Origin of the sequence: Nocardiopsis sp. B62 (assembly GCF_018070675.1) — a bacterium.
GTDB lineage: Bacteria > Actinomycetota > Actinomycetes > Streptosporangiales > Streptosporangiaceae > Nocardiopsis > Nocardiopsis prasina.
In genome coordinates, this window is sequence record NZ_JAGPXK010000023.1 from 1 (window position 1) to 57421 (window position 57421).

53 protein-coding genes, 1 CRISPR repeat array and 2 riboswitches (1 of these 56 cut by a window edge) are annotated in these 57421 nt (G+C 72.0%); of the genes, 17 read left to right on the top strand and 36 right to left on the bottom strand.

Translation table 11 applies throughout. From position 1 onward, the window contains the following. Positions 1–352 precede the first annotated feature (352 nt). Positions 353–1052: a CRISPR direct-repeat array (repeat unit 29 nt; unit sequence CTGCTCCCCGCGCACGCGGGGATGGACCC). A gap of 116 nt (positions 1053–1168) precedes the next feature. The 4 genes from KBX21_RS20620 to mraZ form a co-directional block, all read right to left on the bottom strand. Beyond that, positions 1169–3145 carry a penicillin-binding protein 2 gene (locus KBX21_RS20620; protein ID WP_210843136.1) on the bottom strand — a complete coding sequence of 659 codons (1977 nt, stop codon included), beginning with the start codon at positions 3143–3145 and terminating at the stop codon, positions 1169–1171. Further along, positions 3142–3597 (bottom strand): hypothetical protein, encoded by a 456-nt coding sequence (locus KBX21_RS20625; protein WP_049567715.1) that lies wholly within the window; start codon positions 3595–3597, stop codon positions 3142–3144. The genes KBX21_RS20620 and KBX21_RS20625 overlap by 4 nt, the downstream gene beginning before the upstream one ends. 9 nt (positions 3598–3606) lie before the next feature. Next, on the bottom strand, positions 3607–4662 hold the full coding sequence (rsmH, locus tag KBX21_RS20630) for a 16S rRNA (cytosine(1402)-N(4))-methyltransferase RsmH (RefSeq protein WP_049567710.1): 1056 nt from the start codon (positions 4660–4662) through the stop codon (positions 3607–3609). A gap of 275 nt (positions 4663–4937) precedes the next feature. Next, on the bottom strand, positions 4938–5369 hold the full coding sequence (mraZ, locus tag KBX21_RS20635; protein ID WP_017546133.1) for a division/cell wall cluster transcriptional repressor MraZ: 432 nt from the start codon (positions 5367–5369) through the stop codon (positions 4938–4940). Between the two features lie 309 nt (positions 5370–5678). Between mraZ and KBX21_RS20640 the strand changes: the two genes are divergently transcribed. From KBX21_RS20640 to KBX21_RS20650, 3 genes are read left to right on the top strand one after another with little or no spacing between them, the layout of a single operon-like run. Further along, positions 5679–6671: a MoxR family ATPase gene (locus KBX21_RS20640; protein WP_049567705.1), complete on the top strand. Its 993-nt coding sequence runs from the start codon at positions 5679–5681 to the stop codon at positions 6669–6671. A 32-nt stretch (positions 6672–6703) separates the two neighbouring features. Next, the gene (locus KBX21_RS20645; protein WP_210843138.1) at positions 6704–8011 is read left to right on the top strand and encodes a DUF58 domain-containing protein; all 1308 of its coding nucleotides are present in this window, start codon (positions 6704–6706) and stop codon (positions 8009–8011) included. 17 nt (positions 8012–8028) lie between these two features. Beyond that, the gene (locus KBX21_RS20650; RefSeq protein ID WP_210843201.1) at positions 8029–10380 is read left to right on the top strand and encodes a transglutaminaseTgpA domain-containing protein; all 2352 of its coding nucleotides are present in this window, start codon (positions 8029–8031) and stop codon (positions 10378–10380) included. A gap of 190 nt (positions 10381–10570) precedes the next feature. Here KBX21_RS20650 and KBX21_RS20655 read toward each other — a convergent pair whose 3' ends face one another. The 12 genes from KBX21_RS20655 to KBX21_RS20710 all read right to left on the bottom strand — a co-directional run bounded on the left by KBX21_RS20655 (position 10571) and on the right by KBX21_RS20710 (position 20661). Then, a complete protein-coding gene (locus KBX21_RS20655) occupies positions 10571–10996 on the bottom strand; it encodes a DUF3040 domain-containing protein (protein WP_049567697.1) in 426 nt (141 codons plus the stop codon). A 243-nt stretch (positions 10997–11239) separates the two neighbouring features. Then, on the bottom strand, positions 11240–12526 hold the full coding sequence (gene dinB, locus KBX21_RS20660; RefSeq protein WP_210843147.1) for a DNA polymerase IV: 1287 nt from the start codon (positions 12524–12526) through the stop codon (positions 11240–11242). A 41-nt stretch (positions 12527–12567) separates the two neighbouring features. Continuing rightward, complete coding sequence (locus KBX21_RS20665) at positions 12568–13365, bottom strand: methyltransferase domain-containing protein (RefSeq protein ID WP_049567691.1); 798 nt, start codon at positions 13363–13365, stop codon at positions 12568–12570. Positions 13366–13409: 44 nt separating this feature from the next. Next, positions 13410–13823: a transcription antitermination factor NusB gene (nusB, locus tag KBX21_RS20670; RefSeq protein WP_049567688.1), complete on the bottom strand. Its 414-nt coding sequence runs from the start codon at positions 13821–13823 to the stop codon at positions 13410–13412. Further along, positions 13823–14386 carry an elongation factor P gene (gene efp, locus KBX21_RS20675; RefSeq protein WP_049567686.1) on the bottom strand — a complete coding sequence of 188 codons (564 nt, stop codon included), beginning with the start codon at positions 14384–14386 and terminating at the stop codon, positions 13823–13825. Before efp ends, nusB begins: the two co-directional genes overlap by 1 nt. Positions 14387–14546: 160 nt before the next feature. After that, a complete protein-coding gene (gene aroB, locus KBX21_RS20680) occupies positions 14547–15629 on the bottom strand; it encodes a 3-dehydroquinate synthase (protein WP_049567683.1) in 1083 nt (360 codons plus the stop codon). Then, positions 15626–16129: a shikimate kinase gene (locus KBX21_RS20685; RefSeq protein WP_049567680.1), complete on the bottom strand. Its 504-nt coding sequence runs from the start codon at positions 16127–16129 to the stop codon at positions 15626–15628. Before KBX21_RS20685 ends, aroB begins: the two co-directional genes overlap by 4 nt. 497 nt (positions 16130–16626) lie before the next feature. Then, the gene (locus tag KBX21_RS20690) at positions 16627–16977 is read right to left on the bottom strand and encodes a hypothetical protein (RefSeq protein ID WP_017546144.1); all 351 of its coding nucleotides are present in this window, start codon (positions 16975–16977) and stop codon (positions 16627–16629) included. Between the two features lie 68 nt (positions 16978–17045). Then, the gene (gene aroC, locus KBX21_RS20695) at positions 17046–18227 is read right to left on the bottom strand and encodes a chorismate synthase (RefSeq protein WP_049567670.1); all 1182 of its coding nucleotides are present in this window, start codon (positions 18225–18227) and stop codon (positions 17046–17048) included. Positions 18228–18272: 45 nt separating this feature from the next. Further along, a complete protein-coding gene (locus KBX21_RS20700; RefSeq protein WP_049567667.1) occupies positions 18273–19244 on the bottom strand; it encodes an A24 family peptidase in 972 nt (323 codons plus the stop codon). Between the two features lie 67 nt (positions 19245–19311). Then, entirely contained in the window at positions 19312–20019 is a 708-nt protein-coding gene (locus KBX21_RS20705) for an SseB family protein (protein ID WP_210843149.1), read from the bottom strand. 192 nt (positions 20020–20211) lie between these two features. Next, complete coding sequence (locus KBX21_RS20710; protein WP_049567664.1) at positions 20212–20661, bottom strand: MarR family winged helix-turn-helix transcriptional regulator; 450 nt, start codon at positions 20659–20661, stop codon at positions 20212–20214. A 183-nt stretch (positions 20662–20844) separates the two neighbouring features. On the opposite strand from KBX21_RS20710, the gene KBX21_RS20715 reads away from it, so the two are divergent. The 4 genes from KBX21_RS20715 (at position 20845) to KBX21_RS20730 (ending at position 25921) form a co-directional block, all read left to right on the top strand. Further along, a complete protein-coding gene (locus KBX21_RS20715; RefSeq protein ID WP_049567661.1) occupies positions 20845–21387 on the top strand; it encodes a YceI family protein in 543 nt (180 codons plus the stop codon). A gap of 135 nt (positions 21388–21522) precedes the next feature. Beyond that, the gene (locus KBX21_RS20720; protein WP_210843152.1) at positions 21523–21870 is read left to right on the top strand and encodes a DUF2470 domain-containing protein; all 348 of its coding nucleotides are present in this window, start codon (positions 21523–21525) and stop codon (positions 21868–21870) included. A 243-nt stretch (positions 21871–22113) separates the two neighbouring features. After that, positions 22114–24888, top strand: a complete 2775-nt coding sequence (locus tag KBX21_RS20725; protein ID WP_210843154.1) for a serine/threonine-protein kinase — start codon at positions 22114–22116, stop codon at positions 24886–24888. Positions 24889–24982: 94 nt separating this feature from the next. Further along, positions 24983–25921, top strand: coding sequence for an aldose 1-epimerase family protein (locus tag KBX21_RS20730; RefSeq protein ID WP_210843156.1), 939 nt, complete (start codon positions 24983–24985; stop codon positions 25919–25921). 192 nt (positions 25922–26113) lie between these two features. Here the strand turns inward: KBX21_RS20730 and KBX21_RS20735 are convergent, their stop codons facing one another. The 8 genes from KBX21_RS20735 to rpe all read right to left on the bottom strand — a co-directional run bounded on the left by KBX21_RS20735 (position 26114) and on the right by rpe (position 33448). Continuing rightward, positions 26114–26686, bottom strand: coding sequence for an NTP transferase domain-containing protein (locus KBX21_RS20735; RefSeq protein ID WP_049567747.1), 573 nt, complete (start codon positions 26684–26686; stop codon positions 26114–26116). A 164-nt stretch (positions 26687–26850) separates the two neighbouring features. Further along, positions 26851–28017: an XdhC family protein gene (locus KBX21_RS20740; RefSeq protein WP_210843158.1), complete on the bottom strand. Its 1167-nt coding sequence runs from the start codon at positions 28015–28017 to the stop codon at positions 26851–26853. Between the two features lie 133 nt (positions 28018–28150). Next, the gene (locus KBX21_RS20745) at positions 28151–28624 is read right to left on the bottom strand and encodes a PH domain-containing protein (protein WP_049567645.1); all 474 of its coding nucleotides are present in this window, start codon (positions 28622–28624) and stop codon (positions 28151–28153) included. A 108-nt stretch (positions 28625–28732) separates the two neighbouring features. Then, positions 28733–29206: a 6,7-dimethyl-8-ribityllumazine synthase gene (gene ribH, locus KBX21_RS20750; protein ID WP_049567641.1), complete on the bottom strand. Its 474-nt coding sequence runs from the start codon at positions 29204–29206 to the stop codon at positions 28733–28735. 52 nt (positions 29207–29258) lie between these two features. Further along, on the bottom strand, positions 29259–30545 hold the full coding sequence (locus tag KBX21_RS20755; protein WP_210843160.1) for a bifunctional 3,4-dihydroxy-2-butanone-4-phosphate synthase/GTP cyclohydrolase II: 1287 nt from the start codon (positions 30543–30545) through the stop codon (positions 29259–29261). A 61-nt stretch (positions 30546–30606) separates the two neighbouring features. After that, a complete protein-coding gene (locus KBX21_RS20760; protein ID WP_017546157.1) occupies positions 30607–31251 on the bottom strand; it encodes a riboflavin synthase in 645 nt (214 codons plus the stop codon). 117 nt (positions 31252–31368) lie between these two features. Then, a riboswitch (FMN riboswitch) is annotated at positions 31369–31499 on the bottom strand. Between the two features lie 67 nt (positions 31500–31566). Then, positions 31567–32583 (bottom strand): phosphatase PAP2 family protein, encoded by a 1017-nt coding sequence (locus tag KBX21_RS20765; protein WP_210843204.1) that lies wholly within the window; start codon positions 32581–32583, stop codon positions 31567–31569. Positions 32584–32779: 196 nt separating this feature from the next. Beyond that, positions 32780–33448, bottom strand: a complete 669-nt coding sequence (gene rpe / locus KBX21_RS20770; protein WP_210843162.1) for a ribulose-phosphate 3-epimerase — start codon at positions 33446–33448, stop codon at positions 32780–32782. 68 nt (positions 33449–33516) lie between these two features. Here rpe and KBX21_RS20775 point away from each other — a divergent pair, with 68 nt between their 5' ends. Continuing rightward, positions 33517–33903, top strand: a complete 387-nt coding sequence (locus tag KBX21_RS20775) for a hypothetical protein (protein WP_210843164.1) — start codon at positions 33517–33519, stop codon at positions 33901–33903. 83 nt (positions 33904–33986) lie between these two features. Here the strand turns inward: KBX21_RS20775 and KBX21_RS20780 are convergent, their stop codons facing one another. After that, positions 33987–35450 (bottom strand): RsmB/NOP family class I SAM-dependent RNA methyltransferase, encoded by a 1464-nt coding sequence (locus KBX21_RS20780; RefSeq protein ID WP_210843166.1) that lies wholly within the window; start codon positions 35448–35450, stop codon positions 33987–33989. Between the two features lie 76 nt (positions 35451–35526). Next, positions 35527–36462 (bottom strand): methionyl-tRNA formyltransferase, encoded by a 936-nt coding sequence (gene fmt, locus KBX21_RS20785; protein WP_026129531.1) that lies wholly within the window; start codon positions 36460–36462, stop codon positions 35527–35529. A gap of 109 nt (positions 36463–36571) precedes the next feature. Between fmt and KBX21_RS20790 the strand changes: the two genes are divergently transcribed. Next, on the top strand, positions 36572–38653 hold the full coding sequence (locus tag KBX21_RS20790) for a primosomal protein N' (protein ID WP_049567623.1): 2082 nt from the start codon (positions 36572–36574) through the stop codon (positions 38651–38653). Here the strand turns inward: KBX21_RS20790 and KBX21_RS20795 are convergent. From KBX21_RS20795 to KBX21_RS20805, 3 genes are all read right to left on the bottom strand, one after another. Further along, entirely contained in the window at positions 38650–39219 is a 570-nt protein-coding gene (locus tag KBX21_RS20795; protein WP_049567620.1) for a DinB family protein, read from the bottom strand. The two genes, KBX21_RS20790 and KBX21_RS20795, sit on opposite strands and share 4 nt — an antisense overlap. Continuing rightward, positions 39210–39890: an SAM-dependent methyltransferase gene (locus KBX21_RS20800; protein WP_307869245.1), complete on the bottom strand. Its 681-nt coding sequence runs from the start codon at positions 39888–39890 to the stop codon at positions 39210–39212. Before KBX21_RS20800 ends, KBX21_RS20795 begins: the two co-directional genes overlap by 10 nt. A gap of 288 nt (positions 39891–40178) precedes the next feature. Next, positions 40179–41567, bottom strand: a complete 1389-nt coding sequence (locus KBX21_RS20805) for an aminotransferase class V-fold PLP-dependent enzyme (protein ID WP_210843170.1) — start codon at positions 41565–41567, stop codon at positions 40179–40181. A gap of 63 nt (positions 41568–41630) precedes the next feature. Continuing rightward, a riboswitch (SAM riboswitch) is annotated at positions 41631–41745 on the bottom strand. 216 nt (positions 41746–41961) lie between these two features. On the opposite strand from KBX21_RS20805, the gene KBX21_RS20810 reads away from it, so the two are divergent. From KBX21_RS20810 to KBX21_RS20825, 4 genes are all read left to right on the top strand, one after another. Then, the gene (locus tag KBX21_RS20810; protein WP_210843172.1) at positions 41962–42363 is read left to right on the top strand and encodes a DUF3870 domain-containing protein; all 402 of its coding nucleotides are present in this window, start codon (positions 41962–41964) and stop codon (positions 42361–42363) included. Between the two features lie 6 nt (positions 42364–42369). Next, a complete protein-coding gene (locus KBX21_RS20815; RefSeq protein ID WP_210843174.1) occupies positions 42370–43656 on the top strand; it encodes a CaiB/BaiF CoA-transferase family protein in 1287 nt (428 codons plus the stop codon). A gap of 61 nt (positions 43657–43717) precedes the next feature. Further along, on the top strand, positions 43718–44911 hold the full coding sequence (locus KBX21_RS20820) for an acyl-CoA dehydrogenase family protein (RefSeq protein ID WP_049567606.1): 1194 nt from the start codon (positions 43718–43720) through the stop codon (positions 44909–44911). 79 nt (positions 44912–44990) lie between these two features. Next, a complete protein-coding gene (locus KBX21_RS20825) occupies positions 44991–45458 on the top strand; it encodes a nitroreductase/quinone reductase family protein (RefSeq protein ID WP_049567603.1) in 468 nt (155 codons plus the stop codon). Between the two features lie 58 nt (positions 45459–45516). On the opposite strand, the gene KBX21_RS20830 is transcribed toward KBX21_RS20825, so the two are convergent. The 7 genes from KBX21_RS20830 to ruvC form a co-directional block, all read right to left on the bottom strand. Continuing rightward, positions 45517–46440 (bottom strand): GNAT family N-acetyltransferase, encoded by a 924-nt coding sequence (locus tag KBX21_RS20830; protein WP_210843176.1) that lies wholly within the window; start codon positions 46438–46440, stop codon positions 45517–45519. A gap of 109 nt (positions 46441–46549) precedes the next feature. Beyond that, positions 46550–48733 carry a bifunctional (p)ppGpp synthetase/guanosine-3',5'-bis(diphosphate) 3'-pyrophosphohydrolase gene (locus KBX21_RS20835; protein WP_049567741.1) on the bottom strand — a complete coding sequence of 728 codons (2184 nt, stop codon included), beginning with the start codon at positions 48731–48733 and terminating at the stop codon, positions 46550–46552. A gap of 607 nt (positions 48734–49340) precedes the next feature. Continuing rightward, the gene (locus tag KBX21_RS20840) at positions 49341–49904 is read right to left on the bottom strand and encodes an adenine phosphoribosyltransferase (RefSeq protein WP_210843178.1); all 564 of its coding nucleotides are present in this window, start codon (positions 49902–49904) and stop codon (positions 49341–49343) included. Between the two features lie 154 nt (positions 49905–50058). After that, on the bottom strand, positions 50059–50424 hold the full coding sequence (gene yajC, locus KBX21_RS20845; protein WP_017546174.1) for a preprotein translocase subunit YajC: 366 nt from the start codon (positions 50422–50424) through the stop codon (positions 50059–50061). Between the two features lie 323 nt (positions 50425–50747). Then, positions 50748–51824 (bottom strand): Holliday junction branch migration DNA helicase RuvB, encoded by a 1077-nt coding sequence (gene ruvB, locus KBX21_RS20850; protein ID WP_210843179.1) that lies wholly within the window; start codon positions 51822–51824, stop codon positions 50748–50750. 30 nt (positions 51825–51854) lie between these two features. Beyond that, complete coding sequence (gene ruvA / locus KBX21_RS20855) at positions 51855–52472, bottom strand: Holliday junction branch migration protein RuvA (protein WP_210843180.1); 618 nt, start codon at positions 52470–52472, stop codon at positions 51855–51857. An 86-nt stretch (positions 52473–52558) separates the two neighbouring features. Continuing rightward, complete coding sequence (gene ruvC, locus KBX21_RS20860) at positions 52559–53107, bottom strand: crossover junction endodeoxyribonuclease RuvC (protein ID WP_017546177.1); 549 nt, start codon at positions 53105–53107, stop codon at positions 52559–52561. Between the two features lie 224 nt (positions 53108–53331). On the opposite strand from ruvC, the gene KBX21_RS20865 reads away from it, so the two are divergent. From KBX21_RS20865 to KBX21_RS20880, 4 genes are all read left to right on the top strand, one after another. Further along, the gene (locus tag KBX21_RS20865) at positions 53332–54138 is read left to right on the top strand and encodes an NUDIX hydrolase (protein WP_049567736.1); all 807 of its coding nucleotides are present in this window, start codon (positions 53332–53334) and stop codon (positions 54136–54138) included. 70 nt (positions 54139–54208) lie between these two features. Beyond that, positions 54209–55330 carry a molecular chaperone DnaJ gene (locus tag KBX21_RS20870; RefSeq protein ID WP_210843181.1) on the top strand — a complete coding sequence of 374 codons (1122 nt, stop codon included), beginning with the start codon at positions 54209–54211 and terminating at the stop codon, positions 55328–55330. Positions 55331–55388: 58 nt separating this feature from the next. Further along, entirely contained in the window at positions 55389–56375 is a 987-nt protein-coding gene (locus tag KBX21_RS20875; protein WP_049567582.1) for a hypothetical protein, read from the top strand. Beyond that, positions 56372–57421, top strand: the 5' portion of a protein-coding gene (locus tag KBX21_RS20880) for an adenylosuccinate synthetase (RefSeq protein WP_210843182.1). Its footprint extends 312 nt past the window's final position; the window shows 1050 of its 1362 coding nt (coding positions 1–1050); its start codon is at positions 56372–56374; its stop codon lies off the right edge, out of view. Before KBX21_RS20875 ends, KBX21_RS20880 begins: the two co-directional genes overlap by 4 nt.

Genomic DNA, 57421 nt, shown 5'->3' on the forward strand with positions numbered 1-57421 from the left:
CTTCCGCCGGAGCCGGTTTGGTCTCCACCCCCACCCATCCCGCGCGGCCCGCCCGCCCCCACGCACTGGCCGCCTTTGCTGCCGCTGTTTCGCTGGCAAGCGTGACCAGCCGCGACACGCGACCCGCTCCCCACAGGCCTGGGGGCCTACCCTCCTTCGCTGCCGCTCTTGCGTCGGGAAGCGTGACCAGCCGCGACACGCATTCCGGTCAGCGCAGGCGTGGAGGAACACATTGCTCTCGCTATAGGCTCGCCCGTGACAGCAACAACGAAGGCGGATGCCGGTTTTGTCTGTTTCTCAACAAGTTGGAAAAACGAGCACTTACCACCGGTAAGTTCGCAGGTCAAAAAGTCTGCTCCCCGCGCACGCGGGGATGGACCCAGGTCGTCGCCCGGTTCGCCGGGGGCCAGGGCCTGCTCCCCGCGCACGCGGGGATGGACCCAGGTCGTCGCCCGGTTCGCCGGGGGCCAGGGCCTGCTCCCCGCGCACGCGGGGATGGACCCGACGAAACGCCCGTAGGGGGTACTGGGGGGTACTGCTCCCCGCGCACGCGGGGATGGACCCACGCCAGCATCGAGGCGGTGGCGCGCGATGAGCTGCTCCCCGCGCACGCGGGGATGGACCCAGCGCGCCGGTATCGGCGCCGGGCCAGGAGACCTGCTCCCCGCGCACGCGGGGATGGACCCGGTACGCCGCCCTCCGTCCGCCCTAGGGGCCCCTGCTCCCCGCGCACGCGGGGATGGACCCGGGGCGTTCGTGGACTTCACGGCTGCGCAGTGCTGCTCCCCGCGCACGCGGGGATGGACCCGCCAAGGTCGAGACGTGGCGGGCCTACATCCTCTGCTCCCCGCGCACGCGGGGATGGACCCAACCCGCCGGACCCTTCGTCGAGGGCGTCGGCCTGCTCCCCGCGCACGCGGGGATGGACCCCGCATGATGGCCACACCGCCCCGGGACTCACATTGCTCCCCGCGCATGCGGGGATGGCCCCGGCTACCGGTGCTCGATCGGGCTCGCGGCCCACTGCTCCCTGCACGCGCCGGGATGACCCCGAAGCGTGGATCGCGCGACAGCCCCAAGCACGGCTGCCCCGCGCGGGTGGGGATGGGCCGCAGTATCCGTCCACCGGGGTGGCGGGAGCCGCAGGGTTGCGGCTCCCGCCGGGTGGTCAGCGGTCCTCTTCTTCTTCGAAGAGGCGGATGGCCGGGGGCTCGGTGTCCGTCGGGGGGACCTTCATGGTCTTGAGGGCGAAGGACATGATGTCGTTGAACACCGGTCCTGCGGCCTCGCCGCCGTAGTAGGTCTCCTGCGGGTTGTGCAGGACCACCTGGACGATGAGTTCGGGATCGTCGGCGGGGGCGAAGCCCGCGAAGGTCGCCGTGTAGCCACCGCCGTCGTAACCGCCGGTCTCCGGATTGATCCGGTTGGCGGTACCGGTCTTGCCCGCTACCCGGTAGCCGTCGATGCGGGCCTGGGGCGCGGTTCCCTCGTCACTGGTGACCGCTTCGAGCATCAGGGCGAGCTGGTCGGCGGTCTCCTTGCTGACGACCCTGGTCTTCTCCGGCTCCTCCGCGGGGGTGAACTCCCCGTCGGTGTCGACGGTTCCCGCGATGAGCCGGGGCTCGACGCGGACACCGCCGTTGGCGATGGTGCCGTAGACCGAGGCCATCTGGGTCGCGTTCACCGACAGGCCGTGACCGATGGACACCGACGGCAGCTGGGTCCCCCACCAGTCGTCGGGATCGGTGAGCACCCCGGACTCCTCCCCCGGCAGGGCGAGTCCGGTGGGCTGCCCCAGTCCGAAGTCATTCATGTAGGTGTGCAGCACCCCGGCCTTGACCTGGTCAGCGATCTTGATGGTGCCCACGTTGCTGGATTGCGCCATGATGCCGTTGACGGTCAGTCGCTGAGTGCCGTTGTTGGTGGAGTTACGGAAGGTCTGGTCGTAGTACTGGAGGGTGTACGGCACCGTGTACACCGTCTCCGGTGTGGTCAGCTCCTCCTCGAGCGCGGCGGCGACCGTGATCACCTTGTTGGTACTGCCCGGCTCGAAGGTCTCTGCGACGGCTCCGTTGGACCACTCCTCGGGCCCGGTGGCGGAGATGTCGTTCTGCGAGTAGGACGGGTAGTCCGCCATCGCGAGGATCTCCTGGTCGGTGTTGGTGACGATGGCGCTCCCGCCCTCGGCGTCCAACTCCTCCACCCGCTCGGCCAGGGCCTGCTGGACGAACCACTGGAGGTCCCGGTCCAGGGTCAGGCGCACGTCCTGACCGGGCTCGGGCTCGCGCACCAGACCGCCCGCCATGGGGATCTGGGTCCCGTCGTTACCCACCTCGACCTGCCGCTTGCCGGCCTCACCGGCGAGCGTCGAGTCCAGGTAGCCCTCCAGGCCCTCGAGTCCGTGCCCCTCCGAGCCGACGAACCCGACCAGGTCTGCGGCGCCGGTCTCATCCGGGTAGACGCGTTCGTAGTCCACCTCGGCCCCCACACCGGCCAGGCCGAGGTCGCGCATTTCCTGCCAGTCCTCCGGCGACACCATCGTGGCCACCACCTGGTACCGGCTGGGCGCGGCGTCGACCTTGGCCGCGACCTCCGCCTGCTCCAGATCGAAGCGGGTGACCAGTTCGTCCACGAGCTGGTCGCGCTCCTCCTCCTTGACCTCCTCGGGGTCGACGAAGACGGTGCGCACCTCGGCTGACAGCGCGAACGGGTTCCCCCCGGCGTCGGTGATCTGTCCGCGCAGGGTGGGGATGTCGATGGTCTGGAGTCGCAGGTTGGCGGCGGCTTCGGCGTACCTCTCGGCCTCCACCCCCTGGATCTGGGTGAGCCTGCCCGCGAACAGGAGGAGGATCACCACGATGATGGCCCCGCCGATCCTGATGCGCTTGTTCGGATCGCCCTGCCTGAAGGTGCGCCGCAGGAGCGGCGGCGGGGGCGGTGGGGCCGGGCTCCTGCGCCGCGGCCGTTCACCGCCCCTGCGCGTCTCACGGGCGGAACCACTCCGGTTCGCTCCGGAACTCGCGCGGGCGCCGCTGGCGGGGCGGCGGGGCTCCCGCTGCGGACGCTTGCTGGGCCGGGACCCGGAGCGTCCCGCCGCTCCGGGTCCACGGGGGTCACGGGGGCGGCGGTCCCGGGGGGTGCTCACTCTCCGCTCCCAACGTTCCCGGTGTCCGTACCGCTGCCGCTGATCTCACCGCTGTCCAGGTCGAGGAAGAGCGGAGCGTCCCCCTGCTCCATCCCCATCTCCTCGGCCTCCCTGGCGATGCGCTCGGAGGTCTCCATGTGGGCCACCGACTTCTCCAGCTGCTGTTCCACGTACGACATCTCCCGGTTCTCCGACTGGAGACTGGTGATCGTGTACGCCTCCTGGGCGACGACGCTGCGCAGCACCAGGAGTGACACCAGCGCACCGCCGAGAAGGCACAGGATGAGCAGGACGAACGGGATCTTCGGCGCGGGTCCGATACCGCCTGTACGTGTGGTCGCCGCAGGCCGCGCCGGACGTTTGGGCGCCGGTGGACGCCTGGTGGCCCCGGTGCGCCTGGTGGTCGTCGCGCGCCCCTTGGTGGTGCGGCGTGTGTCCGTCTTCGTGCCCATCTGGTCTCCCTACTGCCGCGACGGCCAGCGCACACGTTCGGCCGCCCGGAGGCGTGCCGACTGTGCGCGCGGGTTGCGTTCGTTCTCTTCGTCCGTGGGGAGTTCCGAGCCCCTGGTGAGGAGCCGGAGTTCCGGTTGGCGGTCCGGGAGGGGGACCGGAAGGTCGGCGGGTGTGGTGTCGGTGGCCAGAGCGGCGAGGGCCCTCTTGGTCATCCGGTCCTCCAGCGAGTGGTAGGACAGCACCGCGATGCGGCCGCCCACGTCCAGGCGGGAGATCGCGGCGGGCAGGGTCTCCTTGAGGATGGAGAGCTCGGCGTTGACCTCGATGCGCAGGCCCTGGAAGGTGCGTTTGGCGGGATGGCCGCCGGTGCGGCGGGTGGCGGCGGGGATGGCCTCGCGCACCAGCTCGGCCAGTTCCCTGGTGGAGTCGATGCGTCCCTGGGCACGGCGGCGTTCGATCGCCCGGGCCACACGGGAGGCGAAGCGCTCCTCGCCGTAGGTGCGCAGGACCCGCGTGAGTTCGGCGACGGAGTAGTCGTTGACGACCTCGGCGGCGGTGAGTGCCTGGGTACCGTCCATGCGCATGTCGAGGGGCGCGTCGTGGGCGTACGCGAAGCCGCGTTCGGTCTCGTCCAGCTGCGGTGAGGAGACGCCGAGGTCGAGCAGGACCGCGTCCGCGTGCTTCGCCCCGGCCTCGTCGAGGGCGCGCGGGATCTCGGAGTAGACGGCGTGGACGAAGTGGGTGCGGTCCGCGTAGGGTGCGAGGCGTTTGGCGCTGCGTTCCAGGGCGGTGGTGTCCCGGTCCACACCGACCAGTCTCATGGTGGGGCAGGCCTTGAGCAGCGCCTCGGAGTGTCCGCCCAGCCCGAGGGTGCCGTCGACGAACACCGCCCCGGGCCTGCTGAGCGCCGGTGCGAGCAGTTCCACGATCCGGTCGAGCATCACCGGCACGTGCAGGGGATCGATCCCCGCTCTGGCCGCCTGGATCCGGGCCGCGATGTCGTCGGCCCCGTGGTCCGTCGAGCGGTCCCCTTCGGGCCGCCCGTCCTGCCGGTTGTCCCCCATGCGCTGCTGTTCCTCCACGCTGTCGCGATCTCCCCCTGGGTCCGTGCAGCGCACTGGGCGCGCTCCACGGTGTCCTTCGCGTGGCCCCTCCGAAGTAACCGGCGGGGCCTCCGGACACGGCCGCTATTGTCCACCTTTCGGCGGGCGAACGCTCACGACCTGGCACCGGGGAAGTCGCGCCAGCTCGTGTGACCGTCTCCGGAGACCGCCACCGGTCCCGGCGTTGCATGGACTGTGTGCTGGTGGATCGAGGCGTTCCAGCGACCGCCCCGCCGTCACAGCACCCCGGGCAGCACCTCCTCTGAGAGTTGCGAGAACGCCTGCTCCTGCTCGGTCTCGTACTCCGACCACGCGGCGGCGTCCCAGATCTCCAGGCGTGTGTTGGCCCCGATGACGACGCACTCGCGGTCCAGGCCCGCGTAGGCGCGCAGCTTCGACGGGATCGTGATCCTGCCCTGCTTGTCGCAGGACTCGTCGGACGCGCTGGCGAAGAGGACGCGGCTGTAGTCGCGGACCGCCTTGGCGGTGACCGGTGCGGAGCGCAGGGCGTCGGTGACGCGGCGGAACTCGTCCGCCGGAAAGACGTAGAGACAGCGCTCCTGGCCCTTCGTGATCACCAGACCCCCCGACAGTTCGTCGCGGTACTTCGCGGGAAGGAACAGCCGTCCCTTCTGATCGAGGCGAGGTGTGTGGGTGCCGAGGAACACACACTCACCCCCTCACCCCTATGCGGAGAATTCACCCTCTCCACGCTGCTCCACCTTACTCCACTCTTCCCCACCGTCAACAGCTTCAATCCGCATTCAGACGCTGAAGAATCGACAAATGCGCAGGTCAGAATGGTGGGGTTGGAACGGTGGGCGAGTGGGGCACCATGACGCCCGCGTGCGTCGCGCACCACCTCCGTCCCCGGGTCAACCCCTCGGCGGCCGATTCCGGCATTTTGGTTTGCAAGGGATCTGATTGGCCCTAGCCTCGGAGCGATACACGCAGACACACCGAGCGAGAGGGTTCTCGTGTCACTCGGCACACAGCAAGACGGTCACGGGGGCGACGTCCGGGGAGACGTCGGTGCCGTTGTCGCCGTCGCCGAACGCGTCCGTGGCGCGATCGAGACGGTCATCGAGGGCAAGCCCGACGTGTTGCGCATCGCGCTGACCGTCCTTCTCGCTGAGGGACACCTCCTCGTCGAGGACGTTCCCGGCGTCGGCAAGACGATGATGGCCAAGGCCCTGGGCCGGGCCGTCGACTGTTCGGTGCAGCGCGTCCAGTTCACCCCGGACCTGCTCCCCAGCGACATCACCGGTGTGAGCGTCTACCACCAGGACCGCAACGAGTTCGAGTTCAACCCCGGGCCGGTCTTCGCCAACATCGTGCTCGGCGACGAGATCAACCGTGCCTCGCCGAAGACGCAGTCGGCGCTCCTGGAGTGCATGGAGGAGCGCCAGGTCAGCGTGGACGGCCAGACGCGGGCCCTGGAGCGGCCGTTCATGGTCGTGGCCACGCAGAACCCGGCCGACATGGAGGGCACCTACGCACTGCCCGAGGCGCAGCGGGACCGCTTCATGGCCCGGGTCTCGGTGGGTTACCCCTCGCCCCAGGCCGAGCTGGACATGATCGACAGCCACAGCACCCGCTCGCCGCTGGACCGTATGGAGCCGGTCACCAACGCCGAGGAGATCCGCTCCCTGGTGGACCGCGTGCACAACGTGCACATGGCACCGGGCATGCGCCGCTACGTCGTGGACCTGGTCAACTCGACCCGGACCGCCCCCGAACTCAGGCTGGGCGCCTCTCCCCGCGCCACCCTGCACCTGGTCCGCGCCGCGCGGGCGCACGCCGCCCTCGAGGGGCGCCACTACGTCGTCCCGGACGACGTCCAGGCCCTGGCCGTCCCCGTCCTCGCCCACCGGTTGCTGCCCGGTCCCGAGGCCCAGATGGAGCGGCTCAGCGCCGAGCAGATCGTCGCCAAGCTGGTCTCCCGGCTGCCCGTGCCCGGCCCCCGCTGACCCTCTGCCCCCTGACTCCCGAAAGACGGACCATGCGCCCGCAACGTACCCTCACCGCACGCGGTGGTCTGATGTTGTTCTTCGGTGTCGTCGCTCTCGTGTGCGGTTTCGTCATCGGTCAGCGGGAGCTTACGGGCGTGGGCTTCTTCCTTCTCCTGGTGCCCCCGATCTCCGCGCTGACGATCCTGGGCGCGACCGGTCGGGTGGTGCAGAGCCGGGCGCTGCAACCGAACCGGATCCCCGCCGGAACCGACACCCGGGTCCTGGTGCGGATCGGCAACGTCTCCACCGCGTGGCCGGTGGTCTGGGTGCGGATCGAGGACGCCCTGCCCGTCCGGCTCGGGTACGAGCCCCGCTACACGGTGGGGTTCCTGGCCGCGAGGGCGGTCCGGGACGTCACCTACCTGGTGCGCCCAGAGGTGCGTGGCCGCTATCCGATCGGCCCGCTGCAGGTGAGCGTGGTGGACCCGCTGGGCTGCGTCCGGGTGACCCGCCAGGTCGGCGCGCCCACTCCGCTGCTGGTTACCCCGCCCGTGGTCCCGCTCCCCACACTCGGTGTCTCCGATGGTTCCCAGGGGGAGAACTCCCCGCGGCGTTCGGTGGCCGGTGCGGGGGAGCAGGACCCCATCCCTCGCGAGTACCGCTACGGCGACGAGATGCGCCGGGTGCACTGGCGTTCCACCGCCAAGCACGGCGAGCTCATGGTGCGCCGGGACGAACAGCACTGGCGGGAGCACAGCACCCTGCTCCTGGACACGAGGTTCGAGGCGCACGACGGTGAGGGTGTCCGGGACTCACTGGAGACGGCGGTCAGCGTGGCCGCCTCCGTGGCGGTGAACCTCCTGGACAGCGGGCACGAACTGCGTCTGCACACCGAGCGGGGCCAACTACACACCGGGAACACCTCCGGTGTGCTGGACGGGCTGGCCACGGTGGAGGCCTCCGAGGCGGACAGCCTGTACGGAGGGATCAGCACCCTGGAGGGCGCGCGGGGTTCCTCGTCCAGCCTGGTGGTGGCCGTCCTGGGTGCGTTGTCGCCCGAGGACGCGGCGGCGCTGTCCCGGGTGCGCGGCTCCGGGCTCCACGTGGCGGTGCTGTGCACGCGGGCCGCGTGGACCGACCCCGAGCACACTCGGCGCACCGCCGAGCTGCTGGCCGCCAACGGCTGGCGGGTGCTTCCTGTCGCCGACCCCGCCGATCTCCCCCCTCTGTGGGGGCGGGCGATCACCCCCGGTTCCGGGGTCTCCCCCATGTCCCCCGTAGCCTCCGGAGGCAGCCTCACCAGTGAGACGCCGCTGGCCCCGGCAGGCACCCGTGTCCCCTGGGAGGGGTCCCGTTGAGACTGTTGCGAACACTGATGCCCCTGGCCGTCCTGGTCTCGATGCTGGCGGCACTGCCGCTGCTCGGCGGGCTCATCCGTGGCGGCGGTTGGTGGGGGCCCGCCGTCGTCCTCATGGTCGCGGTGACCCTGGTGTCCGCCCTGTACCGCCTCACCGGCCGCACCTCGATCCCGGTGCCGTTCCTCCAGCTGTTGGTGGCGGCGCTGCTGTTCACGCCGATGCTCACCCCCGGCACCGGGTTCCTCGGTGTCGTGCCGACGGCGGCCACCTTCGAGCAGACCTGGGTGCTGTTCGAGCAGGGCGTCAACGGCATCAACACCAGCACTCCCCCGGTTCCCACCACCACCGGGCTCCAGCTGATCATCGCGCTGACGTTCCTGGTGTTCACGATGACGGCGGACTTCCTCGCGGTGACCGCCCGCTGCCCGGGCATGGTGGGCGGGCTGCTCCTCGCGCTGATCGTGGTGCCGTTGGCCGTGGACGGCGCCGGTCTGACCTGGGCGCAGGCCGCTGTCTGCGCGGCGGGTTACGTGACCCTGCTGGCCACGGACATGTGGGTCCGCGGACGTGAGTGGGGGGTCCGGGTCCCGGACGGGCACACCCCCGGCAGCCGGTTCGTGGCGGGCGCGGCCCAGCTGGGCACCGTGGTCGTCGCCGCTTCCGTCGCGATCCTCCTGGCCCTGTCCCTCCCGTTGATGGTGCCGTCGCTGCGCACCGACGCCTTCCGCACGATCGCCGACGGCGCCGAGTTCGGCTCCACCGGCACCGTGACCACCACCCACCCGCTGGTCTCGCTCCGCCGTGACCTGGCGGCCTCCTCCGACCGCACGGTGTTGACCTACCGCAGTGACGCCGAGGAGCCCGAATACCTGCGCACCTACGTCCTGGACGAGTTCGGCGGCGAGAACTGGACGATGTCACCGGTCCGCACCGGACGTGACTCCGCGCTCGGGGGCGCCCTCCCCCTTCCCACGGGCTGGAGCCGTGACTCCGGGACGGCGGTCACCACCCAGGTGGCGCTGACCTCCGACGCACCCCGCATGGAGTTCCTTCCCCTGCCCTACCCGCCGCGCTCCGTGGACGTGTCCGGCGACTGGTACGTGGACCCCGCCACGCTGATGGTCTTCACGACCGACACCCCCTCGACCGGGTTCGACTTCACCGTGGTGTCCTCCGAGTACCGCCCGGAGGCGGAGGCCCTGGCCGACGCCGGGCCCCCGGTCACCCTGACCGACGACCACCTCGACCTCCCCGACGGCATCGACGCACGCGTCCAGGAGCTCACCGACTCCCTGACCGAGGACGCGGACTCCGACTACGAGCGGGCCGTCGCCCTCCAGGGGTTCTTCACCGGCGGAAACTTCACCTACGACCTCAGCCCGCCCGCGATCCCGAACGGCGCCGACCCGCTGTCCCACTTCCTCCTGAATGACCGGATCGGGTACTGCGAGCAGTTCGCGGGGGCGATGGCCGTCATGGCCCGCCAGGCGGGCGTCCCCGCCCGGGTCGCGGTGGGTTACACGGCGGGCCAGCGGGACGGCGACGGAAGCTGGTCGGTTTCGGTCGGTGACGCGCACGCCTGGCCCGAGCTGTACTTCGAGGGTGTGGGATGGCTGCGTTTCGAGCCCACCCCCGCCTCCTCCCAGGGTCAGGGCACGGCCTCGGTTCCCGAGTACGCCGGTGGCGACGGTGCGTCCGAGCTCCAGCCCGACCCCGAACCCAGCGACTCGAACACCCCCGAGCCCAGCCCGACCCCCGAGGACGAACCCTCCGCCGGTCCCTCCGACGCCAGCCCGACCCCGGAGGAGGACGAGGAGCCCGCGGACTCCGCCGCGACCACCCCGGAGGGGGGCGCGGGTTCCGGCGCCGCTCCCTGGTGGCCGGTGGTGGCGGGTCTGCTCGGCGGGCTGCTGCTGTTGGCCGGACCCGCCCTGGTGCGGTCCGTGATCCGCTGGTCGCGCCGGGCCGCTGTGGCCTCGGGCGGGACCGCCGCCGCGCATGCCGCGTGGCTGGAGCTGCGGGACACCTGCCTGGACCTGGGTGTGGAGTGGACGCTCACCGAGAGCCCCCGGGCGACCGCCGCCCGGTTGGGCGCCGTCCGCCCGAGCGGGGCCCTGCTGCCCTCGGAGGCGCACGCCGCCGTGTGGCGGCTGGCCTTGGCGGAGGAGGCGGCCCGCTACGCCCCCGACCTGGGCGACGACCAGCACCTGGACGGCGCCGAGCTCTCCGCCGACCTCGCCACGGCCCGGGAGGGAGCGAGGTCCGCGGCCACCCGTGGTGACCGCTGCCGCGCCCTGCTGCTGCCGCGTTCCCTGGCCCCGTGGCACCGGCCCCGGGTCGCCGCCGACGCCGTTCCCGCCACCGCCTGACCGACCGGGTCGGGCCCCCACCCCCTACTGGGGCTCACCCGGTAGGGCCCCCAGGGGCGGGACGGCGCGGGGCACACACGACAGTGGGGCCCACACACGACTGGCGTGTGTGGGCCCCACCGATGCGAACGGGCGAGCGTTCTGGGCATCCGTCACCTGGGAGGACCGGTGTCCGTCCCGAGCGGGCTGGCTACTCCTCGCCCTCCTGGCGACGACGCCACCGCTCCTCGAAGCGGTTCATCATCCCAGGACGTTTGGCGCCCCTGCGCTTGTGTTTGGTCTCCGTCTCGGCCTCGGCCAGCATCGCCTCCGCGCCGCCCCCGGCGGCCTTGCGCCAGGCGTTGGCGCCCAGCAGGAAGGAGGCGAGCATAAAGATGAACCCGAGGACGCTGATGGTGACCGGAACCGCGATCGACGATTCCGGGCTACTCAGCAGCAGCCCCAGGAGCAGCAATGCCATACCGAGTACGAAGCCGATGACGGCCTTGATGATCCAGCGCTTGTAATGGACTCCGGGGTTCGTCTGCCGAACAGTGTTCGCGAACTTCGGGTCCTCGGCATACAGCGCCTGCTCGATCTGGTCGAGCATGCGCTGCTCGTGTTCAGAGAGCGGCACGGTGCCTCCCTACGGCAGTCCCCGGTTGGGGTGACGGGTACTGATGAACAGTCTCTTGGTCAGTGGTATGCCCAGAATACGGTGCACTAGCGCCTGGTGGAAAGAAAAGCTGCGTGTGTACCTGACCCACTACGGCCACGATACCCTCGCCCTGTATCGGAAACACCGGCTTCCATGCCTCTCTTCTTACCCTTACTCCGGTTCTACTCTGAGAACGTTCAGAGGTCCCCGGAAGTTGCCGCATCATACGTCGTTTTCGTCACGCTTGGCCAATACGGCCGACTGTATCGCGCCTGGACCGAAACGGGCCTTCACCCGGTCCATAACCCGTTCAACGTCCCGCCAACCCGAGTCCTCCTCCCCCAGTGCGAGCTGATGGTGCGCCTGTTCGACCGGGGCGACGCCCTCCACGCGAACCCCCACCAGGCGCAGCGGGGTGCCCTTCAGCCCCGACGCCGCGTAGAGCGCACGCGCCACCGCGCTGATCTCCCGGGCCACGTCCGTGCTCTCGGAGAGGGTCCGCGCCCTGGTGATGGTGGAGAAGTCGGCCCGGCGCAGCTTCACGCTCACCGTGCGCCCCACCTGACCCGAGGCGCGCATACGGTGCGCCACCTTCTCGGACAACCGCAACAGCTCGCGGTCGATCAGGCCCGGGTCATCCACGTCCTCGGCGAAGGTCTCCTCGGCGCCCACGCTCTTGTCCGGGGTGTCGGGGACGACCGTGCTGGGGTCCTCGCCCCGGGACAGCGCGGCCAGGCGGATGCCGGCCTTCTCCCCCAGTTCCATGCGCAGCATGTCGGGGTCGGCCCTGGACAGGGCGCCCACCGTGCGCAGTCCCAGCCGGACGAGCGTGCGTTCGGTCTTGTCCCCCACCCCGGGCAGGGCGCCGATCGGCAGGGGGTCCAGGAAGCCGTGCACCTCCTGCGTGGGCACCAGCAACAGACCGTCGGGCTTGCAGTGGGTGGAACCGAGCTTGGCCACGAAACGGGTGGCGGCCACCCCGACCGAACAGGTGAGCCGCTGCTCGCGGCGGACGCGTTCGCGGATCATCGCGGCGATGCGCACCGGACCGCCGAGGCGGCGGCGGGCGCCGGACACGTCCAGGAAGGCCTCGTCCAACGACAGCGGCTGCACCAGGGGGGTCACCGAGCCCAGGATGTCCATGACGGCCTCGGAGGCCTCCCGGTAGGCGGCCCCGTCCGGCGGGTAGACCAGGGCCTCCGGGCACAGCCGCATCGCCTGGGCCATGGGCATCGCCGAGTGCACACCGTGGCGGCGGGCGATGTAGTCGGCGGAGGAGACCACGCTGCGCGGACCGGTGCCGCCCACGATCACCGGACGGCCGCGCGCCTCGGGGTGGCGCAGCTGCTCCACGCTCGCGAAGAACGCGTCCATGTCCAGGTGCAGGATGTTGCAGTCGTCGTCCGGACCGGAGCCGTCCAAGGGGAAGTCGGACCGCAGGGGCGTGATCCCCTCGGAGGTGACCACACCCCGTAGAGCGGCACCGCGCTCCAGTTGACGTCGGCTCATATGTCCAGGTTATGCCCTGTCCACAGCGACCCGCCCCGGCCCTAGGGCTTCAGGGCGACGGCGTGCAGCTGGGTGGCGACACCGATCAGTTCCGGGTGGTCGGCGACGGCCCGTTCCAGTTCCACGAGCTGCTGTCCGGCCTGGGCGTCGCCCTCCCAGGCGTGCCCCGGCAGGATGTCGGCGAACACGCGAACCCCGCGCACGCTCTCCCCGGTGAGGCCGGACTGGCCGATCAGGTCGAGGAGCTGCTGGCGAGTGAACCGGCGGGGCACGGGGTCGGCCCCGCCCCAGCGGCCGTCGGGGTCCTCCAGCATGTGCCGGGCCTCGGTGATGTGCCCGGCCAGGACCCGGTGCAGGGCCCCGGCCACGGCGTTGGTGACCAGCAGACTGACCGCGCCGCCGGGGCGGGTGACACCGGCGACGTCGGCCAGCGCGGAGACGGGGTCGTCGACGTACTCCAGCACGTTGTGCACCAGCACGAGGTCGGCGCTGGCGGCCGGGAAGAGCGAGGCCAGGTCCTGGGTCTCCCCCTGGACGCCACGCACCATGACACCGCTCTCGGCGGCGCGGCGCTCCAGGGCTGCCAGGGAGTCGGGGCTGGGTTCGACGACGGTCACGCGGTGACCGAGCTCGGCGAGCGGGACGGCGGCGCCACCGGTGCCACCGCCCGCGTCGACGATCTCCAGGGGTTCACCGTCGAAGAGACGGTCCAGCAGCCGCGAGAGGGCGTCCCACACCACGGCGGTGCGGGCCGCGTTGGCCGCCCGCCCGGGGCCGGTCGGACCACCCGCGCCGAAACCGCTCGCGGCGGTCGCGGGCGTGCCGCTCCTGTCAGTCACCTGCGTTCCCTCAATCAGCTAGTGTCCGGCCTCGGCTCGAGGTCTCAGAGCGAGAGCGTCGCCTTGTTCTCCATCAGCCTGGACAGGAGTCCGCTGATGAAGTTGGGCGACTCGTCGGTCGACAGCTCCTTGGCGACGCCGACGGCCTCGGCGATCGCCACACCGTCGGGGATGTCCTCGGCCCACAGGAGCTCGTAGGCGCCCATCCGGAGGATGTTGCGGTCGACGACCGGCATGCGCTCCAGGGTCCACCCGATGGCGTACTCGTCCAGGAGGGCGTCGATCCGGTCGCGCCGCTCGTCGACGGAGCGGGCCAGCAGCTCCGTGAACTCGTTGATCGGCGGTTCGGGCTGGGCTCGGCGACGCTTGATGACGTCCTCCACCGAGGTGGAGCGCACCTCAGCCTCGTAGAGGACCTCCACCGCGCGCCGACGGGCCTTGCGCCGTGCACCACTCATCAGTTGACACGCCCGAGGTAGTCGCCCGTGCGGGTGTCGACCTTGACGCGCTCGCCGGTGGTGACGAACAGGGGCACCTGGATGGTGGCGCCGGTCTGGACGGTGGCGGGCTTGGTGCCGCCGGTGGAGCGGTCGCCCTGGACGCCCGGGTCGGTCTGGGTGATCTCCAGCTCGACGGCGGCGGGCATCTCGATGTAGAGCGGGTTGCCCTCGTTGGTGGCCACCGTGACCTTGGTGTTCTCCAGGAGGAAGCCCTTGGCTTCGCCGACCACGGCGTCGCCGACCGGGATCTGGTCGAAGGTCTGGGTGTCCATGAAGATGAAGGAGTCACCGTCGTGGTACAGGTACTCCATGTCACGGCGGTCGACGCTGGCGAACTCGATCTTGGAACCGGCGTTGAAGGTCTTGTCGACGATCTTGCCCGTGAGGACGTTCTTGAGCTTGGTGCGGACGAACGCGCCGCCCTTGCCCGGCTTGACGTGCTGGAACTCCAGGACGTTCCAGAGGACGCCGCCGTCGAGCCGCAGGGTCGTGCCGTTCTTGATGTCGTTCGTCGTGGCCACTTCGGTCGTCTCTCCCAGGGGTGTGACACGTCGGAGACCGGACTCGCTGGTCCGGTCGGTGGTCAGTGGGGCGAGGCGTGGTTCCCGTGGCCGCCAGCGGCTGTGCCGACCGGCACCCGGGCACTCCTCGCCTTGGGTCAGTCTAGTGGCTTCCGAGGACTCAGGAACCGTCCACGACCGCCTGGTAGGCCTCGTCCAGCAGCTCGGGGGCGGGTCCGCTCAGGATCGCGGGTCGGGCCAGACCGTCCAGGACCACGAATCGCAGTGTGGAGCCACGGGCCTTCTTGTCCACGGCCATGGTCGCGCGCAACTCCGGCCAGGCCTCGGCGGCGTAGGCGACGGGCAGGCCCACGGAGGTGAGCACGGAGCGGTGTCGCCGCACCAGCTCGTCGTCGATGCGCCCGTCCAGCCGGGCGAGTTCGGCGACGAAGACCATGCCGATGGAGACCGCGTAACCGTGCCGGAAGGTGTAGTTCTCGGCGCGTTCGATGGCGTGCCCGAGGGTGTGGCCGTAGTTGAGGATCTCGCGGCGGCCACTCTCCTTGAGGTCGCCCGAGACGACGTCGGCCTTGACCCGGATGGCGCGTTCGATGAGTTCGCGCGTGTGCCTGCCCTCCGGAAGGGCGGCGCCCTCGGGGTCGTCCTCGACCAGGTCGCAGATGACGGGGTCGTCGATGAACCCGGCCTTGACGATCTCCGCCAGCCCTCCGACGTAGTCCGCCCGGGGCAGGCTCGGAAGGGTGGCGAGGTCGCACAGCACCCCGGCCGGGGGGTGGAAGGCGCCCACGAGGTTCTTGCCCTCGGGGGTGTTGATGCCGGTCTTGCCGCCCACGGCGGCGTCCACCATGCCCAGCAACGTGGTGGGGACCAGCACCGAACGCACCCCGCGCAGCCAGGTGGCCGCGACGAACCCGGCGAGGTCGGTGACGGCCCCGCCTCCCACTCCCACCACGGCGTCGGTGCGGGTGAAGTTGAACGACCCCAGCCGGGACCACAGCTCGGTGGCGACCGCGGCGGTCTTGGCGGCCTCGCCGTTCGGCACGGGCATGGGCCGGACGCGGTATCCGGCCTCCTCGAGGACCCCGACCACGGGGCGGGCGATCTGGTCCAGGCCCTCGGGGTGGATGACGGCCACCTGCGCGGCGCCGCCGACCAGGGAGGGCAGTTCCGCGAGGATGCCGCTGCCGACCACCACGTCGTAGCGTCCGGTGGGCTCCCCCACGCCGATCCGGGTCACGGTCACTGGGCGGCCTTTCCGGTGGGGAGGGATTCGACGATCGCGTCCACGATCTCCTCGGGGTGGTACTCGGTGGTGGGCACGGTGACCGAGGCGAGGCTCTCGTAGACCGGGAGGCGTTCGTTGAGGAGCCTGCGCAGCTGGGTGCGGGGGTTCCCGGACAGCAGCGGGCGGGCCACGTCCATCCCCACGCGCTTGGCGGCCTCACCGAAGTCCACCTGGAGGTAGACCACGTGGTGGTCGACGAGTTCCTTGCGGGTCTCCTCGTTCAGGACCGCGCCGCCGCCGACCGCGATGACGCCCTCCCAGGAGCGCAGGCCCTCGGCGACGACCTCGCGCTCCAGGGCGCGGAAGTGCTCCTCGCCCTCCTGGAGGAAGATGTCGCTGATGGGCTTGCCCGCACGCCTCTCGATCTCGGTGTCGGTGCACAACAGGTCCGTGTCCAGCCGGCGGGCCAGGGCCTCGCCGACGGTGGACTTGCCCGAACCGGGCGAACCGATGAGCACCGCGATCGCTCTTGCCACGCTCTGCCTACCTCCGGGGGTCACCCCGCGCCCGCGGGGAACGTTCTGACCGCCTGCTCGGAGCCGCGCCTGACGGCGGCCCATCCCCGCGTGCGGGGAGGCAGGCGGTGTCGCTCGCGTGCGCCGTCAGGTGCTGCGGCCCGTCCCGCGTGCGCGGGGAGCAGGCTCTGTTCGACCAACGCTACCGGTAGTCGCGGGGGACCCTTCCCACGTGTGCGGGACCCACTTCCGTCCTCCCTCAACGGCCGCCTGCCAGTGGCCAGTCCCCGCGAGGGCGTGCCTCGCTCGAACGAGGCGAACCGCGACTCCGAGAGTGATCCATCGCCGCGTGCGCGGGAGGAAGGGACACGGGTCCACGCGACGGATGGCCCTGCAAGCTCCGAGCCCCGTGCCGGGAAGGCAACCGCACAGGTTGCTCAGGCGGTGATCGGCACGGACCCCGCCCGCGTGCGTGCGCGGGCGGGGCCCTCTCCGAGGCGTCAGGGTGCCTGCGCGGCGAAGGCGAGGCCCCGGTGGCTGAGTTCGGTGTCCTCGCAGCGCCCCTCCACGGTGGCCTCGACGTCGAAGACGTGCTGCTCGGTGGGCGGGTAGCCGATGAGCTGCAGGGCGCGACTGGGGACCGGGCCCTCGGAGGCCGCGGCGGACTCCCACAGCAGGACCGCTCCCCAACGGTTGGTCTCGGGGTCGGCGATCCAGGCCTTGAGGCGCAGACCGGGCACCTCGGCGAAGGCGTCGACGGACGTCTCCTTCAGGTACGCGCGCAGGGACTCGATGGTCTGGTCGGACTCGGTCAGGTCCCACCAGACGGTGGCGAGGCGGGGGTGGTGCATGGGGGTGCTCCTGTAGGTGAAAGTGAACTGGCCCGCTCTCCGGGGGAGGGCGGGCCAGTGGGGTGGTTCTAGCGGATCGTCAGCGCGTCCAGGTAGCCCTGGAGGTTGCGGGCGGTCTCGGGGACCGAGTCGCCGCCGAACTTCTCGATGGCGGCCTCGGCGATCACCAGGGCGACCATGGCCTCGGCAACCACACCGGCGGCGGGGACGGCGGTGACGTCGCTGCGCTGGTGGTGGGCCTTGGTGGGCTCGCCGGTCTCGGTGTCGATGGTGTCCAGTGCCTTGGGCACCGTGGCGATGGGCTTCATCGCGGCGCGCACCCGCAGGGGGTCGCCGGTGGACATGCCGCCCTCGACCCCTCCGGCGCGGTTGGTGCGGCGGCGGACGCCGTCGGGGCCGGGCTCGATCTCGTCGTGGGCCTCGGAGCCGCGGCGGGCGGCGGTGCGGAAGCCGTCACCGACCTCCACGCCCTTGATGGCCTGGATGCCCATGAGGGCCCCGGCCAGGCGGGAGTCCAGACGGCGGTCCCAGTGCACGTGGCTGCCCAGGCCGGGCGGCAGGTTGTAGGCGAGGACCTCGACGACGCCGCCCAGGGTGTCCCCGGACTTCTTGGTGTCGTCGACCTCCTCGACCATGCGGGCGCTGGTCGCGGTGTCGAAGCAGCGCAGGGGGTCCTCGTCGATCGCCGCGAGGTCCTCGGGGCGCGGTTCGGGCGCACCCTCGGGAACGGCGACGGGGCCCATGGAGACCACGTGGCTGAGGATCTCGATGCCGAGCGCCTGGCGGCAGAACTGCCGGGCGACCTCGCCGACGGCGACCCTAGCCGCGGTCTCACGGGCGCTGGCGCGCTCCAGGATCGGCCGGGACTCCTCGTGCCCGTACTTCTGCATACCAACGAGGTCGGCGTGCCCGGGGCGGGGGCGGGTGAGGGGCGCGTTGCGCGCCGTGCCGTCCAGTTCCTCGGCGGGAACCGGGTCGGGCGACATCACCTTCTCCCACTTGGGCCACTCGGTGTTTCCGACCTCGATCGCGACCGGCCCACCCTGGGTGAGGCCGTGCCGGATACCTCCGATGACGGAGACCTGGTCCTTCTCGAACTTCATCCGGGCGCCCCGACCGTACCCGGCGCGACGACGGAGCAGCGCGGCGGCGATGTCGTCAGAGGTGACGGACACACCGGCCGGAAGGCCCTCCAGGATCGCGACGAGTGCAGGTCCGTGGGACTCCCCCGCGGTCAGCCAACGCAACATGTGCACGATCCTCCCACGGATCGGAGGGAGGCGTGGTCACCGGGTTCAGGGTTGCGGAAGCAGGGGGTGACCGGCCAGGACGGTCGCGAGGGTGGCGGCGAGCATGAACGGGCCGAGCGGGAGCGGTTCGGCCCGGGTGATCCGGCGCAGGAGCAGCAGGACCACTCCCAGCAGGGAGAAGGCCGCGAAGGCCCAGAAGGCGGCGACCAGCGCGCCCACCGGTCCGGCGATCCAGCCCGCGTAGAGGCCGGTGAGCCCGGAGAGCTTGACGTCCCCGAACCCGAGTCCGCCCGGTCTGATCCGCCACATCAGCCAGTAGAGGACCGTGATGAGCGCCATGCCGACCAGGGCGTCGGCGCCGCGCTCCAGGTGGGGCCCGAAGGGCGGGAGGAGGACCGCCGCTGCCAGGAGGAGCGCGGCGACGGGGTAGGCGGGGGCGACGAGGGCGTCGGGCAGACGCATCACGCGCAGGTCGACGACGGACAGCGGGACGCCGAGCGCGACGAGCCAGAGCACGGCCAGGAGCCCGAACGGCGACCAGTCGGCCAGGTGGGTGGGGCTGAGGGCGCCGACCGCCGCGAAGAGCAGCGCCGTGGTGGCGACTACGGCCGGGTGGGGGCGGACCCGGAGCGCGCAGTGGGGGCAGGTGCCGTCCCGCTGGAAGGCACGGGAGGCGACGACGGGCAGCCCCCGGGCGAAGCGGATCCGGGTCAGGCAGTGCGGGCAGCGGGGAGGCGGGGGCCCGTCGTGCTCCTCATCCGGGTCGGGGACGGTCGCCGTGACGGATGCCGCCGGTGTGTCGGGCGCGCCTGCCCGCTCCTCGATTCCACCTGTGGCAGCGTCCTGGTGAGGAGTGGCCCGCCCAGGGTCGGGTGGCTCCGGCGGAAGCGCCGGACCGAAGAGGTGGACCAGACGGCCGCCGGTGCGGCCGACCGCGAGTCCCAGGGCGAAGAGCACGGCGGCCGCGAGGACCGCCCACGGGAGCGGGGACGACGTGAGCGCCAGGGGGGTGGGCATGTTCGGAAACTACCTGTTGGCGTCGTCCCGCGACAGGGTGTGGGGCGCCCTGTGGACAACCCCGGGGTCACTCGTCGTCGCGCCGGGCCCGCACGACCGCGCTGAGTTCGACACCGCCGGGCAGCACGTGCCGGAGTTCGGCGGTGAGCCGCTCGGCGACCCTGCGCAGCGACTCGTCGTCGCGCTCCTCCAGTTCGAGGCGGATGCCGAGGTCGGCGCGCTCGGAGGGGTGGATGCGCACGCGCTCGATCCCGAACTCGGCGTGGGTCACCCCGTAGACGATGCCCAGGACCTGGGGGTCGTCCTTGGGCTCGGGGACCGACCCCTGCTCGGCGAGCACGGTGAGGAAGCGGCCCTGGATGGTGTGCGGGACCGGTCCGGAGACGTCGATCACCAGCGCGTCGGCGTTCTCCTCCAGGGTGGCCTGGCAGGCGTCCTGGGTGGTGAAGGGCACCGGGCGGGCGTCCGGGCGCCAGCGGCGGACGGCGTCCACGGAGGTGAAGGCCAGGACCCCGCGACGGCCGTCCTTGCCGGTCATGATGGGGATGGCCACCTCGCTGTTCTTGTCCTTGGTGAGCCCGCCCACGCCCTGCTCGGTCTCGGTGGCCACGGCCACCACGGGGATGAGGACCCGGGAGCCGCTGAGGGCGGCGAGGACCTGTCGGTCGCCGGTCCGACCCGCGGCGTGCTCACGCAGGCTCGCCTCGACGTCCGGGTCGGCGCTGCCGTCGTCGTCACGGAAGTTCTGGGCGCCGATGATCGATGGTCTGCTCACGGGCTCCGACTCTACCCGGGGTGTGCGTGCGTTCCGGAGTCGCTTCTCGGACAGAACCATGTGACCTCTCCCCTGTTCCGGGTGGGCGCGGCCGCCGTCCCGCGGGGTCGGCGCTCGGGTGCTCCGCTCCCCGGACACCAGCTTCACAGAAGCGCGCCGTGGGGGCGTGCGGTTCCGGGAGGTCCGCGCGGATCAGGGTCGGGCGCCGCCGAGCGTGTCGACGATCCCCCGGAGCTGGTCGACCTGTTCTGGGGTGAGCCGGTCGAACATCAGCGAGCGCACCCGGGTGGCGTGGCCCGGTGCGGCCCGGTGAAGGGCGGCGGTGCCGTCGTCGGTGAGGACCGCCCACAGTCCGCGCCGGTCGTCCTCACAGTTCTCCCGCCGCACGTGTCCGTCGCGTTCGAGGCGGGCGATCTGGTGGGACAGGCGACTCTTGGAGACGATCACGGTCTCGGCGAGGTCGCGCATCCGCATGCGCTGTTCGGGGGCTTCGGAGAGGTGGGCGAGGATGCCGTACTCGATGAGGGAGAGACCGTCCCGGTCGCGCAGGTCGTGTTCGAGTTCGTCGTAGATCCAGGCGTTCATCCGCAGGAACCCGCGCCAGACGTCCTGTTCGTCGGCTTCGAGCCATGCCTTCTCCATGGGCCTGATTCTAGCCCGGCGGAACGGGTGGCGGTCGCGGAGTGGCGGGGCCCTTGCGCCCTCGGGGACGAACACCTAATCTACTTCCCAGGAAGATACTTCTAAGGTACTTTGTTGCCAGACAAAGAACCAGTCAGTGGGACGACCCGGCATCCGGGCCGCCCGAACACAGGGAGAGACACCATGGCCGCTCAGGAACTCAAGCCCGGCACCTGGAAGATCGACGCAGCCCACAGCATCGTCGGCTTCTCCGTCCGCCACATGATGGTGAGCAAGGTCCGCGGTCGCTTCGAGAAGTTCGACGCCACGCTGACCGTGCCCGAGGACCCGACCCAGTCCTCCGTCGAGGCCACGATCGACGCGAGCTCGATCAACACCGACAACACCGACCGCGACAACCACATCCGGTCCAACGACTTCTTCGAGGCCGACAACCACCCCGCGTTCAGCTTCCGCTCCACGGGCCTGGAGGCCAGGGGCGAGGACTTCGTCCTCAAGGGCGACCTGACCATCAAGCAGAACACCCACCCGGTCGAGCTGGCCCTGGAGTTCAACGGTTCCACCGTCGACCCCTACGGCCTGGACCGCGCCGGGTTCGCCGCCTCCACCACCATCAGCCGCAAGAAGTTCGGCGTCGACATCGAGATGCCGATGGAGAGCGGCGGCGTGGTCGTCGGCGACAAGATCTCCATCGAGATCGACGCCGAGTTCACCCGCCAGGCCTGAGCCGCAACGGCTCCGGCGGGCGCGGCGCCCCGGTACGGCACCACTCCGAGTTTTGACGACACCCCGTCAGCAACCCGGTGGGGCCTCCGATATCGTCGACGGGGGAGGGTCCACACGGACCCTCCCCCGTCCCGTATGTCCGGCAGCGCCCCACAGACCGCAGGAGAAGCCACCGTGCCGCCCCAACCCTTCGCCCCCGAGGTCGTCACCGCCGTCACCGCACACATGAACGGCGACCACCCCGAGGACACCCTGCTCATCTGCCGTGCCCTGGGCGGCCGACCCGACGCCACCGCCGCCCGGATGACCGGCCTTGACGGTGAGGGCGGCGACTACGCGGTCACCATGGACGGAACCGAGGAGGACGTGCGTATCCCCTGGGCCGCCCCGCTCACCGAACGCGCGCAGATCCGCGTCGAGGTGGTCCGCATGTACCAGGAGGCCTGCGCGGCCCTCGGAGTCACCCCGCGCGGCGAGCACTGAACGCCCCCGTCCGTCACCGCGGGAGGGCTCCGGTGACGAAGGGTCACGAAAACCGGAACCCGAACGGTCTCTGAGGAGTCCCATCAGGTGACGGGGGAAGATCGTTCACGGGTCCGGACCGCAGTGGGCTCCACCACTCGACCGGGCCCGCGAACGACCTAACCTGGAGGGGTCCGCCCCCGCCACGGAAATCCCCCGGACACCCGCAGACGACCGCCTATCCGAAGGATGGCTCCGGCCTCGATGGTCACGCCCGACCCCGGTGACGAGAACGCACCCACCCAGCGGATCGACCCGACGACACCCACCACGCGAGCCAACCCGGCGGTGGGAGCCACTCGCTGGGTCACACGCGTGTTCCGACCAGGCGCAGCACCGCCACCAGAACCGGGGGCGGCGTACCCGGGCCCGCCCCCCACCCCGGACGACGGGCCCACCCGTGTGGTCCCCCCGGGCGCGCCGAACGGAACGGACCGCACCACCGTCCTGCCCGGCGACGCCGCCCTGGGCGCCGCACCCGCCGACGGCACGCGAATCCAACCACCCGCCTCCGACTTCGCCTCGGCCACCGGGCGCCCGGGCACGAGCCGACCCGCCGTCGCCGCGCCCCGCCCCTCCGGAGGCCGCACCCCGTGGTGGCGGGTGCTCCTCGGGCCGCTCCTGGACTGGATGGCGCGCCTGGTCTCCCGCGTGGTCGTGGGCCCCGCAGGCGATCTCGACTACGCGGTGCCCGCCGAACTCCGCCGCCGCTACCAGGTCCTGGACCACATCGGCGCGGGCGGCGAGGCCGTCGTCTACCTCGCCGAACCCACCGACACTCCCGGGCGTCAGCTGGCCCTGAAGGTGTACCGGCCCGGCCACGACATCAACCGCGAACTCCTGGACCGTCTGCGCGCCCGGGGAACCGCCTCCCCGCACACGCCCGCCATCCAGGGCTACGGGACCGCCGCCAGCTCCTGGGGCGAGGACCTGGCATGGGAGGCCCAGGAGTACTTCTCCCTGGGCACCCTGCGCGAGGTCATCAACCAGTCCCCCATGGACGACGAGGGCGCCCGGGCCGTGGTCCGCGCCGTCGCCGACTGCCTGCACCACTGGCAGAGCGAACTCCAGCACAACCACACCGACGTCAAGCCCGAGAACCTGCTGGTCCGCTCGCTGGACCCGCCGGTGGTGGCGCTCACCGACTTCGGCGGCGCCGTGCGCGCCACCATGAGCCGGGTCTACGGCAGCCAGGCCGTCACCGAGGCCTATGCCTCCCCCGAGGTGGTGGAGGGCCGCCGTGAGGCACCGGCCGCCTGGTGGTCGCTGGGCGTCATGGTGCACGAGCTCACCACCGGCCGCCGCCCCGACCGCGGCGGGAACTGGCTGACCGCCCGCAACACCGAGGTGGACATCTCCGCCATCACCGACGAGCGCTGGCGCCTGCTCGCCCGGGGCCTGCTCACCCTGGCACCCTCCGCCCGGTGGGGGTACGACGAGGTCGCGGCGTGGTTGGCCGGGGAGCGCCCGCCGATCCGCACCGCGAGCCGCCGACGCCCCATCAACTTCGCCGGGACCTCCCACGAGGACCCGCCCAGCCTCGCCTTCGACCTGCTCGACCGCTCCGACACCGGAGCGATGTGGCTGCGCAGCCACTGGTCCGAGCTCCGCACCTGGCTGGACCGGGAGGTCAACGACTACACCTTCGACCGCGCCTACCTCACCGGTCTGGAGGCCCGCCCCGACCTCGCGCACGTGGCGATCAGCGCCCTGGCCGCCCGCTACGTGCCCGGTATGCCGCCGCGCTTCCGGGGCCACGAGATCAGCGCGGACGGGCTCCTGGGCCTGGCTGCGGGCGACGCCAGCCGCCACTCCGTGGTCCGCGAGGCCGTGGAGTCGGGCGTGGTGGGACTGGGCGCCCAGCACTGGTGCCCGCACCCCGAGTGCCGCTCCGGCGGATCCGGCCGCTGCGCGCTGCTGGAGCGGGTCCAGCACGAGGTCCCGCTGCTGATGGCGCGGGTCAACGAGACCCTGGAGCGGGTGGTGGACGAGCGTCCCGACACGACCCGGAACCCGGACGCGCCCCGGCGGCCCGCCGCCCACGAGATCGACTCCACGTGGGCGCGCGCGGTGGAGATGGTGCTCTCACCCGAGACCGCCGCGCAGCACAGGTCCCTGCTGCGTCGCCAATCCTGGCACCCGCAGCAGCGCAGCTCCGCCCCGAACGCGCCGTGGTGGTCCGAGCAGCGCAAGGCGGCGCTGCGTGACGGCGGCGACCAGCTGGCCAGCCGGAGCGCCGTCCTGACCGCCCTCCTCCTGCTGCCGGAGGCGGCGCGGGTCGGCGGTTCGATCGCCGAGCGCGAGCGCGCCGACGGGCGGGCCCGCCGCCAGGACCGCTGGGCCTCCCTGGCCGGATCCGCACGGGCACGATGGGAGGGGGCACAGGAGAAGGTGGCCACCGCCCGCCAGCGTCGAGCGGTCGCGGCCACCCGGCCCGACAACCCGGCGCTGCCCGGGGACCCCACCCGCCCGCAGGAGCCCGCGACCGCCAAGGAGAAGCGGCGGCAGGACCGGGCGGCCCGGCGGGTCGACCGGACGATGGGCCAGATCCAGCGCGCAATGAAGGCGGGACGGTGCCGCCGGTTCGCCTACCCGGCCGCTCTGCTGGGCCTGCTGGACGGCCTGGGCCGGGCGGTGCGCCCCGGGGAGGGCTTCTTCCCCGAGAGCGCGTTCGTGACCGACGCCTACACGGGTCTGCTGGACTTCGGCGACAACCCCCTCACCGAGGGGGCTGCGGCGCTGACCGGTCTGCTGCCCGGTGGGATCGGCGCGGCCTGGTGGTTCCCGGTCCTGTTGTCGGTCGCCCTGTTCGTGCTGGGGCGCACTGCGGCGAAGTCCACGCTCAAGGCCCGTCGCAGGCTGGGCGCCTTCCGCCTGGCCGTCGCGGGATCGCTGGTCATGCTCGTGGTGCTGTTCTCCACGGGACTGCTGGCCCTGGGGTCCGGGGTGCTCATTCCTCTGGACGGGCTGCTGGGCTGAGGTCCCCGGCGGGCCGACACCCCTGGTGAGGCGTCGGACACGCTATGATCTCCCGGTTCGGCGGTGTGCCGGACCACGGGAGAAGGGTGAACGGGTGGCTGAGGTGTTCGAGCTGCGCGCCGGGGAGTACCGGGCGCGCGTCGACCGTACCGGGGCCGGGTTGCAGGCGCTCTCCTGGCGGGGACACGACCTGATCTGGCCGTACACCCGCCAGTCGGGCCCCATCGCCTCCCAGGGTCAGCTGCTGGCCCCCTGGCCCAACCGGGTGGCCTCGGCCCGCTACACCTTCCAGGGCACCGAGTACCGGCTGGACGTCAACGACCCGGAGACCGGTTCCGCGATCCACGGTCTGGTCAGCGAGGTGGTGTGGTCCACCCAGGAGCGCTCCGAGGAGGACGTGACCCTGGGCCTGGACTTCCCCGGCACCCCCGGATACCCGTTCCCGCTGGAACTGACCGCCACCTACCGCCTGACCGCCGACGCATCGGCGGCGCACGGGCTCACGGTCACCGTGAAGGCGCGCAACACCGGGGACTCGGACGCCCCGTACGGCCTGGGCTTCCACCCCTACCTCACCCTGGGCGCACCCTTCCGGGACCTGGTGGAGCGAGGCGAGGTGCGGTTGGAGGCCACTGCGGGAAGCCGTCAGCCCGCGAACGCCGCGCTGGTGCCCGTGGGCGACCCGGTGCCGGTGTCCGGAACCGAGTACGACCTGCGCCCGCCCGGCCGGAACCCGGGCACGACGGAGCTGGACACCGCCTTCACCGACCTCGACCGCGACCGGGACGGGCGCGCCTGGGTACGGCTGAGCGGACCCGAGCGCCGAGTGTGCCTGTGGGCGGACCGGGGCTACGGGTGGCTCCAGCTGTTCAGCTCCGACTCCCTCGGCGGCGACCTCCATCGGGCACACCTGGCGGCCGAACCCATGACCTGCCCGCCCGACGCCCTCAACAGCGGCACGGACCTGATCGTCCTGGCCCCTGGTGAGAGCGTGGAGCACACCTTCGGCATCCTCGCCGAGTCGCTGGACTGACCGGACCTCGGGCCGGGCCAGCACGGCGAACCGCCCCGGGGCGGGGTCGTACGGTGCCCCGCCGGTTCGCCGTGGATCTCGTCCGCGGCGAGCCCGCCCCCGACCAGCTCGACCGTGGAAGTGTCCGGCCGTGAAGTGGCGAACCCGGTGTCGAACACCCGTGTGCCGTCCGAGGTGACGACAAGCGTGCCCTCACACTCCCCCGAGTGCCTCCGTGAGTCGGACCAGGTCCTCCTCGGTGTCGATGTCCTCGGGACTGGCGACGTCATCGCAGGCCACCGTGGTGACCAGATGGGAGTAGGCCCGCAGGAAGGGGCGGGCGCCCACGTCCCGCTCGGCCATGGAGTAGACCGTGGACCAGTGCTCCCGGCCCAACAGGACGGGGTTGCGGGGATTGCCGTGGTAGGTGGCCACAGCGGCCCGGGCGCCCTGGGCGTAGGCCTCGACCAGGCGCCGGACCGCCTCGGGAGTGACCAGGGGCTGGTCGGCCAGGGCCACCAGCAGGGCGTCGACGGTGTCGGGCATCGCGTCGATGCCGGCGCGGACCGAGGATCCCATCCCCGTCGACCAGTCGGGGTTGTGCACGGTCACCGCGCCGGAGACGGTGGTGTCGGCGGCGCCCAGGACCACCAGGACCGGGGTGCATCCGCCCTCGGCGAGGGTGCGCGTGCCACGGTCCACGAGGCGTTCGCCCGCGAGTTCGACCAGGGCCTTGGGGCGGCCGAGTCTGCTCCCCGAACCCGCCGCGAGCAGCAGGCCGGCCACCGCACCCGAACGCACGTCTCCTCGCTCCCCCGTACCCATGACGCGATGATGCCACGGTCGGGGTCCCCGGGTGGGCCGCCTGGACGAGGTCGTGGACACGACTCCGGGGCCGGGTCCGGCATCACCGCCCTGAACTGGCCCTTCACCCCCGGGCCAGTTTCGGTTCACCTCTTGGAGTGGCCGAATCCGGCCGGAACCAGGGGCGTCGGGGGCGTGTCCCGGTGGATCCGTCCGCTGGTCTCGCTCAGCCCCCGGCCGCTACCGCCCCACCGGGTGCGCACCAGTTCGGCGGCGATGGACACCGCCGTCTCCTCGGGAGTGCGCGCACCCAGGTCGAGACCGATGGGCGAGTGCAGACGGGTCAGCGCCCCCTCCTCCACACCGGCCTCGCGAAGCCTCTCCACGCGGTCCTCGTGCGTACGCCGGGACCCCATCGCTCCGATGTACCCGGCCTCGGTGGACAGCGCCCGTTTGAGCACGGGGACGTCGAACTTGGGGTCGTGGGTGAGCACGCAGATCGCGGTGCGCTGGTCGATCTCGTCGGCGATCTCGTCCAGGTACACGTGCGGCCACTTCACCACCACCTCCTCGGCGGTCGGGAACCGCTTCGCGGTGGCGAACACCGGGCGGGCGTCGCACACCGTCACCCGGTAGCCCAGGTAGGAGCCGAGGTCGGCGACGGCCGCGGCGAAGTCGATGGCGCCGAACACCAGCATGCGGGGCGCCGGGGCGAACGACTGGACGAACACCTCCAGCTCGTCACCGCGCCGCTGACCGTCCGCGCCGTAGTGCAACAGACCGGTACTGCCCTGGGCCAGCATGCCGCGCACGTCGTCGTCCAGGGCGGCGGCCAGGCGCTCACCGCCCTCGCCCAGGTCGCCCTCGGCGTTCCCCGGCCACACCACGCGGCGGCGGCCCACCCGGGAGGCGTCGGAGGGATCGGCCACGAAGGTGGCCACCGCCACCGGCTGGTGCTCGTCCACGGCACCGATCACCGCGCCCAGCTGGGGGTAGGTCGCCCGGTTCACCGGTTCGACGAACATGTGCAGGGTCCCCCCGCAGGTGAGGCCGACGCTGAAGGCGTCGTCGTCGTTGACACCGTACGTGCGGCGCACCGGCACACCCGTGCGGATCGCCTCCAGGGCCTCCTCGTAGACGGCCCCCTCCACGCAGCCGCCCGACACACTGCCGGTGACCTCCCCGGAGGCGCTCACCAGCATGGCCGCACCCGCGTCCCGGGGCGCGCTCTTGAAGGTGTCGATCACCGTGGCCACCGCGAAGGTCTCCCCCGAGGCGTACAGTTCGGACACGCTCGCTCGGACATCTCGCACGCGGCACCTCTTCCAGGACTCCCCCGGCGGTCCACACCGGTCCGCTCATGGGCCTTGGTATCAACCTATGTGCCCAACGCAACACGAAAGAGCCCCCGTTCCTCCAGGAAACAGGGGCTCGATTCGGTCGCGTCTACGAAAGCGGACCTTCGGGGAGGTCGGGCTCGCGGCCCTCACCCCGGTCCAACATCGCACGGAACTCTGCGAGACCGCGCTGGGCGTACTCGCCGTCGGTGCTCTGGATGCCCATCACCGGCAGCGACGTGCCGTCCGACAGGTCCAGGCAGGGCCACGGCTCTCCGACGGGCATCCGGATGTCCAGGACCTCCGGCCAGGCCAGGTGGTGCGTGCGGACGCCGTTGATGACGACCACGCCGCGCTCCATGGCGATCAGCCGGGGACGGCCCAGCATGTGCAGCCCAGCGGCCACCGCCAGACCGAGCCCCACCACCAGGAAACGGTCCATCATCCGCCACTCGGCGGGCAGGATCACGGCCAGCACGACCATGGTCGCCACGATCAGCAGGCCCAGGCCGTACGCGACCAGGCGCACCGCACGGGGCCGCCAGGTCCTCGGCAGGGCCGCCTTGCTCGACGCCTCGTCCACAGGTAGTTCCCTCGTCCGCACCAACTGCTCCATCTCCACGCCCTCGGGCGTGCCTCACCCCGGTCACCGTCCGGCCAGGCGCGGGCGCGCGCGACCAGGAGGGTGGAATCAGCGACGCAGACCGCGCAGCGCGACCGCCGTGTCCAGGGCGGCCGAAGCGGCCTCGGCGCCCTTGTCCTCGACGCTTCCCGGAAGTCCGGCGCGGTCACGCGCCTGTTCCAGGGTGTCACACGTGAGCACACCGTTGCCCACGGGGGTGGACTCGCGCAGGGCCACCTCGGTCAGACCGTGGGTGACCGACTGGCACACGTAGTCGAAGTGCGGTGTGCCGCCGCGGATGACCGCGCCCAGGGCGATCACCGCGTCGTGCCTGCGCGCCAACTCCTGGGCCACCACCGGGATCTCCACGGCCCCGGCGACCCTCACCACGACGGGATCGACGGCCCCCGAGGCCTTGACCACGGCGAGCGCGTTGGCGAGCATCGGCTCGACGATCGCCTCGTTCCACCGGGTGACGACGAGGCCCACCGACAGCCCCGAGGCGTCGACCTGGTGTTCGTCCGGACGTCCTGTGCCGCTCATGACCGGCCTTTCCTGGGATGGGAGTGGATGGTGAACCGGGGGGTGGTGGGTGCTAGGGCGCGACGGCGGCCAGGTCGTGGCCCATGCGGTCGCGCTTGGTCAGCAGGTAGGAGAGGTTGTCGTCGGTGACGAAGGTCGGCATGGCCACCCGCTCGTTCACCCGCACTCCGTGGTGCTCCAGGCCCTCCGCCTTGGCCGGGTTGTTGGACAGCAGCCGCACCGAGGCGACCCCGAGGTCGGCGAGGATGCGCGCGCCGGCGCCGAACTCGCGGGCGTCGGCGGGCAGGCCCAGGCGCAGGTTGGCGTCGACGGTGTCCACGCCCTGGTCCTGGAGGCTGTAGGCGCGCAGCTTGTGTAGCAGGCCGATCCCCCGGCCCTCGTGACCGCCCATGTACACGATGACCCCGCGCCCCTCCTCGGCCACGGCCGCCATGGCCGCGTCGAGCTGGGCGCCGCAGTCGCAGCGGTGGGAGCCGAAGGCGTCGCCGGTCAGGCACTCCGAGTGCAGGCGGGCCAGCACGTCGTCGCCGTCGGTCAGGTCACCGAGGACCAGGGCGACGTGCTCGGCGCCGTCCGCGGTGCCCTTGAAGCCGATCGCGCGCCACTCCCCGTGCTGGTTGGGCATGCGGGTCTCCACCATGCGCGTGACCAGCGCGGGGTGGGCCTCCTCCTCGGTGAGCGTCTCGCCGAGGGCGGCGCGGTGGGCGGCGAGCTGCTCGACCGACACCAGCTTCAGGCCGTGCTCGTCGGCGAACTCGCGCAGCCGGGGCAGGCGGGCCATGGTGCCGTCGTCGTTGACCACCTCGGCGAGCACACCGGCGGGGCGCAGACCGGCCAGGCGAGCGAAGTCCACGGAGGCCTCGGTGTGGCCTCTCCGGGCCAGGACGCCGCCCGGGCGGGCGCGCAACGGCAGGATGTGGCCGGGGCGCACGAAGTCCACGGGGCCGCTCTCGTCGGAGGCCAGCAGACGGATGGTGCGGGCGCGGTCGGCGGCGGAGATACCGGTGCTGACGCCCTCGCGGGCGTCCACCGTCACCGTGTAGGCGGTGCGCAGGCTCTCCTCGTTGCGCGCGGTCATCAGCGGCAGGTCGAGGCGGTCCAGGTCCTCTCCCTCCATGGGCACGCACACCACGCCGGAGGTGTAGCGGATCATGAAGGCCAGCAGCTCGGGGGTGGCGAGCTCGGCGGCGAAGATGATGTCGCCCTCGTTCTCACGGTCCTCGTCGTCCACCACCACGATGGCCCTGCCCTGGGCGAACTCGGCGATGGCGTCCTCGATGCGGTCGAGGACGACGGCCTGTCCGGTGTCGGTGGCCGGGGTGGTGTCGGTGACGGTCATTCCCGCTCCTGAAGGTGCGTGGTGGGTGGTGGGTCTCGGTGGGTGGTGGCGGTGCGGTGCGCTAGGCGCGGGTCCCGTCCTGCGCGCGGGCCCGGGAGACCGCGGTGATGCGCTCCACGTACTTGGCGATGACGTCCACCTCGACGTTCACCGCGGCACCGACCGCCAGGGCGCCCAGGGTGGTGGCCTCCAGGGTGGCCGGGATGAGGCTGACCTCGAAGAACTCGTCCTCGGCTCCGGGGGCGCTCACGGCGGACACGGTGAGGCTGGTGCCGTCCACCGTGATGGAACCCTTCTCGACCACGTACGGGGAGAGTTGCGGGGACAGGCCGAACCGTAGGACGTCCCACTTGTCACCCGGATCGCGGGAGAGGAGCGTGGCGGTGCCGTCGACGTGGCCCTGCACGATGTGACCGCCCAGGCGACCGTCGGTGCGGGCGGCGCGTTCGAGGTTCACGGGGGCGCCGGGGGTGAGGGCGCCGAGGGAGGAGCGGTCCAGGGACTCCTTCATCACGTCGGCGGTGAAGGTGCCCTCACCACGCGCGACGACCGTCAGGCACACGCCGTTGACGGCGATGGAGTCACCGAGCCCGGCGTCGGAGCTGACCAGGGGTCCGTCCACGGTGAGCAGGGCCGCCTCACCGTTGGCCCCGGTGGGTTGGATGGAGACGACCTTGCCGAGTTCCTCGACGATTCCGGTGAACACGCCCTACGTCCCTTCGCCTGGCACGGCTCCGGGGAAAAGGGTGTGGAATCACGGGTCCACGACAGGGACGGAACACGAAACCGTCGCCAAGGTTCGGCACGGCTCGGACCCGCCCCAACGCGCACTGCCTCCCATCCGGACTTTAACCGTCGGTACCGGAATTCCACCGGTTCAACCGGTCGATGGAATCGACCGGGTCGCGGACTGTCACCGCCGGTTCGGACTTTCACCGACCCCGGAGCACGCGTTTGACTGTTGTCTAACGACTTGATGGTAACCCCTCGCCCACGCGGCGCATAGCCGGTGTGACGGGGTTCATTGCGCACCTGTGGTCGGAGCCCTCTCCCGCGAGGGCGGTTCGGGGCGGTGGGCCAGGCCGCCGCGCAGGAACATCTCCGGCGCCCCGAAGGACGCCCAGAAGGCCACCGCGCCGTAGACCAGGAACGACACCAGGGCCGAGGGCAGGCCCTCCAGGTCCCGGAAGAGGACCCGTTCCACCACCAGGATGAGGACGGCCACGGAGCTCCCGAGGGCCAACCGGGCGGCGCGGGCCGTGACGGTGCCCTCCGCGCTGTACCAGCCGCGCCGGTACAGCAGGGTGAAGCCGAGGACCCCGCCGAGCAGGGCGCCGCAGGTCGTGTGGAGCCCGACCAGGGTGTGCCCTGCCGGGTCCGCGGGAGTGGCGCCGATCCACTCGGTGGTCGGGACGACCCAGTCCCCGCGTACGCCCGTCTGCCAGGCGGTCGCGACCACACACGGCGCCAGAGCGGCGGCCAACAGGTACGACACCCAGCGCACCGTGTCCAGGGAGAGCCACCAGGCCAGCACACGGTCCTCGTAGCGCAGCACCAGCCACAGCACGAACCCGCCCACGGCCAGACCCACCACGACGTCACTGAAGTAGTGCACGCCCAGGAGGACCCGGGACAGGGCCACCAGGGCGATCACCGCGACGGCCGCCCACACCAGGCTCCGGCGGCCGGACCTGGCCGCGAGATAGCCGTAGGTCACCACCGCCGCCTGGCTGTGCCCCGAGGGCATCCCGAAACCGCCGTGCTGGGCGTGTCCGGTGACGCGTGCGTCGAACCAGTAGGGCCGGGATCCGTACAGCACCGACTTGAGCAGGTTGTTGACCACCGCCGAGGCGATGACCGCCACGAAGAGCCGGGCGCCCAGGCCCGCGTTGAAGCACCAGAAGACGGTCACCAGCAGGACGACGATGACGCCCTGTGAGCCCAGGAAGGTGACGGCCCCCAAGGGAACGGCGAGCCAGTCGGTCAGCCCCTGCAACCAGCGGATCGCGGTGTTCTCCGCCTCCCAGAGGGCGTCCATGGCCAGGTACTCGGTGGTCCTCACGCGTACTCCACGGGTCCGCGCCTGGCAACGCGCTCACGCCGCGCCGCTCCCCCGAGGGGAAGACGGAGCCGCGACCAAGCGATATCGACGACTACAGCGGGCAGCATAGGGCGCACCGCCCACGGTGGCCAGGCCCCTGGGCCCGGCGCGCCGCGATCGTTACCGGAGGCGGTCAGGCGAGCGGGCTGGCCTTGCGGGCCTGGGCGCGCAGGGACTCGATGGCGCCGTCCGGGTCCTGGGCTCCGTAGACGGCGGAACCGGCCACGAACACGTCGGCTCCTGCCTCGGCGGCGCGTTCGATGGTCTCGTCGCTCACTCCGCCGTCGACCTGGAGCCACACCGAGGCGTCCCGGGTGTCGAGGAGTTCGCGGGCCCGGCGGATCTTGGGCAGCACGAGGTCCAGGAACCGCTGCCCGCCGAAGCCGGGCTCGACGGTCATGAGCAGGAGCATGTCCATCTCGCCGATCAGATCCTCGTAGGGGTCGACCGGTTCGGCGGGGTTGAGGGCCAGTCCGGCACGGGCGCCGTGCCTGCGGATCTCGCGCAGGGTGCGCACGGGGGCGTTGGCGGCCCCGGCGTGGATGGTGACGCTGCCCGCGCCCGCCTCGGCGTAGGCCGGGGCCCATCGGTCGGGGTCCTCGATCATCAGATGGCAGTCCAGCGGCGTGGTGGTCGCCTTGAGGAGGGACTCCACGATGGGCAGGCCCAGGGTGAGGTTGGGGACGAAGTGTCCGTCCATGACGTCGACGTGCAGCCAGTCCGCGCTGGGGACGCGGGCGGCCTCGTCGGCGAGGTGCGCGAAGTCGGCGCTGAGGATGCTGGGAGAGATCTGAATTGCCACGTCAGCAGTGTATCGGGGCGGGTTCGGGGCAGGTGTGCCTCGGGGGCACGACCGACCGAGGGGGAACCATGCTGGACGAGGACGGGCTGAGGGACTTCCTGGAGGCCTACAGCCGGGAGCTGGTACGCGGCGACCTGGACGGCGTGGCCGCGAGGTACGGCTATCCGGCCTACGTCGCGGGGGACGTCGAGAGCATCCCCGTGGCGTCGCCCGAGGACGTCAGAGGTGCCTTCGCGGGCGCCGCGGAGGGGTACAGGGAGCGCGGGATGGTCGAGGCCGTCCCCGAGATCCGTGGGATCGAGGAGCTCACCGACCGACTCGTGTGGGCGCACGTGCGCTGGTCCTATCTCGACGCGAGCGGTGAGGAGGTCCGGGCCGAGTCCTACCGCTACCTGCTCAGGGAGGCGGGTAACTCCTGCATGATCTGCGTGATCGTCGCGACGGGTACCGACTGAGGCGCCGCCTTTACGGCGTAGATTCCTCATTGTCCGAAAAACACCCCTGGGCACGGTGGCCCAGGGGTGGTGTCCGGTCCCGCCTACTCCGGCTTGCGCCGGAAGAGGGCGAGGAACATGGCGTCCGTGCCGTGGACGTGCGGCCAGAACTGGGCGTACTTCCCCTCGGGACCCGTGGCGAGGTCGGGAACCTCGTCGAGGTAGTCCGGGGCGCGCAGGAGTTCGAGGTCGTCTCGCTCGTCCAGCACCCTCCGAACGATCCCGTCGGTCTCGTCCAGGTGCGGCGAGCAGGTCACGTAGGCGACCACGCCGCCGGGACGCGCGGACTCGACCGCCCGGGTGAGCAGCTCGTGCTGGAGCGGGGCCAACTGGGTGACGTTCTCCGGACCCCGGCGCCAGCGGGACTCCGGGCGGCGACGCAGGGCGCCCAGGCCGGTGCACGGTACGTCGGCCAGGACGCGGTCGAAGGAACCCGGCTTCCAAGCCGGTCGGGTGCCGTCCGAGACGATGGCGCGGCCCGCGTCGCGGGGGGCGCGGCGCACGGCGTTGGCGACCAGACCGGCGCGGGCGGGTTGGAGCTCGGAGGCCACCAGGCGGGCCTCGCCCTGGCCCGCGAGGCTGGCCAGCAGGCCGGCCTTGCCCCCGGGGCCCGCGCACATGTCCAGCCACAGGCGGTCGTCGCCCCTGGCATCCACTCGGGAGAGCGCGAGGGCGACCAGCTGGCTGGCCTCGTCCTGGACGGCGGCCCGGTTCTGGCGGACCTCGCGGACGAGTCCCGGGTCGCCCTCGGGAAGGTAGGCGGCGAAGGGCGAGTAGCGGCCGGGGAGGGCCCCGGACTCCTCCAGGTCCGCGACCTTCGCGCGGCCGGGCTTGGCCACGAGGGTGACTTTGGGGCGCTCGTTGTGCGCGACCAGCAGCTCCTCGGTTCGGACCAGACCGTCCCTGGCCCGCTCCCCCAGGGCGCGGGCCAGCTCCTTGACCACCCAGCGCGGGTGGCTCTGGACCACGGACAGGTAGCCGCTGGGGTCGCGTTCGCGGTCGGGGGCGACGATCTCGATCCACGCGTCCAGGTCGCGGGCGCTCACCTTGCGCAGGATCGCGTTGACGAACTTGCCCCGGTGCTGGCCCACCACGCGGCGGGCCAGGTCCACGGTCTCGCTGACGGCGGCGTGCGGCGGGATGTTCGTGGACAGCAGCTGGTGGGAGCCGAGCCGCAGCAGCGGAAGCACCTCGGCGTCCACCGAGGCCAGCGAGCGGTCGACGCAGGTCTCCAGGATCGCGTCGTAGGTGCCCTGACGGCGTAGCGTCCCGTAGGTGAGCTCGGTGGCCAGCGCCGCGTCCCGGCCGTGGATGCCGCGCTCACTGAGCTGGGCGGGCAGCAGCAGGTTCGCGTAGGCGTCGCGCTGCTCCACCGCGCGCAGCACGTCGTAGGCGACGCGCCGGGCGGGGTCGCGGGGCTGCGGCGGCCCGCTCCGGTGGCCACCGCCCTGCCTGGGCTTTCCACCCTTACGGGGACGCTGGTTCCGGGACCGGGACTGCTCGCTCAACGTGTGCTCTGCCTCAACAAGCCGGGGACGGGTGCCGACGCGCGTTCACGCACGCCAGGTCCGAGCGTACGGCAGCTCAGCGGCCGAGTCGGTCGTCATCGGTGGGACGCACGCCACGGGCCCAGTCCACGGCGGCCATCTCCTTCTTGCCCTGCGGCTGGACCCACCCGAGCTCGACGGGGTGGGTGCTGGTGCCGACGATGACGCGCTTCTTGTCCGCGTGCAGCTGGCCGGGGTCGAGTTCGGGCCGGTCGGCGTCGGTGACGGGACGCACCGCGCCCAGCTTCAGACGCGTGCCCCGGAAGGTGGTCCAGGCGCCGGGCGCGGGCGTGCACGCGCGGGCGACCCGGTCCACGCGCTGGGCGGGCGCGGTGAAGTCGAGTTCGGCGTCCAGGGTGGTGAGCTTGCCCGCGTAGGACACGTCCGCGTCCGGCTGCGGGACCGGGCTCAGTTCCCCGGAGGCGATGCCGTCCACGGTGCGCACCAGGAGCCCCGCGCCGGACACGGCGAGGCGTCCGAGGAGCTCCCCGCTGGTGTCGGTGGGCCGGACCGTCTCGGCAAGGGTGCCATAGACCGGACCGGCGTCCAGTTCCTTGACGATACGGAAGGTGGAGGCTCCGGTGACGTCGTCTCCGTGCAGGACGGCGTGCTGGACCGGGGCCGCGCCGCGCCACGCGGGCAGCAGGGAGAAGTGCAGGTTCACCCAGCCGTGCTTGGGCACGTCCAGCGCGGACTGCGGCAGCAGGGCGCCGTAGGCCACCACCGGGCAGCAGTCGGGGGCGATCTCCGACAGGCGCGCCAGGAACTCGGGGTCCCCGGCCTTGGCGGGCTTGAGGACCTCGATGCCCTCGCTCTCGGCGAGTTCCGCGACGGGGCTGGCCGAGACCCTGCGTCCTCGACCGGCCCGCGCGTCGGGCCGGGTGACCACCGCGGCGACCTCGTGTTCGGAGTCGATGAGCGCCCTGAGTGAGGGCACCGCCACCTCCGGTGTTCCGGCAAAGACAAGCTTCATGTTCGGGTCCCCCTCCGCTGCGCCTACGGGTCACTGTTCTACCAGTACCCGTGGGGGCTCCCGAGCGGGAAAGGCGGTGTTGTCGGCGGGTTCTGGTAAACCAAGGGTGATGACTGAGCAGCCCGACCAGCCCGACGACGGCCTCTTCGACGTGTCGGAACTGCTGGACCCCAAGGCGCTGGCCAAGGCCAGGGCCAAGGAGGCGTCCCGTCCCGAGCCCCGAAGGCCCGCCGCGAGCCTTCCGGTGGCGCGCGTCATCGTGGACACCCCTCTCCCCCACCTGGACCGGTACTTCGACTACCAGGTCTCCGGCGACCAGGACGCGGAGGCGGTTCCGGGCTGCCGGGTGAAGGTGTGGTTCCACGGGCGCCTGCTGTCGGGCCTGCTGGCGGAGCGGGTGGAGCGCTCGGACTTCGCCGGGCAGTTGCTCTACCTGGACTCCGTGGTCTCCTCCGAGCCGGTGCTGTCCCCGGAGATCCTGGAGCTGGCCCGGGCCGTGGCGGACCGGTACGCGGGCACCCTCAACGAGGTGGCCAAGCTGGCCCTTCCGCCGCGCAGGGTCAGGGTGGAGCGGGAGACCCCACCGGACGAGGAGGACCAGCCGGAGCGGGAGGCCGTCGCGACGGACCCGGGTCCCTGGCGGGACTATCCGGAGGGCCCGGGGTTCGTCGCGGCCCTGCGCGAGGGGCGTCCGGCCCGCGCTGTGTGGAACGCCCTGCCCGGCCCCGAGTGGGCCGACGCCGTCGCGGTGGCCGCCGGGGCCGCCCTGGACGCCGGTCGCGGCACGGTGATCGTGGTCCCCAACAGCCGTGACGTCCAGGCCGTGGACGCCGCCCTGACCCGTCATCTGGGTGAGGGACGGCACGCCGCGCTGCCCGCCGACCTGGGGCCGACCCCGCGCTACCGGCGCTGGCTCTCGGTTCTGCACGGGAGAACCCGGGTGGTGGTGGGGTCCCGTCTGGCCCTCCTGGCTCCCGTCCACGACCTGGGTCTGGTGGTGCTGTGGGACGACGGGGACGACGTGCACGTGGACCCGCACGCGCCCTATCCGCACGCCCGGACGGTCCTGGCGATGCGTGCGCACATGTCGGGGGCGGGCGCGCTCTTCGGCGGCCACACTCGCACCACCGACACCCAGCTGCTGGTCGAGTCCGGGTGGGCGCTCCCGCTGGTCGCCGACCGGGCGACCCTGCGCGGCCGTGCGCCCCTCGTCAAACCCGCCGGGGACGACCGCGAGCTGGCACGGGACGAGGCCGCGCGAAGCGCGCGGTTGCCGAGCCTGGCCCTGAAGGCCGCCAGGGACGGCGCGCGTGAGGGCCCGGTGCTCTTCCAGGTGCCGCGCCGCGGCTATCTCAACGCCCTGGCCTGCGCCGGTTGCCGCGAACCGGCCCGTTGCGGGGAGTGCCACGGGCCGTTGGCCATCCGCGAGGCGCACGCCGTGCCCTCCTGCGGGTGGTGCGGCCGGGTGGCCGGACAGTGGGCCTGCCCCGAGTGCGGGGTGACCCGTATGCGCGCGGTGGTGGTGGGCGCCCGCCGAACCGCCGAGGAGCTGGGCAGGGCCTTCCCGTCGCTGACCGTGCGCACCTCGGGCCGGGACGAGGTCCTGGCGGAGGTGCCGAACAAACCCTCGCTGGTGGTGTCCACCCCGGGGGCCGAGCCCGTGGTCCCGGAGGGCGGGTACGCGGCGGCGGTGCTCCTGGACGGCTGGGCGCTGCTCAACCGGGCCGACCTGCGCGCCTCGGAGGAGGCGCTGCGCCGCTGGCTCAACGCGGCCGCCCTGGTGCGGCCGGGCGGCACCGTGGTGGTGTCTGCGGACGCGTCCCTGCCGGTGGTGCAGTCACTGGTGCGCTGGGACCCGGGCGGGTTCGCCGAGCGCGAGCTGGCCGAGCGGCGCGGGCTGGGGTTTCCCCCCGCGGTGTCGATGGCCTCGATCACCGGCGCCCCCGAGCACGTGCGTGAGCTGCTGGACCAGATCCGGCTTCCCGAGTCCGCCGAGCTGCTGGGACCGGTTCCGGTGGGTTCCGAGACGGGGGAGAACGGTGACCACGTGACCGAGCGGGCGCTGTTGCGCGTGCCGCGCTCGGCGGTGGGCGACCTCTCCCGTGCGTTGAAGGCGGCCGCCTCGGCGCGCAGCGCGCGCCGGGACGAACACCTGGTGCAGGTCCGGGTGGACCCCCTGCACGTGCTCTAGGAGACCGGTTCGGTCCAGGGGCCGGGGCTCTCGCCGAAGCGCGCCCTGTGGAGGTCGCGCAGGAGGGCGATCTCGGCGCCGTGGTGGATGAACTCGCGGTTGAGGTGCAGGATGAGCACGACCAGCGGGAAGTCCGACCACTGGGGTGCCTCGGCACCTCCCACCGGCTCGGCCAGGGCGTCGTCGTCAAGCTCCTGGATGTGGTCGGACCAGGTGATGTAGGCCCTGCGCAGGCGCTGTCTGGCCTCGGCCGCACTGGAGGGCCAGTCGATGTTGTCGCGGTTGGTGGTGCGGTCGCCGAAGTGCCAGTTGATCCGGGCCTCCAGCACGTCCACCACGATGTGCCCCAGGCGCCAGGCGATGGTGGTGACCGGCGGTGGCTCGGGCTCGGGATAGGCGCCGTCCGGGGCGTGGCGGCCGTCGGGCAGCTGGCGCACCGTCCAGCAGTCCGGGACCGGCTCCCAGTAGAACTCCGCGTCCGTCAGTCCTTCGAGCCTGGGCCACAACGAGAAGTCCCAGTAGAACCTCATCTGGGCAAGGATCTCGCCGTTCCAGTTCAGCGCCATCGCGTCGCTCCCCTTCCTCGCCTGGGCACGCGGCCCAGTCCGCCCAGGGTTCCACACCCCGGGGCGGGCACGTCATCGTCCGGATAGGGCCACCAGGTCAGGTCGGCGACCCCCGGTTCGACGGGGAGGAAAGGGGCGAAGGCCCGCTCCGCCGTGGGGCGGGGAGCCGTGGAGGTGAGGGCGACGTATCCGCCGCCGCGCATCATCGTGTGCAGTGTGTCGAGCCCGGCCGGCGGTTCCTGTTCGGTGCCGGGTCGGGTCATCAGTACGGCGACGGGCTCGTCGAAGTCGACGAGCCCGCTGGTGTGGAGGCGTCGGAGCACGGTGTCCGTCCCGGAGTCACCGGAACCGTCCCCGGCCAGGACGGTCGCGTTGAGCGCGGCAGCGGCCAGCACCCCCGCCGCCCCGGTCGGTGCCAGGTGCACCACGGTGGCGTCGGCGTTGGCCCGGCGCACCCGCTCGGCGGTGCCGGGCACCGGGCAGCCCCAGTCCACGAACTGGCGTATCCCTGCGTCCGCGCAGAGGTAGTCGACCACGCGACCGAGAAAGGCCTGGTGCAGACGGACGAGTTCGGTCTCGGCGGGGTCGGGCGGCGTGCGGCCGCGCGAGCCGAGGCTGACCACAGGTGATGGCTGCTCGGGCACGCGCGGGGGCTCGGTCGCTCGGAACACGGCCGTGAGGGGACCTGTCTTGGGTCCTCGGACGTCCGTCACGTTCACGCTCCCCCAGCCGGTTCGCTCGCGGGAGGCGGGCCGCGTCGTCGGTGCGGACCGGTCGGGTCCGGCGACGGCGCGCCCCACCGTCAGGGCCCGATAGTACCGTCTGGGAACGTGATCCCCAGCACACCCACGCGTGAAATGTGACTTAGTGCGTCGAATGTGGGGTCATGCGTAACAAGGTTCCTTGAGTCCGAGGTCCCAAACCCCGGATTCCGGGCACGGGGGACGCTCCGCAGAGCCTCAGAGCACGTTGCGGGGGTCCGGGACCGGGGCGAGGCGGCCGTCGCAGTCGGCGTACTCCCAGAGCGGGCCCCGGGCCACGAGGTCGGCCACGGCCCCGACGAGCCGGTCCACATGCTCCTCGGTGGTCCCCACGCCCAGGCTCGCCCGCACGGCCTGCTCGTGCCCCTCGGGCAGCAGGTGGGTGGTGAGCGGGTGGGCGCAGAACAGGCCGTCCCGCACCCCGATCCCGTACTCGGCGGAGAGCGCGGCGGCCAGGAGGTCGGCGGGCAGACCGTCGACCACGAAGGACACGATCCCGACCCGCGCGTGCTCGGCGTCCCACAGGGACAGTTCGTGCACACCCTCGATCTCGCCCAGCCCGGCGCGCAGGCGCTCCAGCAGAGCGGCCTCGCGGATGTGCTGAAGGGAGAGCGTCTCGGTGGTGAAGGTGTCGCAGGCCGCCGCCAGTGCCACGGCTCCCAGGACGTTCGGGCTGCCCGCCTCGTGTCTGGCGGGGAGGTCGTTCCACTGGACGTCGTGTTCGGTCACCCGGCGGGTGGCTCCCCCGCCCGCGAGGTAGGGGGCGGCGGCGGAGAGCCAGTCGGCGCGGCCCGCCAGCACCCCCGAGCCGAAGGGGGCGTAGAGCTTGTGACCGGACAGGGCCACGTAGTCCGCGCCGGTCGCGGTGAGGCTGAACGGCAGGTGCGGCACGTACTGGGCGGCGTCCACCACCACGCGGGCGCCCTCGGCGTGGGCGGCCTCCACCAACTCCTCGACCGGCCAGATCTCACCGGTGACGTTGGAGGCGGCGGTGACGCACAACAGCCGGGGACCCTCGGGCGCCTGGGCGAGCGCGGTCCGGGCGGCGCTGACGGCGGCCTCGGGCGACGCGGGCAGCGGCAGCCGGACCACCTTCCCGGCGCACGAGGCCGGGTGCTCCCACGGCAGGAGGCTGGCGTGGTGCTCGGACTCGAAGACCACCACGGTGCACCCCTCGGGGACAGCGCGGGCCAGCAGGTTCACGGCGTCGGTGGTGCCGCGCACGAACACGACGGCGTCGGCGGAACCGGACGCGTCGGCCTCCGTGCGCACGCCCAGGAACCGGGAGACGCTGCGGCGGGCGCGTTCGTAGGCGTCGGTGCTGACCTGGGAGTGGTGCCCGGCGCCCCGGTGGACACTCGCGTAGTAGGGCAGCGCCGCGGCGAGCGCGTCGGCGACGCTGGTCAGACACGGGGCGCTGGCGGCGTAGTCGAAGTTGGCGTAGTCCACGTGTCCGCCGGTGACCAGGGGGGTTGCGCCCTCGGCGGTGACGATCGCGCACTCGGTGCGGGCCCTGGCGTCGCGGGCCGCGTCCCTGGCTGCGGAGCGGCTGGAGCGCGTGGAGTCGAACGGGATGACAGTGGTCATGGGGCACCTCTTCTGTGGGTCGTGGGGACCCACGGGGTACGCCGATGACGGCCGCGCCTCAGGGGTCCGCGCTTGTCTGACACGGTCGTGTCGGGACCTGGTCCTCACCCGGGGCACCCCACCGCGGAAGGAGGGTTGCCGACCAGCTAGCCGGGGCTTGTCGCTGGTACTCGTGACCTGTGCCGAAATGTAACACACGGCTCCCGTGGCGCGCATCCGCGCCCGTGTGCCCCGGACCAACCCCCGCCCTTGACACCGACGGTCCCGGCTGGGCCATACTGATCGGGAACTGCCCTCACGTCGCGGGTGTCCGGTTTCCCCCGGCTGCCCTTCAGACGCGAGACTCCAGTGAGTTGGAGTTTTCGCGTGCCCGCAGACAAGAGGTGCTCTTCCTTTGTACGGCGACGACCGTGTTCAGCAGCTTTTCCGCAACCCGAGGGTTGTGCTCATCTCCGGCTACGCCCGTCTTCCCGACTCGGTGGCGAGCCATTCCCAGTACCAGCGGCTCGGGGTCGTGCTCGCGGTCGACTCCGCGGACGGCCGGATCGTGGCCGCGGACACCACGCTCCTGACCGACCTCGCCAAGGACTTCTTCCGTGCCCTGGTCGAGGGCGCCTCCGTGACCGAGGACATCGCGGAGATCGTCCAGCGGGTCCAGACGCGCTACGCGGGCCAGTCCGGCGCCGCGCTCACCACCGCGCTCCGCCGCTGCCTGGAGACCTACTACCAGCTGCGGGACGGCGATCAGCTGCCCAGCGGCCCCGAGGACCCCGCCAGCCTCGACGGCAAGGAGTGACCCCCCATGAGTGAGACCAGTCCGCAGACCGATCCCGTGCACGGACCAGGGCAGGACGCGCCGCTCCCCCTGGCCGGTGTCCGGATCGCCGACCTCTCCCGCGTGCTCGCGGGCCCCTACGCCACCATGCTGCTCGCGGACATGGGCGCCGAGGTGGTGAAGGTGGAGCAGCCCGGTCGGGGCGACGACACCCGTTCCTGGGGTCCGCCCTACGCCGAGCCCACCGAGGAGCACCGGGGGGAGCACTCCCCCGGAGAGGCCGCCTACTTCCTGTCCGTGAACCGGAACAAGCGCAGCCTGGCCGTGGACCTGAAGGACCCCGAGGGCCTGGCCGCCGTCCAGGACCTGTGCGCCACCTCCGACGTGGTGATCCAGAACTTCCGACCCGGGGTGATCGACCGGCTCGGTCTGGGGTACGCGCAGGTCAGCGCGCGCAATCCGGCGGTCGTGTACTGCTCGGTGAGCGGCTTCGGCCCCGAGCACGAACCCGCCACCCGCCCCGGGTTCGACATCGTCGTGCAGGCCGAGAGCGGGCTGATGGCCACGACCGGCCCCGCCGACGGTCCGGCGAGCAAGGTGGGTGTGGCGCTCACCGACGTCCTGACCGGACTGAACGCGGCCGTGGGCATCCTCGGTGCGCTCATGCGGGCCCGGACGACCGGGCGCGGCGAGAACATCAGCGTCTCACTGGTCAACTCCACCCTGTCGAGCCTGGTCAACCTGGCGCAGCAGGCGCTGGTCACCGGGACCGAACCGGCGCGCGTGGGCAACGCCCATACGACCATCGTGCCCTACCAGGTGTTCCCCACCAAGGACGCGGAGGTGGTGATCGCCGCCGGGAACGACGCCCTGTACCAGCGTCTGTGCGCCGCCATCGACCGCCCCGACCTGGGCCGGGACCCCCGGTACGCCACCAACCCGGAACGGGTGGCGCACCGGGACGAACTGGTCGCGGAGCTCTCGGCGACGCTGCGGGAACGGCCCGCCGAGCACTGGATGGGGGTCCTGGTCGGGGCCGGGGTCCCGGCCGGCAGGGTCCGCGGGGTGCTGGACGCGCTACGTACCGCCGACGCCAACGGCGACGACGTCCTGCGCACGGTGGAACACCCCACGGCCGGACCGTTGGAGCAGGTGCGGGCGGGCTTTCGCATGGAGCACACCCCCGTGCCGATGACCGCCCCTCCGCTGCTCGGACAGCACTCGGAGCGGGTCCTGGCCGAGCTCGGCCTGACCCCGGACCGGATCGCGGCGCTCCTGGCCAGCGGCGCCGTCCAGCAGACCGACGTCGGCTGAGCCGGGGCCCATGCCCCGGCACCGACCCCACACACGCAAGCACCACGAAGGGACACCCACCATGAGTGACTCCAAGCGCAGGGCCGCCGCCCCCGACCCCCTGGACTTCCTGGCCGTGGACGCCGAACTCTCCGACACCGAGCGCGACATCCGCGACGCCGTCCGCGAGTTCTCCACCCGTGAGCTCCTGCCCAACGTCGCCGACTGGTTCGAGGCCGGGACCCTCCCGGACCCGCGCGGGCTGGCCAAGGCCTTCGGTGACCTGGGGGTGCTCGGCATGCACCTGGAGGGCTACGGCTGCGGCGGCTCCAGCGCGGTCGCCTACGGCCTGGCCTGCAGGGAGCTCGAAGCGGTGGACTCCGGGCTGCGCAGCTTCGTGTCCGTGCAGGGCTCGCTGGCCATGGCCGCCATCCACAAGTTCGGTTCGGAGGAGCACAAGAACGAGTGGCTGCCGAGGATGGCCGCCGGCGACGCGATCGGCTGCTTCGGTCTGACCGAGCCCGACTCCGGCTCCGACCCGGGCTCCATGCGCACGCGCGCCCGCCGTGACGGCTCGGACTGGGTCCTCAACGGCACCAAGATGTGGATCACCAACGGTTCGGTCGCCGACGTCGCCGTGGTGTGGGCCGCCACCGAGGACGGAATCCGCGGCTTCGTGGTGCCCACGGACACCCCCGGGTTCTCGGCCAACGTGATCCACAAGAAGCTCTCGCTGCGCGCCTCCATCACCTCCGAGCTGGTCCTGGAGGACGTGCGCCTGCCCGCCGACGCCGTCATGCCCGCGTCGAAGGGACTCGGGTCGCCGCTGTCCTGCCTGAACGAGGCCCGCTACGGCATCGTGTGGGGCGTGGCCGGTGCCGCCCGCGCCTGCTACGCGGCGTCCCTGGACTACGCGAGGACGCGTGAGCAGTTCGGCAAGCCCATCGGCGGGTTCCAGCTCACCCAGCGCAAGCTCGCCGACATGGTCGTGGACGTCAACCACGCCGCGATGACGGCGCTGCGGATCGGTCGACTCAAGGACGAGGGGAACTGTCACCACAACCACGTGAGCTTCGGCAAGTTCGCCAACGTGGCGGCGGCGCAGCGGGTGGCCCGGACCGCGCGCGGCATCCACGGCGCCAACGGGATCACCCTGGAGTACCCGGTCATGCGGCACATGGTGAACCTGGAGACGGTGGCCACCTACGAGGGCACGGAGGAGATCCACGCGCTCAGCATCGGCCAGTCCGTGACCGGTGTCTCGGCGTTCCGGTAGGGCGGCGGGCACCCCGCGGGTGCCATCGGTGGCCGGAAACCATCACAATGGGAGCATCCGATCGAGGGAGTTGCCGAAGATGGTGAACGAACCGACGAAGCGGTTCGAGATGACGAAACTGCGGCGGACCGCCAACGCCTTCGTCAGCGGCTTCGTCAAGTACGGGGCCTGCCCGCCGGAGCTGCACCTGCTCACCACGCGTGGGCGCACCTCCGGTTTCCTGCGCACCATCCCGCTCAGTGTCCTGGACAGTGAGAGCGGCCGGTACCTGGTCTCTCCGTACGGCGAGGTCAACTGGGTGCGCAACATCCGCAAGGACGGTTTCGCCACCCTGCGCCAGGGCGGCTGGATCGAACTGGTGAGTGTTCGGGAGCTGGGCCCGGCCGAGGCGGCTCCGGTACTCAAGGAGTACCTGGACAACCCCCGGTCCGCGGTCGTGGGCCCGTACTTCGACGCCCCGCCGGAGGCCCCGGAGCAGGCGTTCGAGGCCGAGGCCGACCGGCACCCGGTCTTCCAGATCGTGCGGTCCACGACGATCCGTCTGTAGAACCGCGCGGAGCCCCGGTCACCCTGAACACGGGTGGCCGGGGCTTCGCCGTACGGGGTCAGCGGGCCGGGCGCACCAGGGCCGTGCCCCGGTCGAGCGCCCTGTAGCCCACGGTCGCGTACGTCATGGCCGGGGTCGGGTAGGCCTCGTTCGGTGTGGTGTTGATGTACACCCGGTCCCCGCCCCGACGCGCGGTCAGGGCGCACGCGGTGAGGGCGAGCGCGACGGCCAGGCCCCGGCGCCGGTGCGCGGGGACCACGCCGAGGGGTTCGATCTCCGAGCAGCGGTTCTGCGCGTCCCACCACACCACGCAACAGGCGGCCAGCGACCCGTCCGGGGCCTCGACCACCAGGTCGAGTTCGCGCTCGTACAGCAGCGAGGCGCGGGTGTTGGCGTAGCGCTCGAGGCTGAACCGACTGGTCAGATCGGGGTCGATCGTTCCCACGCGCTCGGGCCAGGGCAGGTCGGAGGGTTTCCAGGCGGTGCGGTGGCACTCCACCCGGGCCTCCTCCTCGCCCTCGCGCACCGCGCGGATCCGGTAACCGTCCGGTAGGCGGATCTCCTCCTCGGTGGCGTCGCGACTCATCCACTCACCGAACGTGTTGTCGTCACCGAGCACGAACCCGGCCCTCTCGGCGAGGTCCCGGAGCGCGTCGTCGCCCTCGAAGACCAGCAGTTCCACGGCGGCGTCCCCGGTCTGGGCCAGGGCCCAGTCCAGGAGCGCGGACCCGGCGTCGGGGTCCTCGGTGGCGCCCTGGAGAGTGACGGTGGCGAGGGACCGCAGGGCGCTGGGACCCTCGACCACGGCCCAGCCCACGACCTCACCGTCCCTGCGGGCCACGGCCGCGTTCTCGGAGGTGAACTCCTCGGTGGCCAGCTGCCAACCGAGGCCGCCGGGATGAGGGGCCCTCGGCCACAGGCGCTGGGCCAGGGTTTCCAGGGAGCGTGCGTCCCCGGGGTGGAGCGGGCGAACGTCGAGCATGGGGGGCTGCCTTCCTTCGGTACGGAACTCGACGCACGCTAGCGTCATCAGCCGCCCCGGTTCCACCGGTTTTCGCGGGCCCGCGCAGCCCCCACGGGCCGGTGGCGGATCAGTTGCGAACGCGGAACACGTCGTAGACGCCGTCGACCCCGCGTACCGCGCGCAGCACGCTGCCCAGGTGCGTGGGGTCGGCCATCTCGAAGGTGAACCGGCTCTGCGCCACCCGGTCCCGGCTGGTCTGGACCGTCGCCGACAGGATGTTGACGTGCTGGTCGGAGAGCACGCGGGTGATGTCGGAGAGCAGACGCGAGCGGTCCAGGGCCTCCACGTGCAGCGCCACCAGGAACATCGAGTCCTCGGTGGGCCGCCACTCGACGTCCACCATGCGCTCGCGGTCCAGGCTCGCGGCGTTGACGCAGTCCTCGCGGTGGACCGAGACCCCGTTGCCCCGGGTCACGAACCCGACGATGTCGTCACCGGGCACGGGCGTACAACACTTGGAAAGGCGCACCCACACATCGGCGTCGCCACCGGCCACGACCACGCCCGGGTTCCCCGCGCGCTGGCGGCTGGTCGCCACCTTGGTGGGCAGCGACGACTCCGCGAGGTCCTCGGCGTGGCTGTCCAGCCCGCCCATGGAGTCCACGAGCTTGCCGACCACGCTCTGCGCGCTGACCTGGCGTTCGCCCACGGCCGCGTACAGCGAGTCGACGTCCGGATAGCGCAGGTCGCGGGCGAGGGCGATGATGGCCTCACCGTTGAACAGGCGCTTGACCGGCAGCTCCTGCTTGCGCATGTACTTGGCGATCTCGTCCTTGCCCTGCTCGATCGCGGCCTCACGGCGTTCCTTGGTGAACCAGTGCCGGATCTTGTTGCGGGCGCGGGCGCTCTTGACGAAGTTGAGCCAGTCGCGGCTGGGCCCGGCGTCGGGGTCCTTGGAGGTGAGGATCTCCACGGTCTCGCCGTTGTGCAGCTCGTTCTCCAGCGGCACGAGGCGGCCGTTGATCCGGGCGCCCACGGTGCGGTGGCCGACCTCGGTGTGCACCGCGTACGCGAAGTCGACCGCCGTGGCGCCCTGCGGCAGCGAGATGACGTCGCCGCCGGGCGTGAAGACGAACACCTCCTGCACGGAGAGGTCGAAGCGCAGCGACTCCAGGAACTCGCCCGGGTCCTTGGTCTCCTGCTGCCAGTCGATGAGCTGGCGCAGCCACTGCATGTCGGTGCTGCCCTTGGACTTGGCCTCGGCACCGGCGGAGTTGCGGTCCTCCTTGTACTTCCAGTGCGCGGCGATGCCGTACTCGGCGCGACGGTGCATCGCCCGGGTGCGGATCTGGAGTTCGACCGGGTTTCCGGAGGGGCCGATGACCGTCGTGTGCAACGACTGGTACATGTTGAACTTCGGCATCGCGATGTAGTCCTTGAACCGGCCGGGCACCGGGTTCCATCGCGCGTGGATCGTTCCCAGGGCCGCGTAGCAGTCCCGGACGCTGTCCACCAGGACCCGCACCGCGATGAGGTCGTAGATCTCGTCGAAGCCCACGTTGCGGGCGATCATCTTCTGGTAGATCGAGTAGTAATGCTTGGGCCTGCCGCGCACGGTCGCCTTGAGCTTGGACTCGCGCAGGTCGCCCGAGACCGCCTCGATGACCTCCTGGAGGTACACGTCGCGGCGGGGGGCCCGCTCGGAGACCAGACGGGCGATCTCGTCGAAGCGCTTGGGGTAGAGGGTGGCGAAGGCCAGGTCCTCCAGCTCCCACTTGATGGTGTTCATGCCCAGGCGGTGGGCGAGCGGGGCGAAGATCTCCAGGGTCTCGCGGGCCTTCTTCTCCCGCTTGGCCCGGGCCGGGAGGTAGCGCAGGGTCCGCATGTTGTGCAGGCGGTCGCACAGCTTGATGACCAGGACGCGGATGTCGCGGGCCATCGCCACGACCATCTTGCGGACCGTCTCGGCCTGGGTGGCCTCGCCGTACTTGACCTTGTCCAGCTTGGTGACGCCGTCGACCAGCTCGGCGATCTCGTCCCCGAAGTCCGCTCGCAGCTCGTCGAGGGAGTAGTCGGTGTCCTCGACGGTGTCGTGCAGGAGGGCGGCGGCCAGGGTGGCCTCCTGCATGCCCAGCTCGGCGAGGATGGTCGCGACGGCGAGGGGGTGCGTGATGTAGGGGTCGCCGCTCTTGCGTTTCTGGTGGCGATGATGGTGGGCCGCGACCTCGTAGGCGCGTTCGATCAGCCGCACGTCCACCTTGGGATGGGTGGCCCGCACGGTCTTGATCAGTGGTTCGAGCACCGGGTTCATCGTCACTCCCCGCTGGGCCCCGAGTCGGGCGAGCCTTCGGCGTACTCGCACGGTGGAGGGTGTCGTGGCGGCCGCCTGCGTTCCCGGGGCCCCCGGCCCCGAGACGTCGGAGGGCGCCGCGTCCCGCGCGGCGCCCTCCGGGCGGTCCTTCTGTGGTCTGTCGGTGGCCTGCTCACCACTGCCGTCCGCACGCTCGGTTCGCGTGGCGGCTTCCTCGGGGGTGGCGGCCGTCGGTGTCTCGGGGTTGTCCCGGTCCGGACCCTGCTCGGACACCGCCCCGGTCGAGACCACTTCGTTTGGCATGCCTACCTCCCGCGGTTCCTCCCGGTGGAGCCGACGTCGCCGTTCGGCCCGCCTCCGGTGCACGTGCGTGTCATCAGGGCCAGTCGTTGACGCGGCCGCCGCGGTCCCCTCGCCCGTCAGTCTAGTGGGACCACTTCCCACCTGCGCGGGGAGCGGTCCGACCCCTCGTTCACCCGGGTCCGGCTCGGAGGTACGGGCGGTGACGCAGGTCACCAGGCACGTCACACCGAGTGCTGGAGTAGGTCAACAAGGACCGGCCGCCGGGGTATTCCCCCGTGGGGGCGGCAGCGAGGCGAGGTCGGCCTCAGACCGAAAGGAGGGTGCGCGGCTCCACGTCGGGCATCATCTTCTCCCGTCCCCGCAGTGCGGAGAGCTCCATCAGGACGGAGAATCCCACGACCGTACCACCCGCCTTGCGGACCAGGTCCACCGCGGCCCTGCCGGTCCCGCCGGTCGCGAGGACGTCGTCGACGATGAGCACACGGCCACCCGGGGTGATCGCGTCGGCGTGGATCGCGACGGTCGCGGTGCCGTACTCCAGATCATAGGCCTGGTCGATGGTGTCCGAGGGCAGTTTCCCGGCTTTGCGCGCGGGAACGAAGCCCGCGCCCAGTGCCATGGCGACGGGAGCGCCGAAGATGAAGCCGCGGGCCTCCAGTCCGACGACGTGGTCGATCCCGCTTCCGAGGAAGGGCGCCGCCAGGGCCCGCACCGCGACGGAGAACGCCCCCGGTTCGTTGAGCAGGGGCGTGATGTCCTTGAACAGGATGCCCGGGTGCGGGAAGTCGGGGACGTCGCGGATGTTCGCCTCGATCAGGGCGAGGACGGCGGCGTCCGGGGCGTCCGGGGTCGCGGTGTCGTGGGGCATGGGTGGCGGGGCCTTCTGTGGTGGGTCCGGGCGGGCGGTGGCCCGGCGGATCTGCTGGCGGCGTTGGCCGGGAAACAGCGGTACCGGCCCCGGGTGGGGGGCCGGTACCGAAGTCTGTGGTGAGCCGGGGCGCGGCACCGCGCCCGGCCCGGTGCTATCCCTTGGGCTTGTCGTCGTCGCCGAAGTCGGGACGGTCCTCGACCGGGGTGTCGTCGGCGGCGGGCGTGATGACCTCGCCGACACCGGCCTTGAGCATCCGGATGCGGGTACCGGGGGAGATCTCCAGGAGCACGTCCTGGTCGTGGATCTCCACCACCGTCGCGAAGATGCCCGCCTTGGTCATGACCTCGACGCCGGGGACCAGGGAGCTCTGCATCTGCGTCTCCTGCTGGCGACGCTTCTGGTTCGGGCGCCAGAAGAGGAGCCAGAAGACCAGGAGGATCAGCACGAACGGGAGCATCATGCTGAAGATGCTGCCCTCCTGCTGGGCCGCGTCGGCGAGAGTGTAAATGCCCTGCACGGGGGCGTCCTTCCTGACGTTTCGTGTGGCCGACGTCTGCCGGTTCGGACACCGCGACGACCACCTTCTCGGGCCGACCGACCTCGGCGGCCGGAGTCGTACCCGATGCCTACAACGCTCGGGGGAGCCAACTCGTTCCGCCGGTGTCCGACGACACCAGACGGGGCCACTGCCCCGTCCTGGCTGGTTCGACCCAGTTTACGTGGCGCCGGTCACCGGTCACCCACCGCCCGGGGTCGGAGCGCTAACGGTTCGGACCCGGTTCGCGCACGCGCCTCATTGTGCCCGGACGGGGGCCCGCTTGTGAAGTCTCCCGGCTCCGGTCAGGGGGCGGAGGTGCCCTGACCGGCCTTGCCCGCCCCGTTCGCGGCGGGGTCGGCGGCGGCGCCGAAGGCGGCGTCCGGCGGCGGGATGATCCCCATGTGAGCCCAGGCCATCGGGGTGGCCACCCGGCCGCGCGGGGTACGGGCGAGGAATCCGGAGCGGACCAGGAAGGGTTCGGCCACCACCTCCACGGTCTCGGCCTCCTCCCCCACGGACACCGCGAGCGTGGACAGTCCCACCGGGCCTCCCCGGAAGCGGTTCATGAGCACGTCCAGGATGGCCCGGTCCAGGCGGTCCAGGCCGAGCGCGTCCACCTCGTACAGCTCCAGGGCGGCGCGGGCGTTGTCCAGGGTGAGACGGCCGTCTCCGCGCACCTCGGCGTAGTCGCGCACGCGGCGCAGGAGGCGGTTGGCGATCCGGGGGGTGCCTCGTGAGCGGCCCGCGATCTCCCCGGCCGCCTCCCCCTCCAGCGGGGCGCCGAGGAGCCCGGCGGAGCGGTGCAGGATCTGCTCCAGCTCGGCGGGCTCGTAGAAGTCCATGTGCGCGGTGAAGCCGAAGCGGTCGCGCAGCGGTGCGGGGAGCATGCCCGCGCGGGTGGTGGCCCCGACCAGGGTGAACGGGGCGATGTCCAGGGGGATGGCGGTGGCGCCGGGCCCCTTGCCGACCACGACGTCGACCCGGAAGTCCTCCATGGCGACGTAGAGCATCTCCTCGGCGGGGCGGGCCATGCGGTGGATCTCGTCGAGGAAGAGGACCTCACCCTCCTGGAGGGTGGAGAGCACGGCGGCGAGGTCGCCGGAGCGTTCGATGGCGGGGCCGGAGGTGATGCGCAGGGGCGCGCCGAGTTCGGCGGCGATGATCATGGCGAGGGTGGTCTTGCCCAGGCCCGGACCGCCGGACATCAGGATGTGGTCGGGGGCGCGGCCCCGGCGCTGGGCGCTGTGCAGGACCAGGGAGAGCTGTTCGCGCACCCGGTGCTGGCCGACGAACTCGTCCAGGTTCCTGGGGCGCAGCGCACCCTCGATCTGGTGTTCCTCGACGTCGGCTTCGGGCGAGACGGCGTCACGCTCGTACACGGGTCTTCTCCCTCCGGTTCCCGTTGGTGGCTAGGCGCGGCTGAGTTTGCGCAGGGCGCTGCGCAGCAGGACGGTGACGTCGCCGGTGTCCTCGGCCTCGGCGGCGACGGCGGAGGCGGCAGCCTCGGCGTCCTTGGTCGACCAGCCGAGGTTGACGAGGCCGGAGACGACCTGGCCGCGCCAGGCCCCGTTGGGTTCGGTGCCGCCGGAGGCGTCGGCGGGGGGCAGGGTGCCGTCGGTCATGACCGGGGCGTCGAGTTTGCCGCGCAGTTCCAGGACGATGCGCTGGGCGCCCTTCTTGCCGATGCCCGGGACGCGGGTCAGGGCGGTGGTGTCCTCGGTGGCCACGGCCTGGCGGAGGCTGTCGGGGCTGTGCACGGCGAGCATGGCCAGGGCGATGCGGGGACCGATGCCGGAGGCGGTCTGGACCTGTTCGAACAGGTTCCGCTCGTCGTCGTCGGCGAACCCGAAGAGGGTGAGGGAGTCCTCGCGGACGACGAGGCTGGTGGCCACGGTGCCCTCCTCCCCCACGTGCAGTCGGGAGAGGGCGGAGGGGGTGCACTGGACGGTCATACCGACCCCGCCGACGTCGATCACGGCGCTGGCCGCGCCGCGCGCGGCCACCCGGCCGGTGAGGAACGCGATCATCTCGTGTGGACACCGGGAGGGGTGCCCGTCTCCTTCCTTGGGGGCTGTGGTGCTGCCTGCCGTGTCGTCGCCGCTCGGCCGGGGGGCTAGCGGCCGCGTGCGCGTCGGGCCAGTTCCACCTTGCGGGCGAAATCCTGTTGGGCCTGGGCGACCCGGGCCTGGGCCCCGCCGCGCCAGATGTGGCAGATGGCCAGGGCCACGGCGTCCGCCGCGTCGGCCGGTTTCGGTGGCCCGTCGAGTCCGAGGATACGCGCCACCATGCCACCGACCTGCTTCTTGTCGGCGCGACCGTTGCCGGTGATGGCTGCCTTGGCCTCGCTGGGGGTGTGGGTGGCCACGGGGAGCCCGCGCCGGGCGGCGCAGACCAGGGCGATGCCGCTGGCCTGGGCGGTTCCCATGACGGTGCTGAGGTTGTGCTGGGCGAAGACGCGTTCGACGGCGACGGCGTCGGGCTCGTACTTGTCGAGCCACTCCTCGATGCCGCGTTCGACCTCCACCAGGCGCTGCGGGAGCGGGGTGTCGGGGCTGGTGCGGATGGCGTCGGCGGCCAGCAGGCGCAGGGGGCGGCCGATCGCGCCCTCGACGGCCCCGACCCCACAGCGGGTCAGCCCCGGGTCGATCCCCAGCACGCGCACGTCCCCACCCTGTCCTTTTCTCGTCGCCCACGGCCGCGTTCTCGAACGTCCGTTCGCACCATGCTAGCGGCGGACACCGACGGGATCGGCCGCCAGGCGCGGCGTGTCGCCCCCCGGGGGGGGTGGACGGGCGGACCGAGCGGTGCTAGGTTGAACTCACATCGAGAAAAACTCATCTTGAGAACAACCAGGGGGAAGCAGTGTCCGAGGGGATCGACGGGCCGATCGGGGACCCGCGCGGAGCGGGCGACTACGACGCGGCCGACGAGCGCAGGTACCTCGCCGACTACGACCCGAACGCGTTCGCGCCCGTCGCCGTCACCGTCGACGTGGTGGCCACGACCATCCGCGACGGAGTCCCCCACGTCCTGCTCGGCCGACGCACCCGGCAACCCCAGCGCGGTCGGTGGGCGCTGCCCGGCGGGTTCGTCCGGGCCCAGGACGGACCGGACGCCCCGGCCGACCGCGACCTGCCGGACGCCGCCCTGCGCGTGCTCACGGAGAAGACCCCCCTGCCCGCCGAACTCCACCTGGAGCAGCTCGGCACCTACGGGGCGATCGAGCGGGACCCACGCATGCGGGTGGTGTCGGTGGCGTACATGGTGTTGGCCCCCGACCTGCCCGACCCGCACACCGGCCGCGACACGGCCGAGGCCGCGTGGGTTCCGTGGACCGCCCTCGGACACGGCGACGGTGGCAGGGACCGGCACGAACTCGCCTTCGACCACGCTCGCGTCCTCGCCGACGCGGTCGAACGCGCCCGTTCCAAGCTGGAGTACACCGCGCTCGCCACCGCCTTCCTCCCGTCGACGTTCACCATCTCCGCGCTGCGCGGCGTGTACGAGGCGGTGTGGGGGCGGACCCTGCACGCCGCCAACTTCCACCGCAAGATCCAGGCCACCCCGGGGTTCGTGGACGACACCGGTGAGCTGGCCGAGCGCGGTGGCGCGGGAGGTGGCCGCCGCGCGCGGCTGTACCGGGCGGGCGGCGCCGCCCTGCTCCACCCGCCGCTGCTGCGCGGCGCCCAGTGAGGAGACGCAGCCGCAGGCAGTGAGCGGGAACCCCTGAGTACTCGTCGAGCCACACCCCGAAGGGAGACCGGTGAACGTGGAGCACAACCCCCATGGCGGACTCGACTCCGCCCTGCGTGAGCTGGGACTCGCGGCCGACCCCGCCGCGCTGTTCGGTCCCCGGCCGATCGACGGCGAGGCGATCCCCGTGGCCGCCACCGCCGCGTACCGGCGCCTGGCCCGGCTGCTCCATCCGGACACCGCGCCCGCCGAGCGCTCCGCCGAGGCGGCGGCCGGGTTCTCCCGGCTCACCGAGGCCTGGCGGCGCTACCGCACGGCGGTGGAGGGCGGCCTGGGCCTCGACGACATCACCCTCGTGGCCCGGGGACGGACCTATCACGTGAGCCGGGACGGCGCTCTGGCCAGCGGCGACGTGGCCGACCTGCATCCGGTGCGGTGGCGGGAGGGCACCCGTGGCGCGGCGCCGGACGGCCCCTGGCGGGACGGGCTGCTCAAGCTCCCCCGGGCCCCGCGCGACAACGACCTCCTCCTGGCCGAGGCAACCGCGCTGCGCCGGATCCGCGAACGAGGCGCCGAACGGTACCGGGCGTTCGCCCCGGAGCTGGTGGAGTCGGTCCGCCACCGCGACGCGGCCACGGGTGTGGAGCGGCGGGGCAACGTGCTGGGCCGGCTGTCCGGTTTCCACAGCCTCGCCGAGGTGCGGCGGGCCTACCCGGACGGGATCGACCCGCGCGACGCCGCGTGGATGTGGCGGCGACTGCTGGTGGCGCTGGGCAACGCCCACCAGTCCGGGGTCGTTCACGGCGCGGTCGTACCCGAGCACGTCCTGGTCCACCCCGAGGCGCACGGTCTCGTACTCGTGGACTGGTGCTACTCCGTCACCTTCGGCGAGCGGCGCACCGCGCCGCACGTCCCGGCGATGGTTCCGCACCGAAGGGAGACGTATCCGCCGGAGGTCGCCGAGCGCCGCCCCGCCGTGCCCGCCACCGACGTGTACATGGCCACCCGGTGCGTGGAGTTCGTGACCGACGGCCGCCTCCCCGGGCCGCTGCGGGCCCTGGCTCGCGGGTGCACGCTGCCCTCCCCGAAGAGGCGTCCCAAGGACGCGTTCGCACTGCTGGGTGAGCTGGACGAGGCGCTGGAGCGGTGCTTCGGTCCGCGCCGGTTCCGCCCCTTCCACATGCCCGCCTGAACCACCGAACCCCCGACACCCCACCCCACCCCACCAACCCGAACAGAAGGAGACGACGATGGGAAGCAGCAACTGGTCCACCGACGCCCACCACGCACGGCGGGCCTACCAGGCCTCCGCCGGAAGCAGTGGGTTCGACTACCACGACGACGTCACCAGCACCCCGCGCGACCAGTGGCGGGCCCACGCCTCGCTCGACCCGCGCGGCGTGACCATGCGTGAGAGCCGTGACTCCGAGGCGCACCCGAACTCCCTGGCGGTGTCGGTGCTCTTCGACGTCACCGGCTCGATGGGGCGCGTGCCCCGCGCCCTCCAGGCCAAGCTCCCCGACCTGTTCGGGCTGCTCCTGCGCCGGGGGTACGTGCAGGACCCGCAGATCCTGTTCGGTGCCATCGGCGACGCGACCTGTGACCGCGTACCGCTCCAGGTCGGTCAGTTCGAGTCCGGCAACGAACTGGAGGACGACCTCGGCAACATCCTGCTGGAGGGCGGGGGCGGGGGTCAGATGACCGAGTCCTACGAACTGGCGATGTACTTCATGGCCCGGCACACCGCGCTGGACTGCCTGGAGAAGCGCGGGCGGCGCGGGTACCTCTTCATCGTGGGCGACGAGATGGCCTACGGCGCGGTCAAGGCACGGGAGGTCCGGGAGGTGATCGGCGACGACCTCGACGGGGACGTGGCCCTTCCGAAGCTCTTGGAGGAGCTGCGGAGCAAGTACGAGGTGTACTTCCTCATGCCGACCGGCAGCTACCACTTCCGGGACGACCGGGTCCGGAAGTTCTGGGAACGGCACCTGGGCCAGAACCTGGTTCTGCTGGACGACCTGGACGCGGTCTGCGAGACGATCGCGGTCACCGTGGGCCTGGGTGAGGAGGCCATCGACCTGGAGGAGGGTCTGCGGGACCTGGCCGACGCCGGGTCGGACCAGGCCGACGTGGTGGGCCGGGCCCTGCGTCCGCTCGCTCGCGGACGCGGCGCGGTGGCGACCTCACCCGACCTGGAGGGGCTGGCCGGTGACGGCCCCGGGGTGGACCGGCTGTGAACGGCCGGGCGCTGACCGATGAGCACGCGATCGTCGTGGACCTGGGATTCGGCGACGCGGGCAAGGGCGTGACGGTGGACCTGCTGTGCGCGCGGGGCGGGTACGGCGCGGTGGTGCGGGCCAACGGCGGCGCCCAGGCCGCGCACAACGTGGTGACCCCTGACGGTCGGCACCACACGTTCGCCCAGTTCGGGGCGGGCACGCTCGCCCCGGGCGGCCCGGTGCCCACCCACCTGTCCCGCTTCGTGGTGGTGGACCCCTTCGCGTTGGCCGCCGAGGCCCAGCACCTGGCGGCGCTGGGGGTGGCGGACCCGTTCTCCCTGGTCACGGTGGACCGGCGCGCGCTGATCAGCACTCCGTGGCACGCGGCCGCCAACCGTGCCCGGGAGCGTGCGCGCGGCCGGGACCGGCACGGTTCGTGCGGGATGGGGGTGGGCGAGACGATGGCCTACGCCCTGGAGCACCCCGAGGACGCGCCCACCGTGGGCGACTGCGCGTCTCCGGTGCTGCTCCGCCGCAAGTTGGACCGGCTCGCGGAGCGGTTGGCCTCGGTGCTGTCCGAGGCGGCGGACGGGGACGACGGCTCGGACCTGGAGCCCCTCCCCGATCCGGACGCGTGCATGGACGCCTACCGGGCCTTCGCCGAGCGGGTGCGGCTCGTGGACGATCGGTACCTGCCTCGTCTGCTGGCTCGGACACCGGTGGTGTTCGAGGGCGCGCAGGGCGTGCTGCTGGACGAGTGGCACGGTTTCCACCCGTACACGACCTGGTCCACCACCACCGCCGTGAACCCGCTGGCCCTTCTGGCCGAGGCGGGGGCCGCGGACGGGGCCCGGCGGATCGGGGTGACGCGCACCTTCGCGACCCGCCACGGCGCGGGGCCGATGGTGACCGAGGACGCGCTGCTCACCAGGAGGTTGGCCGACCGGCACAACCGCGCCCACCCCTGGCAGGGCGGGTTCCGGGTGGGTCACCTGGACCTGGTGGCGCTCCGGTACGCGTTGGAGGCCACGGCGGGGGTGGACGCGCTGGTGGTCACGCACGCC

Coding starts and splice junctions, on each gene's coding strand:
- KBX21_RS20625 (WP_049567715.1), bottom strand. CDS start 3,597: ATGGGCACGAAGACGGACACACGCCGCACCACCAAGGGGCGCGCGACG.
- rsmH (WP_049567710.1), bottom strand. CDS start 4,662: ATGGGGGACAACCGGCAGGACGGGCGGCCCGAAGGGGACCGCTCGACG.
- KBX21_RS20645 (WP_210843138.1), top strand. CDS start 6,704: ATGCGCCCGCAACGTACCCTCACCGCACGCGGTGGTCTGATGTTGTTC.
- KBX21_RS20650 (WP_210843201.1), top strand. CDS start 8,029: ATGCCCCTGGCCGTCCTGGTCTCGATGCTGGCGGCACTGCCGCTGCTC.
- dinB (WP_210843147.1), bottom strand. CDS start 12,526: ATGAGCCGACGTCAACTGGAGCGCGGTGCCGCTCTACGGGGTGTGGTC.
- nusB (WP_049567688.1), bottom strand. CDS start 13,823: ATGAGTGGTGCACGGCGCAAGGCCCGTCGGCGCGCGGTGGAGGTCCTC.
- KBX21_RS20690 (WP_017546144.1), bottom strand. CDS start 16,977: ATGCACCACCCCCGCCTCGCCACCGTCTGGTGGGACCTGACCGAGTCC.
- aroC (WP_049567670.1), bottom strand. CDS start 18,227: ATGTTGCGTTGGCTGACCGCGGGGGAGTCCCACGGACCTGCACTCGTC.
- KBX21_RS20700 (WP_049567667.1), bottom strand. CDS start 19,244: ATGCCCACCCCCCTGGCGCTCACGTCGTCCCCGCTCCCGTGGGCGGTC.
- KBX21_RS20710 (WP_049567664.1), bottom strand. CDS start 20,661: ATGGAGAAGGCATGGCTCGAAGCCGACGAACAGGACGTCTGGCGCGGG.
- KBX21_RS20715 (WP_049567661.1), top strand. CDS start 20,845: ATGGCCGCTCAGGAACTCAAGCCCGGCACCTGGAAGATCGACGCAGCC.
- KBX21_RS20720 (WP_210843152.1), top strand. CDS start 21,523: ATGTCCGGCAGCGCCCCACAGACCGCAGGAGAAGCCACCGTGCCGCCC.
- KBX21_RS20725 (WP_210843154.1), top strand. CDS start 22,114: ATGGTCACGCCCGACCCCGGTGACGAGAACGCACCCACCCAGCGGATC.
- ribH (WP_049567641.1), bottom strand. CDS start 29,206: ATGAGCGGCACAGGACGTCCGGACGAACACCAGGTCGACGCCTCGGGG.
- KBX21_RS20755 (WP_210843160.1), bottom strand. CDS start 30,545: ATGACCGTCACCGACACCACCCCGGCCACCGACACCGGACAGGCCGTC.
- KBX21_RS20765 (WP_210843204.1), bottom strand. CDS start 32,583: ATGGACGCCCTCTGGGAGGCGGAGAACACCGCGATCCGCTGGTTGCAG.
- KBX21_RS20775 (WP_210843164.1), top strand. CDS start 33,517: ATGCTGGACGAGGACGGGCTGAGGGACTTCCTGGAGGCCTACAGCCGG.
- fmt (WP_026129531.1), bottom strand. CDS start 36,462: ATGAAGCTTGTCTTTGCCGGAACACCGGAGGTGGCGGTGCCCTCACTC.
- KBX21_RS20790 (WP_049567623.1), top strand. CDS start 36,572: ATGACTGAGCAGCCCGACCAGCCCGACGACGGCCTCTTCGACGTGTCG.
- KBX21_RS20795 (WP_049567620.1), bottom strand. CDS start 39,219: ATGGCGCTGAACTGGAACGGCGAGATCCTTGCCCAGATGAGGTTCTAC.
- KBX21_RS20805 (WP_210843170.1), bottom strand. CDS start 41,567: ATGACCACTGTCATCCCGTTCGACTCCACGCGCTCCAGCCGCTCCGCA.
- KBX21_RS20815 (WP_210843174.1), top strand. CDS start 42,370: ATGAGTGAGACCAGTCCGCAGACCGATCCCGTGCACGGACCAGGGCAG.
- KBX21_RS20820 (WP_049567606.1), top strand. CDS start 43,718: ATGAGTGACTCCAAGCGCAGGGCCGCCGCCCCCGACCCCCTGGACTTC.
- KBX21_RS20825 (WP_049567603.1), top strand. CDS start 44,991: ATGGTGAACGAACCGACGAAGCGGTTCGAGATGACGAAACTGCGGCGG.
- KBX21_RS20830 (WP_210843176.1), bottom strand. CDS start 46,440: ATGCTCGACGTTCGCCCGCTCCACCCCGGGGACGCACGCTCCCTGGAA.
- KBX21_RS20835 (WP_049567741.1), bottom strand. CDS start 48,733: ATGAACCCGGTGCTCGAACCACTGATCAAGACCGTGCGGGCCACCCAT.
- KBX21_RS20840 (WP_210843178.1), bottom strand. CDS start 49,904: ATGCCCCACGACACCGCGACCCCGGACGCCCCGGACGCCGCCGTCCTC.
- ruvA (WP_210843180.1), bottom strand. CDS start 52,472: ATGATCGCGTTCCTCACCGGCCGGGTGGCCGCGCGCGGCGCGGCCAGC.
- KBX21_RS20875 (WP_049567582.1), top strand. CDS start 55,389: ATGGGAAGCAGCAACTGGTCCACCGACGCCCACCACGCACGGCGGGCC.